Consider the following 57,671-nt stretch of genomic DNA (forward strand, 5'->3'; position numbering starts at 1 on the left):
AGCACAACCCACCCCCACAAACAGCCAACCCACCCCAACCGGCAGGCACTTACTGTCCCACAGCCACCCCGAACCACTTCGCCAGCAGAATCGCCGGCCCGACTTCCTGCGCAGCCCTCGGCGCAGGATCAGACGCTGCCCGCCTTTTCCTCGACCAGGACGGCGCCGGACGCCGGTTCGATCGTGCGCAGCGGAAGCTTGGACCAGCGGAACGGGGCCAGCAGCAGGCCGAGGTAGGAGTCCGGCAGCCGGACCTGGTCGGCCAGGCCGATGTCCTCGGGCGGCATCCGGTCAGCGGGCAGGTAGAACGTCCCGAACAGCAGATCCCACAGGACGACCTTGCCGCCGAAGTTCTTGTTGGCTTCGCGCAGGTCCCGCGAGTGGTGCCAGCGGTGCCCTTCCGGTCCGGGCACCAGGTAGTTCAGCGGGCCCAGCCGGACGTCCATGTTGGAGTGCATGGTGACGCCGTGGCAGTTGTAGAAGGTGAGCAGGATGATCAGACCGGAGAGGCTGTGCAGCGTCCACCCGGTCAGCGCCAGCGGGAAGACGATCGCCACGTCGTCGAGGAAGAAGTCGATGGGGTGGAACCGGGCGGAGTTGAGCCAGTAGAGCCGCTCCGAGCTGTGGTGCACCGCGTGGAAGCGCCAGAAGACCCGCGAGCCGTGAATCCAGCGGTGCATCCAGTAGTAGAAGAACTCTCCCACCAGGAGCGCCAGCGCGGCCTGGGCGACGGGAGGCCAACTCGTCGGCCACAACGTGCTGTCCAGCTCTTCGGAGAGCAGGACGGATCCGGCGAACAGGACCGAGAGGAACAGCGGCTCGACCAGCCGGGCGACCACCACCAGGGCCACCAGACTGGAGGTGGCGTCCGAGACGACGTCCTTGCGCGAGCGGTTCCAACCCTCGTAGAACGGCTGGACCCGCTCCAGGACGGCCACGTAAACCGAAGCGAAGAGGGTGACCATCGGCACGATGGCCCACTGCGGGAACGAGGTGTCGACCAGGGTGATGGATGCCCCGAGGGTCAGCACCATGAGGATCGGATAGCTGAGATAGCGGATGGCGAAACGCAGGGTTCTGCGTGCGGCGCCGAGTTCTCTTTCGGTTGCTGAGTTCATTCCCGATCTCCCCCTGGACTTCATCGGACTTCTTCTGCACCCCTCCGCGCGGGACGGGCAGGTATTTATCGGCCTCCGGCGATCTGCTGCCATATCCGGACCGGCCCCAGCGGCGCGAATCCGTTCGCCTCGGCAGCCGCCAGCTCCGCGTCCCGCTCGTATCCGACCAGGTCGATTCCCGGCGCCTCCTCGTGAGCGCAGGAGATGAGACCGGCCCATGTCCGGGCGGACTCGCCCGGAGGGCCGAAGACGTTCGTCACCCCCGCCACACCGTGGCTCAGGTGAAGCACGGCTCCCGCCACCAGGCTGTCGCCCGAGAATCCCCCGAGGAAGATCACGTCGTCATCGAGCAGAAGGGTTTCGGGGAACGTGGTCACCGACGTGTCGCCGCCACCCGCCCATGCCCGCTCCCACGTACGCAACTCATCGCTGCCGGTGACAGGCCGCCACCGCTGGTCGGCACCGTCCCGTGACGCAACCTGCGCCGGGGCCGCGGCTGCGGCCGGCCGGTGGATCCACTCCGCCTCGATGAGGATTCGATAGTTCCCCGGGAGGAGGTCGGCGTTGGCGAAACTGTCCTTGACGAAGAGCGGCCCCAGCGGCGCCTCCCGCAGGACGTCGAGAACCTCCGAGCCGGACATCGACGGGCTCAGGATCACCAGGTTCGGGTAGTACGTGAGGCTCTTCTTCAGATTCACCCACGCGACGTCGGAGAGTTCTCCGGAGAACCCGTTCGCCCGGCACATCGCCTCGCACCAGGACGAGTTGTTCCGGGCGGCGGCGAGCAGCATCGGCGCCACCGGGGAGTCTGCGGCCGCAGCCCGGCCGTGGCCGAACCATCTCGCCGCGGTGGCCGCCGCCGAGAGAACGGATCGGCACCGACGGACCCACGGACTCGTCACGTCCACCAACTCCCCTTCGTCAAGGCCGACTCCGCACCCGGCCGGCTTCCGCACCGCCGGCCCTTCGAAAGGGATGGGTTTTGCCCGCGAAATCCACAGACCGCACTCCGGCTGCCGAACGCCTTCAACGACCTTCGTGTGCATCAGTGTTGCGCGGTGCTCCGCTATGATCACCTCCGCTCATGACCACGTCAAGATCCTTACCGGGGACACCCTGCGGCACTCGCACACGCCCGCCGGCGCCGGCGCGTCCGTGGGCCGGAAGCGCGGTCGCGCCGACAATTCCCGCGCGCACTCGCTGCTTCGTGCACCAGAATGCCCGCATGGAAACGGACACCGTCGCGGAACTGGTCACCCAGGCACTGTCGGCCATGCGCGCCATCACCGCCTCGGACGACCCGGACGACCACGACGGGTGGAACGAGTACGGCCCGCTACTGTGGCGGGCGTCCGCCGACGAGGCGGCGCTGCCGCTCGGCCTGGAGCTCATCGGCTCCGCCGATCCGATCGAGCGCGCGACCGGCTGCGACCTGCTGCGCGACACCAGCTACCACCACGAGGCGGTCCGCACCGAAACGGCCACCGCGCTCGTCGCCCTCGCCCAGCGGGAGACCGACGAGCACGTGCTGCGCGCCCTGGCACGCGCGATCGAGCAGACGCACGACCCGCGCGCCGTCCCCGTCCTCGTCACCCTCGCCGGGCACCCGGACGCCGAGGTCCGCGAGGGGGTGGCCCGCTCGTTCGCGGAGGTCCTCACCGGGCTGCCGGACGGGCCGGACATCCGCACCCTCATCGGGCTGACCAAGGACCAGAATCCGCACGTCCGCGACTGGGCGACGTTCACCCTCGGCGTCCAGTCCGGGGCGGACAGCCCCGCGATCCGGGCCGCGCTCTGGGAGCGGACGGCCGACGAGCACGACGAGACCCGCATGGAGGCGATCCACGGACTGGCCAGTCGGCACGACCCCCGCGCCGTCCCGCTCCTCGCCGAACTGATCGGCAACCCCGAGGGCGCACACGCCCTCACGTTCAGCGCGGAGCCGATCACGGGCGACCCCGAACTCCTGCCGGCCCTCCCGGAGTACGAGCCCGGCGACGACTGGACCACCGACGCCGTGAACGCCTGCAACCCGGTGCGGCGGGCCCGCCTGGACGCCTTCGCCTGGGAACTGGTCTGCACGCTCCACCGGCTCCGCCCCGACCTGGACGCCGCCGTCTCGATGGAACGCTGCGGCTGGGGCCGCTCCCTCGACATCCACGCCGCCTCGGAGCCGACGGGCTACGACATCGAGGCCCTGCTCACCCGCGCGGACGGCGACCCCGTACGCGCCGCCGAACTGGTCTCAACCGACCTGCCGCGAATCCGGCCCGCCTGATCTAGCCCCTGGTGCCCCTGCCGCGCAGGAGCTCCGCGATGCGCGCGTCGACCTGCTCGCAGTCGTAGCCCCGCCGCACGATCTCGAACGCCGGCGGGGGCGGCGGTGAACCGGCTTCGGCCAGGGCCCTGAGGTAGTGGTCGACTTGCTGACGCTCGTAGCCACGCCGCACCAGGTCGAAGCCACGGAACTCTGACGTTGTCGACACTTCGCAGGCCCTCCCACCTTCTGTGTCCACGTCCGTCGCCACGGCACTGGCGGCGCAGACGCCGGTACGGCCACCGGTACCCACCGGCGTGGCCGCGGCTCACACCCTAGACCCCGACCTTTCCACGGCCGGCCACCGGCCTTGAGTCCGGTCCGCGGAGTCCACCGTTCCGGGGCGGTGCGGGAAAAGGCGTCAAGACCTCCCGGACCGCCATATGGATTCCGTATGGAGTCGCGAGACGGAGGGATTCCGGAACCTACGATCCATCTTTGCCGACCAGAAAGATGAATCCGCTATGAAACCCCTGTCCCGTCTCAAACGCGCCCTGGCCTGCGGGATCGCAGCAGTCGCCATGGTCTCCAGCCTGACCGCACAGGCCCAGGCCGCGCCGGAGCCACCCCTCCACGCGGACAAGACCTGTGGGACCCCGGCCTCGCCGGGCGGCGGCAACTGCATGACCGCGCTGATCAGCTCCGCCTTCGACATGATCAGGCTCATGCGCAACGCCGCCAACCTCAACAAGGTGGACAACGCGGAGTTCACCCAGAGCACCGCGTCGAAGTTGAGCGCGAAGTTCCCGGGGTTCAACGTCCTGGTGTTCAAGACCATAGGCACCGACCTGTATGACACCGAGTGGTTCAAGAACGAGTACAAGTCCGACATGAAGGGGGTGTTGATCGACACCACCTACAAGCTCAACCATTTCCTGGACAAGGAGAAGAAGGAACCCTCCGGCTACGACATATTCCGGATCTGGGTCTTCCAGGGGGATTCGACCATCCGTAACCGGGGCGACGGCGGTTACATGAACTGGGCGTTCATCGGCAACGACGGCGACACCGTCAAGAAGGAGCCGTGGACCTGCCGGGCGGGCACCGCGCGGCCCTACAAGTGCGACGGCGACGTGCGCACCATCCACTTCCCCGCGCGGTCCGGCTACGGCACCAGGACCGGCAGCCTGACCCCCGACTCCAGCCCCGGCTACCACGCCTGCCTGGACGTCAACGGCAACGGCAACGCCAACGGCACCCCCGTGCAGATGTGGGAGTGCAACGGCAGCGACGCCCAGAAGTGGACCTACAACGGGTACAAGCTCCAGGCCGCCAACGGCAAGTGCCTCGACCTGGAGGCCAACAAGACCGCGAACGGGACCAAGCTCCAGGTCTGGGACTGCCTGGAGATCCCCGGTCAGCGCTGGAACATGTCGGCCAGCGGCGGTTTCCGGCACATGGCGGACATGGACGACCGGTCCAAGGACGTCTGCATCGACGACTTCAACGGCCGGACCGCCAACGGCAGCACCGTGGCGGCCTGGGCCTGCGGCTCCGAGGACAAGCGGGACGCCCCCAACCAGAACTGGGCCTGGGGCGGCACCCCGCCGACCACCAACCCGCCCACGCCCGGCGGAGGCGGCGGCAGCAACGGCGCCGACGTGACCCTGAAGCTCGACAACGGCCTGGGTGCCGTCCCGGTCAACGGCTCCGCCGGCGCGTCGGTCGTCCCCGGGATCCGGGGTGGCAACGAGTCCAAGTGGAAGCTCACCCCGCTCGGCGGCGGCCGCTACCGGATCACCAGCTCCTACGGGCTGGAACTCACCGAGAACAGCAACTACATGGCCGAACTCCAGCCGTGGAGCAACTCCTCCCGGCAGAAGTGGGAGCTCGTCGGAGTCGGCAACGGCAAGTACCAGATCCGGATCTCCGACGACGACTGCCTCGCCCACGACGCCGACTTCAAGCAGCTCGGCGTGTGGACGTGCAAGTCGGGCTGGCAGCAGGAGTGGATCCTTGAGTCCGCCTCCGGCGGCGTGATCACCCCGACCGATCCGACCAACCCGACGAAGCCGGACCCGAAGCCCAAGCCGGACCCCAAGCCGAAGCCCGACCCGAAGCCGGACACCAAGCCGACCGTCCCGACCGAGCGGCCGCTGTTCCTGAAGCTCTCCAACGGCCTGGGCGCGTCGGCCCCCACCGAGACCTCGACCTGGGGTGCGCCGATCGTGGGCGGGATCCTGGGGTACAAGGGGTCCACCTGGACGATCAAGCCGCTGGGCGGGGACCGCTACCGGATCGTCAACGACCTCGGGTACAACCTCACCGAGAACCCTGACACCTACGTCGCCGAGCAGCAGGCGTGGGGCGGCACCTCCAACCAGAAGTGGCAGTTCGTCGGCCTCGGCAACGGCAAGTACCGGGTCCAGATCGACGACGACAACTGCCTCACCCACGACTCCGACTTCAAGCAGCTCGGGGTGTGGAGCTGCGAGGGCGGCTGGAAGCAGGAGTGGACCTTCCAGCTCCTCTGACGGCCGGTCCGGCCGCACAAGGCCATACCGGGCCGCAGTCACGACGGAGGACGAAGGACGCCGGCCACGTACGGCCGGCGTCCTTCGGTCGTTGTTCTCAGCCGACGTCCCGCCCGGAGGCGGCGTGGTGGCGCAGGCCGTCCATCAGGAGGTCGAGGAGGCGTTCCATCCGGGCGTGGTGCTCGGGGGTGGTCGCGGCCAGGGACAGTCCGCTGAGGCTGAACAGCACGTCCTCCGGTTCGACGTCGGCGCGCAGCACGCCCGACTCGGCCCCGGCCCGCAGGAGTCGGGTGATCGCGGTGGTCAGCATCGCGCGGCTGTGCGAGAAGGGGTTGCTCCCGGAGGCGATGAGCGCGCGCAGCGCGTCGGACATCCCGCGCTTGGTGGTCATGTAGCGGACGAAGCCGTCCATCCAGGCGCGCAGCGCGGCGTCGGGTGCCGCGCCGTCGAGCAGTTCCGCGGCGGAGTCGCACAGCTTGGCGAGTTCGCTGCGGTAGACCGCCTCGACGAGTTCCTCGCGGGTGGCGAAGTGCCGGTAGAGGGTGCCGATGCCCACGCCGGCCTCCTTGGCGATGGCCCCGAGCGTCGCGTCCGGTCCGTCCTGGGCGAAGGCCCGTGCGGCCACTTCGATCAGTCGGTCGCGGTTGCGGCGCGCGTCGGCGCGCAGCGGCCGGGGGTCGGCGGTGGTCACGGCTGGTCCTCCTCGGGTTGCAAGCGGAGGATCCTCCGCTTAACCTGGAGACATGCGGAGGGCCCTCCGGTTTCCACTCTACCGGCCGCCCCCTCCCGCGCACCCCAGCTCCGGTCACCCAGCCAGACGGGAACGATCATGAACGCCAGCACCCCGCGCCTCACCACCCCCTTCGGCGCCGAGTCCACCGCCGCCGAGGTCATCTCCGGCGTCGACCTGACCGGCCGCCGCGCCGTCGTCACCGGCGGCGCCTCCGGCATCGGCGTCGAGACCGCACGCGCCCTCGCCTCGGCGGGCGCGCAGGTCACCCTCGCGGTCCGCAACCTCGACGCCGGCGCCCGCACCGCCGAGGACATCACCGCGACCACCGGCAACGCGGACATCCGGGTCGCACCGCTGGACCTGGCCGACCAGGCCTCCGTCGCCGCGTTCGTCTCCGCCTGGGACGGGCCCCTGCACATCCTGGTCAACAACGCCGGCGTGATGGCCTCGCCCGAGGTCCGCACGCCGGAAGGCTGGGAGCTCCAGTTCGCCACCAACCACCTCGGGCACTTCGCACTGGCCACCGGCCTGCACGCGGCCCTGGCCCGGGACGGCGGCGGCCGCGTCGTGGCCGTCAGCTCCAGTGCCCACCACCGCTCCCCCGTCGTCTTCGAGGACATCCACTTCCGCGAGCGCGCCTACGAGCCCTGGTCCGCCTACGGCCAGTCCAAGACCGCCAACGTCCTGTTCGCGGTCGAGGCCGCCAAGCGCTGGGCGGCGGACGGCATCACCGTCAACGCCCTGATGCCCGGCGGCATCCGCACCGCCCTCCAGCGCTACGTCTCCGAGGAGGAGCTCGCCCGGCTGCGCGCCCAGTTCGCCAACGGCACCGAGCTGCTGTGGAAGACCACCGAGCAGGGCGCGGCGACCTCCGTCCTGCTCGCGGCCTCGCCGCTGCTGGCGGGCGTCAGCGGCCACTACTTCGAGGACTGCAACGAAGCCGTCCGCGGCGAACTCAGCGCCCGCAGCGGCGTCTCCGACCACGCCCTCGACCCCGAGGCGGCCGCGCTGCTCTGGCAGGTCTCGCACGACACCCTGGGCAGCCGCGACTGACGGCCCGCAGCAGAACGCCCCGCTTCCCCCTCCTCACAGAGGGGAAGCGGGGCGCGGGGCGGGCCCGCTACCTACGCGGCCCCGCCAGGGCGTAGAGCCCGGCGCCGATCACCAGGAGGGCCACCGCGGTCCAGGTGGACGCCTCCGTGCCAGGGGGGTAGGACATCCAACCGAACGCCTTCCCCACGGTGTTGGGCGGCAACGGCGGGGAGAGGACGGCGAACGCGAGCCAAGCGGTCGGCAGCGTCCAGGCGAGGTGCGCCCCGCACAGCACCGCCCCGAACGCGGCCAGGCCGGCCATGCCCGCGGTATCCCGGACGACGACCTCGGTGGGGGCGAACCTCGGCCCCACCGCCTGGACCGCCAGCATCGCCGCGCCCGCGACCACGCCGATCAGCAGCGCGTGCGCCGCCCGGCGGGGCACCCACCGGATCGCGGCCGTCCTGTCCAGCGCGGAGTCCTGCCCGCCGAGCCCGACCGAGCCGGCCGCCACGCTCGCGGCGAGCACGAAGTACACGATCGGGTTGATCGCGTCCGGTTCCATCACGCCCGTGCCGCCGCCCCGGTTGAAGACCCACACCACCAGCGCGGTGAACGCGACCGCGGCGGCCGACGTGGACACCTGCCGTGAACGCGCGTACAGCATCAGCCACCTCACTGCGCCGCCTCCCCGGCCATCTTCTGAAGCTGCTTGTACCCAGCGCAGGAGAGGGCGGCGGTGTGCAGCTCGACGATCTGCGAGCGCTGCTCGGCCGGTGGCAGCGCCATCAGCTTCTGCCACGCGGCGTCGGCCTCCGCCCAGAGCTTGATCGCGTACGCGTCGGTGCCCTTCTCCTTCAGCGGTTGGAGCTGGGGGTCGTGGAGGGCCCAGCTCACGGCGAGGCTCTGGCCGAGGACGTCGTAGCTCCCCCCGCCCTCCTTGTCGTTGTCCGGGTAGCAGCTCGGCGCCAGGCCCCTGCCGATCAGCGCGCGGGTCAGCTTCTCGCCCTTCGCGTCGGCGAGCATCCGGTCGTTGAAGTCGACCAGCAGCACGTCTGCGGAGAGTTCGCGTGCCGCGGCGAGCTCGTGCAGCGCGTTGTCCTCCCGCACCGAGGCCGGCGCCTTGTCGCCCAGGACGTCGTGCAGCACGCGCATCGCGTCCTTGCTGCGCTGCGCGAGCTCGGCGAGGTGTGAACGGCTCGCCTGCGTCACGCACACCGGCCCGTCGCACACCAGCGTCGCGGCGGCCTTGTCGACGACGTAGGTGTCGCGCGCGGCGGCCGGGAGGACCAGCAGGGCCAGGCCCAGGCCGGCCAGGACGGGAGTCACCGCGAGCAGCCGGGCCCGGCGGGTCGCGGCCGCCAGCAGCGCGAAGCCGGTGGCGAGCAGGCCGAGCAGCCAGAGCGTCTGGCCGAGGTGGACGGAGCCGGACAGGGTCAGCAGCATCTGCCGCGGCTCCACGGTCGCCGGGGACAGCTGGGCGAACCGGTTCCCCACCCTGCCCGTCGGCACCAACCCCTCATTGTTCATGCGCAGGAACAGGCCCGTCCCCACGAAGACGATCACCACCAGGGCCGGCGGCGTGAGGGTGGAGGGCAGCGCCCGCGCGACACCCATGCCGAACACGGCGCCCGCGACCAGGGCCAGTGCCGCCACCAGCGAGATCGGCAGCCAGCCGAGGGATGCGTAGGTGGTCGGACCGGCCGCCACCTGGGCTCCGCCCACCAGGACCAGCAGACCGAAGCCCACCGCCGCCGCGAGCCCGATCGCACCGGCCGGCAGCGCCGCACGGCGCCAGGCCGGCAGCGGCGTGGTCGACAGCAGCTCGGTCATCCGCGAGCGGGATTCGCGCAGCCCGTACACCGCCCCGATGCCGATCACGAACGGCCACCAGTAGGCCAGCAGCGACCGGGTCCACATGGCCATGGTGGTCCACTGGGCCGTCCACCCCGCGGTGCCGTGCCACCAGAACGCGTCGAACGGGAGGAAGACCGCCAGGCTGCCGCCCAGGACGACGAGGCCGGCCCACGGGGCGGCGGAGCGCCTCAGCTCCGTCCGCAGCACACGTCGGTTCACCAGGCGCTCCCCTGCTGGCCGGAGTTGCGCAGCAGCGCCGAGTAGCCGCGCTCCAGGGGGCTGTCGCCCGGGTGGTCGGGGCTGCCCGCCGCGCCCAGTTCGTCCGGCGTGCCCTGGAAGACGAGGCGGCCGTCGGCGAACAGCACCACGTCGGAGCAGGCGGCCGCGACGTCCTCGACCAGGTGGGTGGAGACGACCACGCAGGTGTCGCGGCCCAGGTCCTGCAGCAGCTCGCGGAAGCGCAGCCGCTGCGCCGGGTCCAGCCCGGCCGTCGGCTCGTCCAGCAGCAGCACCGCGGGGGAGTTGACGATGGCCTGGGCGATGCCGGCCCGCCGCACCATGCCGCCGGACAGGGTCTTCATCCGGTGGTCGGCGCGGTCCGCCAGGCCCACCCGTTCCACGGCCCGCTGGACGGCCCCGGGGATGTCCGCCTTCGGCACCTCCTTCAGCCAGGCCATGTACTCGACGAACTCGCGCACCGTGAAGCGCTTGTAGTAGCCGAAGTCCTGCGGCAGGTAGCCGATCTGGCGGCGCAGGGCCCGGTGGTCGCCCACCCGGCCCCCCAGGGAGGTGCCGAGCATCTCCAGTTCGCCCTCGGTGGGGCGCAGCACGGTGGCCAGCGTCCGGATCAGGGTGGTCTTGCCCGCCCCGTTGGGCCCGAGGAGCCCGTGGGCGCCGATGCCCAGGGAGAGGTCGAGCCCGTCGACGGCCATCTTGCTCCGTCCGACGCGTACCCTCAGGCCGCTGGCCCGGATCTCCCAGGCGTAGGTCTTCGGCGCGGTGTCGGCCGCGCTCGCCGTATACGTCATGCGATGGTCCCTTTCCAGGGTGGACATGGGTTTCACAGCGTCGAGTACGCGTCCCTGCGAGTGATCACGGCGCAGACGCCGAGCGCGAGGAGCAGCCCCCACACGGGCAACTGGTCGCGGTGCAGGGCGAGTTCGAGGATGGCGGGGATGTGCCCGGTGACGAACGTGGGCACCACGACGGCGGCGCCCCACCCGGCCACCAGCCCCACGGCGGCGCGGGTCACGCCGATCACGCTGCCCAGCGCCAGGGCGGTGGAGGTGAAGGCCAGGGAGGGCAGCAGCCACTGCGCGGGCGTCGTGTTCCCGGTCAGCCATCCCCCCGCCAGGAGCCCGGGCACGACCACCACGAGGACCGCGGTGGTGCGCCTGAGCAGCAGGGTCAGGCCGGCCCGGGCGGTCGAGGCGGTCAGTTCGTACGCCGGGTCCAGGCCGCGCGACCACGATGCGGCGACACCGCACAGCGGCAGCACGGGCGCGATCAGCGCCACCATCGAGGAGCCGCCGAAGACCTTCGCCGGCGCGGCCACGTCCAGCAGCAGCGCCATCAGGGTGACGACGGCGGTCATCGCCAGCCACGGGGTCATGGCCGGGGTCAGCCAGGCCGACACCCACGTCGGGCGGTGCCGCCGCCGGGGTGCCCCGACGGCCGCGTCCAACTGCGCGTCCAGACCGGCCCGGACGGTGTCGACGAGCGCGGCGACGCCGGGCGCCTCGGTGGCCACGGAGGCCGCCAGCAGGCTCCGGCACGGCGCGCACGTCTCCAGGTGGGCTTCCAGCGCCCACACCGTGTCCGCGGCCATCGCCGTGTCACCACGCGCGTAGTCGTCGATCAGTCGCCTCGACGCGTGTTCCGCGTTCATGCCAGCGCCTCCCGCATCGCGATCCGGGCCCGGCGGGCACGGGTCTTGACCGTGCCTTCGGGCAGTCTGAGCAGGACGGCGGTCTCCCGGACGGAGAGCCCGTCGAGCACCGTCGCCTGCAGTACGTCTCGGAGTTCCGGCGCCAGCCGCCGCAGGGCGTCGCCCACGTCGCCGCCGACGGTCCCGGCGAGCGCCTCCTCCTCCGCCGCGGGCACCACGGCCCGCTCGGCGGCGGCGGCCGGCGGTTCCGCGTGGTGGGCACGGCGGCGGAAGGCGTCGACGAGGCGGCGCGCCGCGATCGTCCACAGCCACCCGACGGCCGTCCCGCCGACGGCGCTCCCGGCGAACGCGCCGGCCGCGCGCCACACCGCCAGATAGGTCTCCTGCATGACCTCGGCGACGATCTGCTCGTCCGCGCAGCGGCGGCGCAACCGCACCGCCAGCCACGGCGACGTGCGCCGGTACAGCTCGTCGAACGCCGCGCGGTCACTTCTGGCGATCAGCCGGACGAGGCGTTCCTCGTCCAGCTCGTCCAGTGCTCTCCTGCGTGATCTCACACCAGCCAGACGCCCGCTGCGGCGTGCAGGTTCTGCATTCGGCGTGACCTGCGTCACACCGATGTCCTGACATGACCGCAGCGCAGGAGGTCGGTCAGCCCGACTTCCTGCGCTGCGGTCACCTCGGCACCCTTCAGTCGGGCAGGTTCCCGTCGCCCCCCAGGTTGGCGACCATCCGACGCAGGACGTCGATCGTGGTCGCGAACTCGGCCGCGCCGATGCCCTCGTGCGTCTGCCGGTGCACCCGCAGGTTGCGCTCCCGCGCCCGGAGGCGGCCGGCCTCCCCCGCCCCGGTCAGCGTCATGGCCCCCGCCTCCTCCGTCAGCCACCCCCGGGCGACGAGGTCGTCGAAGACGTCGCCGAAGTCGATCCCGAGGTTCTCGTACCTCGCCAGCCGCTCGACCAGCGCCGCCCGGGTCCACCGGCCCGGATCCCCGGCCACGTGGTTGAGCGTCCACCAGTGCGGCTGCGTGAGGTCCTCCACCGCCAACTGCGCACGGATGGCCCCGACCACCCGCTGGCACGCCTCACCGCTCCACGCGCCGATGGGCTGGGCGGCCAGCTCCTCCTGCGAGTACTCCCGGACTGCCATGTCCATTCGCCCCCTTCAAGCGATCACCGGAACACGGCCACCGTAGAACCTCAACCGCCCTTGAGATCAAGGCCGGTTCAGAAGGCGGCCGCCCGGATCAGGCACCTGTGGCGGCAGGCACCCCGGCGCCGGCGCGCTACCGGGCCGTCCGCGCCAGCAGCGCGATCTCGGCCGCCACCGCCGCCGGCTCGGCCGCGACGCTGACGTGGGCGACGCCGTCCAGCCCGGGATGCGTGCCGACCCGCACCGCCCGCTCGGCGTTGCGCAGCAGGTCGAAGTCGTTGATGTCGTTGCCGAAGGCCGCGTACGCGCCGATGCCCATCGAGGTCAGGGCCTCCCACTTCGTCGTGGAACCGGGCGCGAAGTCGATGATCGCCTCGTCGAGGTGGTGGTTCACCATCAGCCCGAGCCCCCGGCCGGCCTCGGCGAGCTCCGCCATGTCCGACGCCTCGACGACCAGGAACTTCACCACCTCGGGCAGTTCGGCCAGCTCCACCCGGCTCGCCAGGCCGCCCTGGTCGACGCGGCCCCGGATCGGGTGGTCCACCGGCCCGGTGTACGCGTAGTCCCAGGGCCCGTCCGCGAGATAGCCCGCCTCGTGGCGCGCGACCGCCGCCATCAGCCCGCCCAGCACCGCCGGTTCGAACACGGCCCGGGCCCGCACCTGCCCGTCGACCGACACCAGGCTCCCGTTTCCGCCGATCAGCATCGCGGCCGGGAAGGCGCCGTCGAGCACCGGCAGCATGTCCCGAACCGGCCTGGCCGACGCGAAGACCACCTGGTACCCGGCCTGCTCGCACTCCCCGATCGCCGTCAGGATCCGGCTGTCGATCGTCCGCCCGTCGAAGCAGAGCGTGCCGTCGAGATCGAAAACCACCGTGCGGGTGCGAAGGTTGACCATTCCCGGATGATATCCGTCCGTTCGGAGCCCGCGATGTGATCCCCACGACGCCGCCCCCGCCACCCGTTCGACCGCGATCGCCCCGGCACTCCCGCCTCCCGAAAACCGCTTGCCGGGCGGGCGACGGCCCCCGTACCGTCGCCCGGCGTGACCCCGACCCTGCGTACCCGGCGCCTGCTGCTCGACCCGTACGTCCTCGCGGACGAAGAGGACTTCGTGGCGCTCTTCCAGAACCGGCAGGTGTCCCGGTGGATCGGCGACGGCCCGCAGTCCGAGGCCGAGGACCGGGCCCTGTTCGGCCGCATCTTCACCCAGGTCTACGCCTCGAACCGGTTCGACGTCTGGGCCGTGCGGCACGACGGCCGCCTCGTCGGGCACGCCGAGATCAAGCCCACCACCGTGGTCGAGGGCTTCGAGATCGTCTACGCGCTGGCCCCGGAGGCGTGGGGCCGCGGCCTGGGCACCGAACTGGCGGCCGCGATCGTCGACCACGGCTTCACCACCCTGGGGCTGGCCGAGGTACACGCGACGGTCGTCGACGCCAACCTCGCTTCGCTGGCGCTGCTGGGCAGGATCGGCTTCCGGCACGTCCGCGACATCCCGGAGGACGACGGCAGCACCACCCGCCTGCTCACCCGGGGCCGCGCCGATGCCGCCGGGGCCGCCTCGCCGTAGCTCTCCCCGCCGCAGCTCTCCCCGCCGTAGCTTTCCCGCCCGAGCCGGACGGCCCGAACGAACGCTCCCCCGATCGGGGGAGGCCCCCCATGAGCTGCGCCGCGATACTGGTGATCATGATCAGGGGAATCCGGCCGCTGCTGCGCGGCTCCACGTACTCGGGTGTGCTGTTCGCCTTCCTCGGCGCGCTGGCGAGCCTGGCGCTGCTGCCGTTCGCGATGCTGCCGGCGATGGCCTGGCCGTCCGGCCCCTACCTCGCGCGGGCGGTGCTCACCCTGCTGGCCTGGGCGGCGCTGCTCGCCGTGGTCGGGCTGGCCCGCACCACCCGGCGGGTGCTGATCGGCGGCGCCCGCCGGCTGCTGAGGGTGCCGCTGCCGGATCCGGTGTCCGCCGCCCGGGCGGCGGACCTCCCCGGCACCGACCGCTGGCGCACCCCGCTGTGGCTGCTGCTGCACGTGGCACTGGGCTGGGTGGGCGGCCTGGTGAGCCTCATGCTGCTCGGCGTGGCCGTGGCCCTGCCGGGCAACTGGGTCTCCGGTGATGCCTGGCTGAACTGGTACGGCCGGCCGGTGCAGGTGACGGGCGTCTGGAGCTGGGTGGTGGCGGCGGCCTGCCTGCTGCTGGCGCCGGCGGTGTGCGCGGCGGTGGCGAGCGCGCTGCGCGGGCTGGCCCCGAAGCTGCTGGGGCCGTCGGCGGCCGAGCGGCTGGCGCTGGCGGCGGAGCGGGAGCGCCGGCTGGCCGAACGCAACCGGCTGGCCCACGAGTTGCACGACTCGATCGGGCACACCCTGACGGCGGCCACGATCCAGGCGGCGGTGGCGGGCGAGGTGCTCTCCGCCGACCCGGTGGCGGCGCGGGCCGCCATGCGCAGCATCGAGGAGTCGACCCGGGCCGCCCTGGAGGACCTGGACTACGTGCTGGGCGCGCTGCGCGAGGAGGAGTCGGGAGCGGCCCCGGCCCGGACCCTGGCCGACCTGCCCGAGCTGCTGGACCGGTTGCGGCACGCCGGCGCGGCGGTGGAGCCGGAGCTGTCCGGCGAGCTGGCCCAGGTGCAGGGGACGCTCTCCCGGGCGGCGTACCGGATCCTCCAGGAGGGGCTGACGAACGCGCTGCGGCACGGAGCCGGCGGCCCGATCGAGGTCCGGGTGGCGGCCGGGCCGGACACCCTGGAGCTCAGCGTGGTCAACCGGACCGGGACGGGCCCGCGCCAGGGCGCCTTCCCGACGTCCGGCCACGGCCTGCCGGGCCTGGCCGAGCGGGTCCGGCTGCTGCACGGCGAGATCGAGGCCGGACCGGACGGGCCCCAGGCCTGGCGGCTGGCCGTGCAGCTGCCCGTACGGTTGTCGGCATGACCGGCCCAAACCCCACCACCGCCGCGCCCGACGCCGCCGGCACCCCCGTCACCCTCCTGATCGCGGACGACGACGAGGTGACCCGCAGCGGCCTGTGCACCCTGCTCGCGGTGCAGCCGGGGATCACGGTGATCGGGGAGGCGGCCGACGGCGTCGACGCGGTCGAGCAGGCGCAGCGGCTGCGGCCGGACGTGGTCCTGATGGACGTACGGATGCCGCGCCGCAACGGGATCGAGGCCACCCGGCAGCTGCTGGCCGAGTCGGCCGCGCCGCCGAAGGTCGTGGTGATCACCACCTTCGAGAACGACGGCTACGTCACCGCCGCCCTCAGCGCGGGGGCGAGCGGATTCGTGCTGAAGCGGCTTCCGGTGCGGCAGATCGCGGAGGCGGTGCGGGTGGCGGCGGCCGGGGAGGCGATCCTCTTCCCGGCGGCGCTGCGCCGGATGGTCTCCGCCCGGCCGCTGGACTCCGCCGAGGCACTGCCCCGGGCGGCGTTGACGGTGCGGGAGGAGGAGGTGCTGCGGTCGATGGCCACGGGCCAGTCCAACCCGGAGATCGCGGAGGCGCTCAGGGTGAGCCTGGAGACGGTGAAGACGCACGTCGGGAACGTGCTGACCAAGCTCGGCGCGCAGAACCGGACCCACGCCGTGGTGATCGCGTACGAGTCCGGCCTGGTGGTGCCGGGGCTCGCCGGCTGACCGGCCGCCCCGACGGCCCTCCCACCTCCCGGTCAGGAATCCAGCTCGCCGAGGAAGTCCAGCGCGATGGCCCAGGCCCGCTCCGCCGCCTCGGCGTCGTAGTCGGCCAGCTCGGTGTCGGTGAACAGGTGCCCGGCGCCCCGGTAGCGGTGCACCTCGACGTCGGCCCCGGCCCGCCGCATCCCCAGGTACCAGGCGTTCAGCCAGTCCTCGGTCTCGAACGGGTCCGGCTCGGCGACGTGCAGCTGCACCGGGATCTCGGTGGCCGCGTCCTCGCGCAGGTCGGAGGTGCCGTGCAGGAGCAGCAGGCCGCGGGCCTTCTCGTCGGCGAGGGCGAGGTTCTGCGCGAGCGAGCCGCCGAGCGAGAAGCCCGCGTAGACCAGGCCGCCGTCCGACAGCGGGGCGGCGGCGGTGACGGCCCGGCGCAGTAGTTCCTCGCTGCCGCCGACCTCCTCCTGGTACGCCAGTCCGGCCTCGATGTCGTCGAAGGTCCGCCCGTCGTACAGGTCCGGGGTGTGCACGGTGTGCCCGGCGGCGCGCAGCCGGTCGGCGGCGGCGTGGACGGCGGGGCGCAGCCCGAGGGCGGAGTGGAAGAGGACGATCTGGGCCACGGTCGGGGTCCTTCGGCAGCTGAGAGCGGGTACTCCCCCATGATCCCGCATGATCCGGCGACCCGACCTCCCCGGCCCGCCCGCCCCGGGCCCGCCACACCCACGCGGCGGTCCCGCGGCACGACGGCCCTACGACACCACGTCCTTGCGCGCGAACCCCCGGAACGCCAGCGCGAGCAGCACCGCCGCGTACGACAGCGACAACGAGACCCCCTGCACCATGCCGCCCCACTCCAACTGCGGCTGCAGGGCGTCCGCCCAGGCGTACTGCCAGTGCGCGGGCAGCCACTCCCGCAGGCCCCCCAGCGCCGTGACGGCGTCCAGCACCCCGGTGATGATCGACGCGAACACCGCCCCGCCGACGGCGCCCAGCGGCGCGTCCGTCGCCGTGGAGAGCCAGAACGCCAGCGCGGCGATCACGATCTCGGCGAGGAACACGTAGGCCGCCGCGACGGCCAGCCGGGGCAGCGCCTCCCCGGCCGAAAGGCTGGCCCCGGTGGGCAGCTTGAGGTCCCCCCAGCCGTACGCGGCGGTGCCGACGAGCAGCCCGATCAGCGGCAGCATCGCCACCGCCACCGCCGAGAACGCCAGCCCGACCGCGAACTTGCGGGCCAGCAGCCGGGCCCGGGGCACCGGCGCGGCCAGCAGGTAGCGCAGCGAGGACCAGCTCGCCTCGGAGGCGACCGTGTCGCCGCAGAACAGCGCCACCGGGATGACCAGCAGGAAGCCGGTGCCCACGAACAGCATGGTGGCGGCGAAGTTGGGCCCGGACGCGGTGGCCAGGTCGATGAAGGTGGTCCGGTCGGGGCGGCTCGGGGTGCCGCCGATCTGGAACGCGGCCAGCATCACGAACGGCAGGGCGGCCAGCACCGCGCCGATCACCAGGGTGCGGCGTCGCCGCAGTTGCCGCATCGCCTCCACCCGCAGCGGCAGTGTCCGGCCCGCCCGGTACCCCTCGGCGTGGTCCGCCGACACGACGCCGCTCACGACACCGCTCACATCACCGCTCACGTCACTGCTCACGTCACTGCTCGCCCCGCTACTCACGCCGCCGCTCACGCCGCACCTCCGATCAACGACAGGAACGCGTCCTCCAGCCGCCGCTGCGGCCCGGCGCTCTCCACCGGCACGCCGAGGCGCACCAGTTCGGCCAGCAGTTCGTGCGCCGCCAGCCCGTCCAGGCGCACCAGCAGCCCGCCCTCGACGGCCTCCGCCGAGCCGACCCCGGCCAGCGCGCCCACCTTCTCGACGACCGACCCGGGCTCGTACCCGGCGGGCACGCCGAGGAACAGCAGCTCGCCCGCACCGACGATCTCGCCGACGGCGCCGGTGGTGATCAGCCGCCCGCGGTCCATCACCACCAGGTCCGTGCAGCTCTGCTCGACCTCGGCGAGCAGGTGGCTGGAGACGATGACGGTCCGGCCGGCGGCGGCGTACCGGATCATCACCTCGCGCATCTCGCGGATCTGCGGCGGATCGAGCCCGTTGGTCGGCTCGTCGAGGATCAGCAGGTCCGGCATCCCGAGCATGGCCTGGGCGATGGCGAGCCGCTGCCGCATGCCCTGCGAGTAGGTCCGCACCGCGCGGTCGAGCGCCTCGCCGAGACCGGCGATGGCCAGCGCCTCGTCGAAGCGGGCGTCCTCCTCCGGCCGGCCGGTGGCCTGCCAGTACAGCCGCAGGTTGGCCCGGCCGGTGAGGTGCGGCAGGAAGCCCGCGCCCTCGACGAAGGCGCCGACCCGGGAGAGCACCGGTGCGCCGGGGCGCACCAGGTGGCCGAAGATCCGGATCTCGCCCGCGTCGGGCCGGATCAGGCCCATCAGCATCCGCAGCGTGGTGGTCTTGCCGGCGCCGTTGGGCCCGAGCAGGCCGAGCACCTGCCCCTGCTCCACCCGGAAGCCCAACTCCCGCACGGCGTAACGATCCTGGACGCCCTTGTAGCGCTTGCTCAGGCCGGTGATCTGCAGCGGCACCCCGGCCAGCGCCGGGTCGTACGCCGGCCCGTCGCCCGCCCCCCGCCGACGGCGGCGCAGCAGCCGGGGCGACAGCACCAGGCCGAGCGCCACCACGACGGCCGCCAGCGGCAGCAGCCAGGTGCGCGCGGGCAGCGGTGTGGCCTCGGTGACGAGTTCGTCGTCGGTCGGCACGGTGAGCGCCCCGGCCGGCGCGACCCGGTAGGTGGCGGGCTCGACGGGCGAGGCGTACGCGAGGTCGGTGGCGGCCAGGACGAGCCGCAGCCGGTGCCCGGCGGCGAAGGTGTGGTCGACGGCGGGCAGCGCGACCGTGACGGTGCGGCCCGCGTCGGCGCCGGTGACCCGCAGCGGGGCGGCGAGCTGCTGCGGGAGCACGGACTTGCCGTCCGGGCCCACGTCGTACAGCTTGGCGAAGAGCACCGCGTCCGGCCGGTCGGCGTGCACCTGGACGGGCACGGTGGGCTGCCCGGTCAGGTGCAGCGGCCGGTCCAGCGGCGCGGAGTCGAAGGCGGCGTGCTGGCCGGGGAAGTCGAGCGACAGCCCGGCGCCCAGCGAGGCCGCCTGGCTGAGCGCGCCGATCCCGGGCAGCGTCGAGATCCCGGGCGGGGCGCCGCCGGGCGGGTTGGCGATGGTCTGCTCGCCGCCGGCCAGTTCGACGCCGTGGGAGCCGGTGCCGCCCAGGCCCGGGTAGCGGTCGGCGGAGGCGCCGCGCAGCACGGCCTGGAAGCCGGTGGAGTCGACGCCCCCGGTGCGGGTGACGCGGAACGCGGGGCCGGTGTCGTCGCCCTGCCCCTTCAGGTAGTGGTCGAACCAGGCGGTCACCCGGTCGTCGACCCGGGCGCTGGTGTCGGTGCCGCCGTCGTGCCCGCCGGCGAACCAGTCCACCGAGACGGGCGCGCCGTTGGCCGCGACGGCCCGGGCGATCCGGTCGCCCTGGTCGAGCGGGAACAGCGAGTCCTGCTGGCCCTGCACGACCAGGGTGGGCGCCTTGAGCTGCGCGGCCACCGAGGACGGGCTGGAGCGGTCCAGCAGCGCGACGGCCTCCGGGTCGGCGTGCCCGGCGGTGGCGACCCGGTCGTACATCTGGCAGAGCGACTCCAGGAAGCGCCCGCAGCCGACCGGCCCGTCCGCGGCGTCGCCGCCCTGCCCCGGCCCGCCCTGCCCGGCCCCGCCGCCGCGCGGCGCGCCGCCGGAGGGCCCGAGGTCGCCGGCCGCGCCGGTGGTGAAGAAGATCCCGGCCCAGAGCTTCTTGAACACGCCGTCGACGGCGCCCGAGCCCTGCACGCCCTGCGGGAACAGCGCGTCGGCCAGGTTCCACCAGGTGATCTGGGTGGCCACCGCGTCGATCCGGTGGTCGTACGCGGAGGCCAGCAGCGAGACGGCGCCGCCGTACGAGGCGCCGGTGATGCCGACCCGGGGGTCGCCGGGCCCGTCGAGCTGCACCTCGGGCCGCTGGGCCAGCCAGTCCACCAGGTGCTTGACGTCCTCGACCTCCCGGTCGGGCGCGTTGAGGCCGATCTTCCCGCCCGAGTGCCCGAAGCCGCGCGCCGACCAGGTCAGCACCGCGTAGCCCTGCCGGGCCAGCTGCTGGGCGCGTTCGCGTTCGCCGTCCTTGGACCCGCCGAAGCCGTGCGCGAGCAGGACCGCCGGGCGCGGGGTGCTGCCGGTGGTGAAGAAGGAGGTGTCCACCTGGACCTGCTGGTCACTGCCGGGGGTCTCCGGCATGGCGAGGAAACGGTCCTCCTGATGGACCGCCGGCTCACCGCCGGACGCCACCGTCGCCGTGCCGACCCCGGCCACCACCACCAGGGCCGCCGCACCGGCCACCACCCTGCGCCGCACCGTCGTACCCCGGCTGCGCCACCGGCGCCACGCCCCACCGAACTCCATGGGGGCTGATCGTATCCGCCCCCCGGGTAGGCGTCCGATAAGGCCACCGCCGAAGCCCCCGCTTCCGCCCCGTTCACCCCGTTGCGCCCTGGTACGCCGCGGGAGGACGAAGATCCCCGCACCCCACCAGGGGTACGGGGATCCACCGGAGGTGCCCTACAGCACCCGCGTCATCGTCCGATGCGGTATCCCCGCGTCCTCGTACACCGGGCCCTCGGCCGTGTACCCCAGCCGCTCGTAGAACCCCAGCGCCCCCACCTGCGCGTGCAGTTCCACCTCGACGGCCCCGCGGTCGAACCCGGCCGCCTCGATCGCCCGCACCAGCCGGGCCCCGAGCCCGGTCCCCCGGGCCGCCGACACCACCGCGAGGCGTCCGAGCAGCACCCGGCCGCCGACACCGCCGGTGAGCTTCAGCGCCTGCTCTCCGAAGATCAGCCGTCCGGTCCCGAGCGCGGTCCCGTCCGCCGCCACGGCCAGCAGGTGCACCGAGGTCGCGTCGTACTCGTCGTACTCCAGCTCCTCCGGCACGTTCTGCTCGACGATGAACACCTCGCGCCGCACGTCCCGCACCAGCGCCAGGTCCGCGGCGCCCGCCGCGGTCCGGATGGCCGCCGTCATCTCAGCTCTCCGACGAGATGATGTCGAGCGCCTTGCGCAGGTCGGGCGAGTACTCGCTGGAGAACTCGACCCACTGCCCGTCCGCCGGGTGCTCGAAGCCGAGCGACACGGCGTGCAGCCACTGCCGGGTCAGCCCGAGCCGCTTGGCCAGCGTCGGGTCGGCGCCGTAGGTCAGGTCGCCCACGCAGGGGTGGCGCAGCGCGGACATGTGGACCCGGATCTGGTGGGTGCGCCCGGTCTCCAGCTTGATGTCGAGCAGCGAGGCCGAGCGGTAGGCCTCGATCAGGTCGTAGTGGGTGACGGACGGCTTGCCGTCCTTGGTCACGGCCCACTTCCAGTCCGAGCTGGGGTGCCGCCCGATCGGCGCGTCCACGGTGCCGCTCAGCGGGTCCGGGTGCCCCTGCACGAGGGCGTGGTAGCGCTTCTCGGTGATCCGGTCGTGGAACTGACGCTTGAGGTCGGTGTACGCGCGCTCGGACTTGGCGACGACCATCAGCCCGGAGGTGCCGACGTCCAGCCGGTGCACGACGCCCTGGCGCTCGGCGGCGCCGGAGGTGGAGATCCGGTAGCCGGCCGCGGCGAGCCCGCCGATGACGGTGGTGCCGGTCCAGCCGGGGCTGGGGTGGGCGGCGACGCCGACCGGCTTGTCGACGAGCACGATGTCCTCGTCGTCGTGGATGATCCGCATGCCCTCGACCGGCTCGGCGACGATCCGCACGGGGGCGGCGGGGGCCGGGATCTCGACCTCCAGCCAGGAGCCGGCGGTCACCCGGTCCGACTTTCCGGCCACGGCGCCGTCGAGCGTCACCTTGCCGTCGGCGGCCAACTCGGCGGCCTTCGTCCGGGAGAAGCCGAACATCCGGGCGAGGGCGGCGTCGAGGCGCTCGCCCTCCAGGCCGTCGGGTACGGGGAGGCTGCGGATCTGCGCTGCGGTACTCACCCGTACGAGTATGCCGGAACCGCGGCCCTCCGCCGCCCGCCCGACCGCCCGGGGCCCCTGCTACTCGGTCTTGCCGCCCTGCTGGTGGACGGTGCCGTCCGGGTTGCTGCCCCGGAAGGAGAGCAGCACGACGAGGATTCCGCCGCAGACGATCGCCGAGTCGGCGAGGTTGAAGACCGCGAAGTGCTGGACGGAGATGAAGTCGACGACGTGCCCGCGGAAGACGCCCGGCGAGCGGAACAGCCGGTCGGTGAGGTTGCCCAGGGCCCCGCCGAGCAGCAGCCCGAGCGCGATCGCCCAGGGCAGGCTGTACAGCCGGCGGGCGATCCGCCAGATCACCACGATGACGGCCGAGGCGATCATCGTGAAGACGACGGTCAGCGCCTGCCCCATGCCGAAGGCGGCGCCGGAGTTGCGGATGACCTGGAAGGTGACGACGTCCCCGATCACCTTGATCGCCGCGTGGTTCTCCAGCCGGGCCACGACCAGCAGCTTGCTGCCGAGGTCGATCAGGAAGGCGAGCAGCGCGACGACCATCAGCACGCCGATCCGCCGACGGCCCTTCGGCGCCTCCGCCGCGGCCGGGGCGGTCGCCTCGGCGGGCTCGGCAGGCTCCGCGGGCTCGGTGGACTCGGCCACGGCCACCTCCACGGCTTCGGCGGGGGTCGGGACGGCGTCGTCCCGCGTCTGGGGGGAACCTTGCGTACTGATGATCCGCTCCGCTGCCGGTGGAGCTCCCCCGGTTGGAGGTGGGGGAGGGTGGGCCCGTGGTCGCCGTACCGGACACCTCCGAACCGGACGTGTCCCAGGATTCAGGCGACGTTACGGGGTCGAGCGTACGGCAAGCCCGACCCCCTGCGCCGCCCCGGTCGGCCGCGTCAGCGGCGTTCCTGCTTGGCCTTGCACTGCACGCAGAGCGTGGCCCGGGGGAAGGCCTGCATCCGGGCCTTCCCGATGGCCTGCCCGCAGGACTCGCAGGTGCCGAAGCCGACGCCCTCCAGCCTGGTCAGGGCCCGCTCGGTCTGGGCGAGGCTGTCCCGGGCGTTGTTGGCGAGCGCGAGCTCGCTCTCCCGCGAGATGTTCTTCGTACCGGCGTCCACCTGGTCGTCACCGGCTCCGTCGTTGGAGTCACGCATCAGGCCGGAGATGGCCGCCTCGGCGGCGTCGATCTCGTTCTGCAGCCGCTCCAGCTCGCTGATCAGCTCGGTGTGCAGCTCGTGGACCTCGTCGGTGGTCCACGGGTCCTCGCCGGGCCGGACCGGCAGCGTGGCCGGGTCCACCGACTCGGCGCCGCGCGGCACGGTGACGGTGTCGGTGCTGCTCTTCTGCCGTGCGGTAGTGGTCACGGTCCCCTCCCCTGGATCGGCCGCCACGGCCTTGCGTGCCCGCTTGGTGGCGGTACCCGCGCCGGTTGCCTTCTCAGCCATGGCTTCGACCCCATCTACGAACGAATCGAGCCGCCGGTTCCCGGCGGCCTCCAGTGCCGGAACGATAATCCCGATCAAAACCGGTCACAACATGACATTCCGACGCCCCATGATGATCCCACCCAGGCAGCCGCCCCAGCCGCCACGCCCCGCGCGCTGACCAGACTTGTGCCCAGATCACCCCCGCCTAACCGCCGCCGCCGCCGGCCCCGGAGCGCCCCGGCCGTCCACCGCGGGGAAAAACGATTTGGACAAACCGACTCGCCCGGCCGATACACTGGCCCTGCAAGGCGCAGATGGGACGAGTACCGACGTACGCAGCCACCAGCGACCCGGGGACGGTGCGAGCCCGGGGGTGTGCACGGCGGGAAGATCACCCCGGAGCCGCCGGAAGAACGGCCGCCCGCCACCGCGCGGGCCGGCCCACTAGACCCGGCAGCAAGCCCAAACAAGAGGGCCGCAGCAGCACCGCGGCCAAGGAGGGTGGTACCGCGGGGCGGCTCGCCGTCTCGTCCCTCCGTCGGATCCCGTTCACATCCGCCGGAGGTATGACGCCCGCGATGAGCACCTACAACTCCGTCCCCGCACAGGTGGACCTGCCCGCCCTCGAACACCGGATCCTGTCGTTCTGGCAGGACAACAAGATCTTCCAGCGCAGCCTGGAGCAGTCCGAGGGCCGCCCCGAGTGGGTCTTCTACGAGGGCCCGCCGACCGCCAACGGCATGCCCGGCGCCCACCACATCGAGGCCCGCGTCTTCAAGGACGTCTTCCCCCGCTTCCGGACGATGAAGGGCTACCACGTCGCCCGCAAGGCCGGCTGGGACTGCCACGGCCTCCCGGTCGAGCTCGCCGTCGAGAAGGAGCTGGGCTTCTCCGGCAAGCAGGACATCGAGGCGTACGGCATCGCCGAGTTCAACGCCAAGTGCCGCGAGTCGGTGACCCGCCACACCGACGCCTTCACCGAGCTGACCACCCGCATGGGGTACTGGGTCGACCTCGACGAGGCCTACCGGACGATGGACCCGTCGTACGTCCAGTCCGTCTGGTGGTCGCTCAAGCAGATCTTCGACAAGGGCCTGCTGGCCCAGGACCACCGGGTCGCCCCCTGGTGCCCGCGCTGCGGCACCGGCCTGTCCGACCACGAGCTGGCCCAGGGCTACGAGACCGTCGTCGACCCCTCGGTCTTCGTCCGCTTCCCGCTGACCAGCGGCCCGCTGGCCGGCCAGGCCGCGCTGCTGGTCTGGACCACCACCCCGTGGACCCTGGTCTCCAACACCGCCGCCGCCGTCCACCCGGAGGTCACCTACGTGGTGGCCACCGACGGCGAGGAGAAGCTGGTCGTCGCCGAGCCGCTGCTCGCCAAGGCCCTCGGCGAGGGCTGGGAGGCCACCGGCGAGTCCTTCACCGGCGCCGAGATGGAGCGCTGGGCCTACCGCCGCCCGTTCGACCTGGTCGAGATCGAGAACGCGCACTACGTCCTCAACGCCGACTACGTCACCACCGAGGACGGCACCGGCATCGTCCACCAGTCGCCCGCCTTCGGCGCGGACGACCTCGCGACCTGCCGCAGGTACGGCCTGCCGGTGGTCAACCCGGTGCTCGCCGACGGCACCTTCGCCCCCGCGGTCCCGCTGGTCGGCGGCCAGTTCTTCAAGAAGGCCGACGAGGCCCTGGTCGCGGACCTCAAGGAGCGCGGCCTGCTCTTCCGCCACCTCCCGTACGAGCACAGCTACCCGCACTGCTGGCGCTGCCACACCGCGCTGCTCTACTACGCGCAGCCGTCCTGGTACATCCGCACCACCGCGGTCAAGGACGCCCTGATCCGGGAGAACGAGGCCACCAACTGGTACCCGGAGAACGTGAAGCACGGCCGCTTCGGCGACTGGCTGAACAACAACGTCGACTGGGCGCTCAGCCGTAACCGCTACTGGGGCACCCCGCTGCCGATCTGGCGCTGCGAGGAGGGCCACCTCACCTGCGTCGGCTCGCTGGCCGAGCTCTCCGAGCTCACCGGCACCGACCAGAGCGAGCTCGACCCGCACCGCCCGTACATCGACGACGTGACCTTCGCCTGCCGCGAGTGCGGCGGCGCCTCGACCCGGGTCCCCGAGGTCATCGACGCCTGGTACGACTCGGGCTCGATGCCCTTCGCCCAGTACGGCTACCCGTACCAGAACAAGGAGCTGTTCGAGAAGCGCTACCCGGCGCAGTTCATCTCCGAGGCGATCGACCAGACCCGTGGCTGGTTCTACACGCTGATGGCGGTCGGCACCCTGGTGTTCGACAAGAACAGCTACGAGAACGTCGTCTGCCTGGGCCACATCCTGGCCGAGGACGGCCGCAAGATGTCCAAGCACCTGGGCAACATCCTGCAGCCGATCCCGCTGATGGACCAGCACGGCGCCGACGCCGTCCGCTGGTTCATGGCCGCCGGCGGCTCCCCCTGGTCGGCCCGCCGGGTCGGCCACGGCACCATCCAGGAGGTGGTCCGCAAGACCCTCCTCACCTACTGGAACACCGTCGCCTTCCAGGCCCTGTACGCCCGCACCGCCGACTGGTCCCCCTCGGCGGCCGATCCGGCCCCGGCCGACCGCCCGCAGCTGGACCGCTGGGTGCTCTCCGAGCTGAACACCCTGGTCCGCGAGGTCGACGCCGCCTTCGAGGCGTACGACACCCAGCGCGCCGGCAAGCTGCTGTCCGGCTTCGTCGACGACCTGTCCAACTGGTACGTCCGCCGCGGCCGCCGCCGCTTCTGGCAGGGCGACGCGGCCGCGCTCGCCACCCTGCACGAGGCGCTGGAGACGGTCACCCGCCTGATGGCCCCGATGACCCCGTTCATCACCGAGCAGGTCTGGCAGGACCTGGTCGTCCCGGTCGCCGCGGACGCCCCGGCCTCGGTCCACCTGGCCACCTGGCCGCAGGCGGACGAGTCGCTGATCGACACCGACCTCTCCCGGCACATGGCACTGGTCCGCCGCCTGGTGGAGCTCGGCCGGGCCACCCGCGCCGAGTCCGGCGTGAAGACCCGTCAGCCGCTGTCCCGCGCGCTGATCGCCGCCCAGGGCTGGGACGAGCTGCCCGCCGACCTGCGCGCGCAGATCGCCGAGGAGCTCAACGTCTCCACCCTGGAGTCGCTCGCCGAGGTCGGCGGCTCGCTCGTCGACACCAGCGCCAAGGCCAACTTCCGCGCCCTGGGCAAGCGGTTCGGCAAGGGCGTGCAGGACGTCGCCAAGGCGGTCGCCGCCACCGACGCCGCCCGCCTGGCCGCCGAACTGCGCGCCGACGGCGAGACCTCGGTCGAGCTGAACGGCGAGCCGGTCACCCTCTCCCCGGACGAGGTGATCATCACCGAGACTCCGCGCGAGGGCTGGGCCGTCGCCAACGAGTCCGGCGCCACCGTCGCCCTCGACCTGGCCATCACCCCGGAGCTCAAGCGGCTCGGCGTCGCCCGCGACGCCATCCGCCAGATCCAGGAGGCCCGCAAGAACTCCGGCCTCGACGTCGCCGACCGGATCGTCCTGCGCTGGCGGGCCACCACCGAGGAGACCGCCGAGGCCATCGCCGAGCACGGCCCCCTCGTCGCCGAGGAGGTCCTGGCCACCGACTTCGCCGCCGGCACGGCCGACTGGGACTCCGAGACCTTCGCCGACGAAGCCCTCGGCCTCGCCTTTCAGCTCCGCAAGGCCTGACCGACTCCGAAGCCGCCGTCACCCCGCCCGGGGCGACGGCGGCTTCGCCGTACCCGCGCGCCCCTGAAGCGACGTCACCACCCCGCGCGCGCCCGTATCACAGCAGAGCGCCCCCTGTTCGACCCGCGGGTCGAACAGGGGGCGCTCTCAAAAGGCCGTGCTACAACCTCAGTTGTCGCCGTCCTCGTCGATCAGGAAGCCCCGCATCGGCGCCGGCGCCTGCTGCATCGGCTGCGGAGGCTGCGGGCGGACGGCCGCCATCGGCTGCGTCATCCCGGCCGGCTGCATCTGCGGCGCGCCGGTGTTGCCACCGGACGCCTGGCCGCCGAAGCTCGGCGCCGGCGGGTTGCCGCCGAAGGAGTTCTGCCCGCCGAACGACGGTGCGTTGCCACCGAAGGCCGGCTGGTTGCCACCGAAGGCCGGGGCACCGCTCATCGCACCGGCACCGGCCGGAGCCATCGACGAGGCCGCCGGCGGCAGCGACGCGGTGGCGGGGATCCGCGGCGGGGCGAGCGAGTCGTCGGCCTGCGACTCCAGCTGGCGCAGCTGGGTCTCCAGGTACGACTTCAGGCGCGTCCGGTACTCGCGCTCGAACGCCCGCAGGTCCTCGACCTTGCGCTCCAGCGTGGCGCGCGCGGACTCCAGCGAGCCCATCGCGACGCGGTGCTTCTCCTGCGCGTCCCGCTCCAGGGCGTCGGCCTTGGCACGGGCGTCGCGCTCCAGGCCCTCGGCGCGGCTGCGGGCCTCGCCGACGATCTTGTTGGCCTCGGAACGGGCCTCCGAGATCGCCTGGTCGGCGGTCTGCTGAGCGAGCGCCAGGACGCGGGCGGCACTGTCGCCACCGGGGCCCTGCTGCTGCATCGGGGCGCCGAGCGGGCCGCCCATCTGCTGCTGCTGCGGGCCGCCCATGGGGCCGCCCATCGGCTGCATCTGCTGCTGCTGGCCCATGCCCTGGCCCATCGGGTTGCCCATCTGCTGCGGGCCACCGGGGCCGCCCATGGGCTGGAGCATCTGACCGCCCATCGGCTGGACCAGCTGCTGCTGGCCGCCCATGGTCTGGTTCATCTGCTGCTGCGGGCCGCCCATCTGCTGGGGGCCGGCGGGGAGCTGCGGGGCGCCGGAGGGCAGGCCGAGCGGCTGGTTGCCCATCTGCTGCTGCGGGCCGCCCATCTGCTGCTGCGGACCGCCGGGGCCCATCTGCTGCTGCTGCGGACCGGGGCCCTGCTGGCCGGGAACCGGCGGGCCGGATATGGCGGCCGGAACGGGAGCGCCGGAACGGGCGTCCTGCGGCGGCTCCTTCCGCATGTTCGCCTGGTTCTGCGCGGCGGCGCGAGTCGCGGCGGCCAGCTTGGCGCGCAGGTCCTCGTTCTCGCGAAGCAGGCGGGTCAGCTCTCCTTCGACCTCGTCGAGGAAGGCATCGACCTCGTCCTCGTCATAGCCTTCGCGCAGGCGGACGGTCGTGAACTGCTTGTTCCGAACGTCCTCGGGGGTCAATGGCATCTCTTCACCTCAACGTGATCGTCGGCACACCGGCATCCTGTCGCATCGCTCACCTACGACTAGGGCCGCACAAGCGAGATCAGGACATACACAATGATCATCAGTACGAAGAAGGACAGGTCGAGCGCCACGCCCCCGAAACGCAACGGCGGAATGAACCGCCGAAGAAGCTTGAGCGGCGGATCCGTGACAGTGTACGTGGCCTCCAGGACCAGGACCATGACCTTGCCGGGCCGCCACGAACGCGCGAACTGGAAGACCCAGTCCATGACCAGTCGCACGAGCAGGAACACCAGGAAGACGGTCAGGGCGTAGTAGATCACCGCCCACACGATGTCCATCGCGTTTCCCTCTCCCCGGTCCCGGGCCCTTGGGCCCGCCGCTCGTCACCTGTCGCTAATCCACTGTTGATCAGATCCACACGTAAAGTCGTGGCCGGGTCAGCTCTGGTTGAAGAACCCACCCTCGGCGATCCGTGCCTTGTCCTCCGCCGTGACATCGACGTTAGCAGGCGACAGCAGGAACACCTTCTGTGTCACGCGCTCGATACTGCCGTGCAGACCGAAGACGAGTCCAGCGGCGAAGTCTACGAGTCGCTTCGCGTCGGTGTCGTCCATCTCGGTCAGATTCATGATCACGGGGGTCCCGCCACGGAACTGTTCCCCGATGGTACGGGCCTCGTTGTAGGTCCGCGGGTGCAGCGTGGTGATGCGGTAGGGCTCTCGTTCGTTCACTACCTTGGGCATGATCACCGGGGCGCTCTTCTCCAGGTTGTGGCGGCGTTCGGGTGTGATGGACGACACTGGGGCCATCCTCGGGGTCTCCTGCCGGATCGGCACCGCGGCCGGGACCGGCTGCGGAGTGATCGAGGAGACCGGGGCGGGCGCGGCGGCCGGCCGGGGGATGTCCTCGGTCCGCTGTCCCGTTCGAATCGGCTCGGGGTCCGCGTCGTAGTCGTCGTCAGGGTCGTACCCCTGACCGTCGTACGTCTCGTCCTCCACGAGGCCGAGGTAGACCGCCATCTTGCGCATTGCGCCGGCCATGCTCCTGTCTCCTCCGCTCATAGCCACCTCGCTGGCGCTCGGTGGCGGCTTCGCGAAACGCGCACCTTCCGATGGTCGCTCGCTCTGCTCGCTCCGTGCGGACCGGCTCCGTCCCGGCGGCCAGGCCGTGCGGCCCTGCCTGCGGATTCCGCGGTCCACCCACGACGGCCCGTCAGGCCGACGGCCGGTCAGAGTTCTTGGGGTGGGGGCCGCGGAGCTGCGATCCACGGTTCGCTAGCGCTCCGAGGAGCTGCTAGATTCTGTCCTATTTTGTCCTGCAGTCTGATCTACTACCCGGTGACGTTACCTGAGGGGTGACCTCACTCCGAGTACCGCCGTTCCGACGCGCACATGTGTCGCCCCGGCGGCAATCGCCTGCTCAAGGTCACCGCTCATCCCTGCGGAGACCATGGTGGCAGCAGGATGGGTCGTGCGTACTGCGGTTGCGATTTCCGTCAGCCGCTCGAAGGCACGGAGCGGGTCCCCGGCGAGCGGACCGGCCAGCGGAGCGACGGTCATCACACCGTCCAGCCGCAGGCCGGGCGTGTCGGCGATCGCGTCCGTGAGTTCCGCGACATCCTCCGGGGCGACTCCGGCCCGGTGGGCCCCCTCGCCGTGCTCCTTGTCCAGAGCCACCTGCACCAGGCAACCCAGCTCCGGGCGCTCGGACTTGAGCACCGCCGCGGAGAGCGACCCGACCAGCCGCAGCCGGTCCACCGAGTGCACGTGGTTCGCGTACCGGACCACCGAGCGGACCTTGTTGGTCTGCAGCTGTCCGACGAAGTGCCAGTCAAGAGGAAGGTTTCTGCACTGCTCTGCCTTGGGTGCGGCGTCCTGGTCGCGGTTCTCCGCGACATCCGTCACACCCAGTCCGGCCAGCAGCGCGGTGTCCTCGGCGGGGTAGGTCTTGGTGACGACGACCAGGGTGACCTCGTCGCGCGGCCGTCCGGCGGCCGCACAGGCGTCGGCGATCCGCCGCTCGACCACGTCGAGGTTGGTTCCCAGCTCCTCGTACCGGGCCCGCTGCCCCTCCGTCAGGGTCTCCAGCCAGCTCTGGTCGGGAAGGCCGCCGCGACTCCCCGGGAACGGTCCGTAGATGTCGTTCGTCATCAATGATCAGAGCCCAACCAGACGTAGCTCGCGAGCCGGCCGGTGCGCTGCTCGCGGCGATAGGAGTAGTGATCCGCGGATTCGAGGGTGCAGACCGGTGACCGCACCACCTCGGTGACCCCGACGGCGGCCAGCTGGGCCGCGACCCCCTCGGCCACGTCCAGTGCCGGTGTTCCCCAGGAGGTCTCGGCGAACGCGGCGGGCACCACCGCGGCGACCTCAGCCCGCAGAGCGGCCGGCACCTCGTAGCACCGGCCGCAGACCGCCGGGCCGGTGGCCGCGGCGATCCGGCCGGGCTCGGCCCCCAGTTCGACCATCGCCCGCACGACCGCGGGCACCACCCCGGCCGCCAGCCCGGGCCGGCCCGCGTGGGCCGCGCCCACCACGCCCGCCACCGGGTCGGCCAGCAGCACCGGAGTGCAGTCGGCGGTCAGGACGGCGAGCGCGAGCGGCCGGTCGGTGACCACCGCGTCCACCGTGGGGGCGTCCCCCGGCGACTGGCGCTGCGTCACCACGGCGACCTGCGCGCCGTGCACCTGGTTCATCCAGACCACGTCGGCCGGGTCGAGCCCGAGCTCCCCGGCGGCGATCGCCCGGTTCTCCCGGACGGTCTCCGGGTCGTCCCCCACCGCCCCGCCGAGGTTGAGCTCCCCGTACGGCGAAGTGCTCACCCCGCCCCACCTGTCGGTGAAGGCGAAGTGAGCACCCGCGCGTACGGCGTGATCGATCACTTAAGGAAATCCGGGACGTCGAGCTCCTCCGCCGGGCTCTCGACGAACGGCTGCCGGACCGGCTGCACCTGCGGCGGCACCGGGGCGGCGGTCACGGTCTCGGTGGCGCGCGGAGAGGCGTGGGTCTCCCCCTCCGAACGGGACGTCACCGAGCCGATGCTCCCGTAGGACGGCCGGGTGGCCGGGCGCTCCGGGGCGGCCGGCGGCGTGGCCGCGGCGGCGGGGGTGGCCTTGACCACCGGGTCGCGGACGATCGCCGGCGGCTGCCCGCCGTCGAAGCCGGCCGCGATGACGGTGACCCGGACCTCGTCGCCGAGCGCGTCGTCGATGACCGCGCCGAAGATGATGTTGGCCTCGGGGTGCGCGGCCTCGCTGACCAGCTGGGCCGACTCGTTGATCTCGAACAGGCCGAGGTCGGAGCCGCCCGAGATGGAGAGCAGCACGCCGCGGGCGCCGTCGATCGAGGCCTCCAGCAGCGGCGAGGAGATCGCCATCACGGCGGCCGCCTTGGCGCGGTCCTCGCCGCGGGCCGAACCGATGCCCATGAGCGCCGAACCGGCCTCCGACATGACGGACTTGACGTCGGCGAAGTCGAGGTTGATCAGGCCGGGGGTGGTGATCAGGTCGGTGATGCCCTGGACACCGGAGAGCAGGACCTGGTCGGCCGAGCGGAACGCGTCGAGCACGCTGACCTGGCGGTCCGAGATGGACAGCAGCCGGTCGTTGGGGATCACGATGAGGGTGTCGACCTCTTCGCGCAGGCTCGCGATGCCGTCCTCGGCCTGGTTGGCGCGGCGGCGGCCCTCGAAGGTGAAGGGGCGGGTGACCACGCCGATGGTCAGGGCGCCGAGCGAACGGGCGATGTTGGCGACCACGGGCGCGCCACCGGTGCCCGTGCCACCTCCCTCACCCGCGGTGACGAAGACCATGTCGGCCCCCTTGAGGACCTCCTCGATCTCCTCGCGGTGGTCCTCGGCGGCCTTGCGGCCGACCTCGGGGTTGGCGCCGGCGCCGAGGCCCCGGGTGAGTTCACGGCCCACATCGAGCTTGACGTCGGCGTCGCTCATCAGGAGGGCCTGCGCATCGGTGTTGATCGCGATGAACTCGACGCCCTTGAGACCGACCTCGATCATCCGGTTGATGGCGTTGACACCACCGCCGCCGATTCCGACGACCTTGATGACTGCGAGGTAGTTCTGCGGTGCTGCCACGTCGAAGGCCTCTCGCCTCGAATTTCCGGGTCGGCCCGACCCGACGGGGGATCGTACCGACGGATGTCGATGGGTAGGGAGCCTGGTTTCTGACTGAATGTCCGAAATGCCGACCGCCGACCCCAACCCTAAACTTGACCTTTAGGGTTAGTCCTGTGCCTCCGTCACATCACCAGGGGGCACAGTCTGGTGACACAGGACACTAGGTGGCTCCAGGCACGTGTTTCAACGAACACGCCGAGCTTCCCCTTTTCTTTTGAGCCTATGTGATCATCGGCCGGCACATGAAACCGGGGTGACCACCAAGGGTCGGGCCGACACTTCACAGCGTCAACCCCTCCCTCAGGCACAGAACCTACCGGATCATCCCGACACCGCCGGCGCCTCCGGCGCACTCACGTCGAAGTTCGAGCCCTTCTGAGCCATCAACGCGACCAGTGCCCGGGCCTTGCGATCGGTCTGCTCCGGGCTCCCCCAGCGCACCGTCGCACCCCCGCTGAGCTGCAGCTGAATATCGTCGTACGAGTGCACCAGCACCGCTCCGGCCCGCTTCGCCACCTCCGGCGGCAGTCCGGCGGCCACCGACACCGCGCCCTGAACCAGCTGCGAACGGGAGATCACCCCGTCCGCGTCCTTCGCCTGCTGACTGAGCCGCAGCTCCACCACCGGCACCCCCTCCGGCGGGGCCGCCTCGGTGGCGAAGCTCACGCCGGAGGCGTCCACCTGGGTGAACTGGCCGTCCTCCCCCTTGACGGCGGCCACCGCCGTACGCTGGACGACCTTCACCCGCAGGGTGTGCGGCCAGCCCCGCCACACCTCGGCCTTCGCCACCCGGGGGATCGCCTCCACCCGGCGCTGGACGGCGTCCAGGTCCACTCTGGCCAGCGGGCCGTCACCGATCCCGCCGATCGCCTCGCGGACCTGGTCCGCCGTCAGCTTCTCGTCCTTCGGCCCCTGGACCGCGACCTCGCGCACGTCCAGCACCGAGGAGAAGAACACCACCCAGGCCAGCACGCCCAGCACCGCGGCGCCGAGCACGCTCAGCACCACGATGCCCCGCCGGGAGAGCCGGAGCCGAGGAGCGGACTCCTCGGCCTCCAGCTCTTCCTCCAACGGGTCGGCGAGCCGGCCGTCAGCCACGGCGGCGACCGCCGCGGGAGGCCTGGATCGCCTCGTAGACCATGCCGACCAGCAGGTCGTCGGCGTCCCGGCGGCCGAACTCGGCGGCGGCCCGGCTCATGTCCCACAGCCGCTGCGGATCGGTGAGCACCGGCAGCACGTTCTGCAGCACCCACTCCGGGGTCAGCTCGGCGTCGTCCACCAGCAGGCCGCCACCGGCCTTGACCATCGGCTGGGCGTTCAGCCGCTGCTCGCCGTTGCCGATCGGCAGCGGGACGAACGCGGCGGGCAGCCCGACGGCGGCCAGCTCGGCGACGGTCATGGCGCCGGCCCGGCAGAGCATCAGGTCCGCCGCCGCGTAGGCGAAGTCCATCCGGTCGACGTACGGCACCGCGCGGTACGGCGGCATCCCGGGGATGTCCTCGACCTGCGGCAGCTCGTTCTTCGGGCCGACGGCGTGCAGGATCTGCACGCCGTACTGCTGGAGCCGCGGGGCGATCGCGGTGACCACCTCGTTGAGCCGGCGCGCGCCCTGGGAGCCGCCGGAGACCAGCAGCGTGGGCAGCCGCTGGTCGAGGCCGAAGTAGTGCCGGGCCTCCGGCCTGGCGGCGCCCCGGTCCAGGGTGGCGATGGTCCGGCGCAGCGGGATGCCGATGTACCGGGAGTCGCGCAGCTTGCTGTCCGGCGTGGAGACCGCGACGAAGTCCGTGTAGCGGGCGCCGATCTTGTTGGCCAGGCCCGGACGGGCGTTCGCCTCGTGCACCACGATCGGCACCCCGGCCCGCTTGGCGGCCAGGTAGGCGGGCATCGCGACGTAGCCGCCGAAGCCGACCACGGCGTCCGCGTTGACCCGCTCGATGATCTCCTGGGCGGCCCGGACGGTGCCGCGCAGCCGGCCGGGGACGGTGATCAGCTCGGGGGTGGGCTTGCGGGGCAGCGGGACGGCCGGAATCAGCTCCAGCTGGTAGCCGCGTTCCGGCACCAGCCGGGTCTCCAGTCCGCGCTCGGTTCCCAGGGCGGTGATCCCGATGGACGGGTCGTGCCTGCGGAGGGCGTCCGCGAGGGCCAGCGCCGGCTCGATGTGACCGGCGGTCCCCCCGCCGGCGAGTACGACATGCACCGAAATTCACCGCTCCCTGCGTGCCGGCCCCGGGGCCGGGCGCGCTGTGGTTCGTCGTCGTGGCAGCACCCGGGCCAGTCGTCTCCTGATCCGGGAGTTCTTGCTCCGGGCGGCCAGCGCCGCCTTCGCGCCCGAGGTGCTGCGCGCCAGGCACAGCAGCACTCCGATCGCGGACATGGCCGACAGCATGGCGGAACCGCCGTAGGAGAACAGCGGGAGCGGGACGCCCGCGATGGGCAGCAGTCCCAGCGCCGACCCCAGGTTGATCATGGCCTGCGCCATGATCCAGGTGGTGGCGGCTCCCGCGGCGTACCTGACGAAGGGGTCCTTCGTACCGATGGCCACACGGATACCCGCGTAGCCTAGTGCCGCGAAGAGACCGATCACCGACAGCGTCCCCACCAGGCCCAGTTCCTCGCCGGTCGCGGCGAAGATGAAGTCGGTGTGCGCCTCGGGCAGCTGGCCCCATTTCTCCACGCCGGCACCGAGACCGGTGCCGAAGCCTCCGCCGAGCGCGAACGAGTAGACGCCGTGCAGCGCCTGGAAGCAGGCCCCGTCCGGGTCGGGCTTGGTGACGCCGATGCAGCCCAGGCGCTCCGCCCGGTGCGGGACGGTGATCACCAGCGCGGTGCAGACGACCACGGCCACCCCGACGGTGGCCACGAACAGCCGCAGCGGCGCGCCGACCATCCAGAGCAGCGCGAACAGCATCGCCACCAGGATCATCGAGGTGCCCATGTCGCCGCCGAGCATGATCAGCGCGAGCAGCAGCAGGGCGCCCGGCACCAGCGGGACGAGCAGGTGCTTCCAGGTGGTGAGGGTGCCGGCCTTCTGCTTGCGGGCGAGCAGGTCGGCGCCCCAGAGCACCAGCGCGAGCTTGGCGAACTCCGAGGGCTGGAACTGGAAGAAGCCGAAGTCCAGCCAGTTCTGGTTGCCGTTGATCCGCACCCCGATGCCGGGCACGGCGACCAGCGCGAGCGCGCCGATCACCCCGAACATCACCGGGTAGACGATCACCCGCAGCACCGCCAGCGGTACGGAGGCGAAGCCGATCAGCAGGACCAGGCCGAGGATGGCCGCGATCAGCTGCTTGAGGAAGTAGTACTGCGCCGAGTGGTGCTGGCCCAGAGCGAGGATCTGCGAGGCCGAGAAGACCATCATCAGACCGAGCACCACCAGCAGCAGCGTCGTGCCGATGACGAGCAGGTAGGGCGTGAGCGGCCGGTCCAGCCAGTACCGCACCCGGTACCGGAAGGCCCGGACCCGGGCCAGCGGTCCGGCCGACTTGTACTTGGTCGTGGTGGCCGAGATCACGCGCCACGGCTCGGCGGCATCCCGCTCCGGTGCCCCGGAACCCGCCCTGCCCTGCCCAGCCACTCCCCGCTCACTCTCTCTTCACGGCTCACCCGCCGCCGGGCCGCTCCGGCCCGGCACGGCCCTTCGACTCACTCCCCGCGGTCCGCCAGCTGCCGGACCGCGGCGGCGAAGAGGTCTCCGCGCTCGCCGTAGTTGGTGAACATGTCCATCGAGGCGCAGGCCGGTGCCAGCAGCACCGTGTCACCCGGCCGGGCGAGCGAGGCGGCCGTCCGGACGACCTCCGCCATCGCCACCGCGCCAGTCTGGCCCTCGGCCGCCTCGATCACCGGGACATCCGGAGCGTGTCGCTCCAGCGCCTCCCGGATCAGCGCGCGGTCCTCCCCGATCAGCACGGCGGCGCGCAGCCGCCCGGCCGCGCCCCGGACGAGGTCGTCGAAGGTCGCGCCCTTGGCCAGGCCGCCGGCGATCCAGACGACCGGCCGGTAGGCGGCCAGCGACGCGGCGGCGGCGTGGGTGTTGGTGGCCTTGGAGTCGTCGATGTAGGTGACCTCGCCGACCACGCCGACCTCGGCGATCCGGTGGGCGTCCGGGCGGAAGGCCCGCAGGCCCTCCCGGACGGCCTTCGGCTCGACGCCGTACGCCCGGGCCAGCGCCGCCGCGGCGAGCGCGTTGGCGATGTTGTGCGGGGCCGGCGGGTGGACGTCCTCGACGGCGCCCAGCTCGGCCGCGTTCTTGGCCCGGTCGGCCACGAACGCGCGGTCCACCAGCAGCCCGTCCACCACGCCGAGGTTCGACAGGGCGGGCGCGCCGAGGCCGAAGCCGATCGCCCGGCAGCCCTCCTCGACGTCGGCCTCGCGGACCAGCGCCTCGGTGGCCGGGTCGGCCAGGTTGTACACGCAGGCGACGGTGTTGCCCTGGTAGATCCGGCCCTTGTCGGCGGCGTACGCCTCCATCGAGCCGTGCCAGTCGAGGTGGTCGGGGGCCAGGTTGAGCACGACCGCCGAGTGCGGGCGCAGCGAGGGCGCCCAGTGCAGCTGGTAGCTGGAGAGCTCGACGGCGAGCACGTCGTACGGCTCCTCGGCGAGGACCGCGTCCAGCACCGACACCCCGACGTTGCCGACGGCGGCGGTGCGCCGGCCGGCGGCGGTGAGGATCGAGGCGAGCATCTGGACGGTGGTGGTCTTGCCGTTGGTGCCGGTGACGGCCAGCCAGGGGGCGGGCTCGCCGGTGGCGGGCAGCGGCCGGCGCAGGCGCCAGGCGAGTTCGACGTCGCCCCAGACCTCGATGCCGGCCGCCGCGGCGGCGGCGAACAGCGGGCGGTCGGGCGCCCAGCCGGGCGAGGTGACGACCAGCCGGGTGCCCTCGGGCAGGCTGTCGCCGTCGCCGAGGCGGACGGTGACGCCGAGCGCCTCCAGCTCGGCGGCCCGGGCGGTCAGGCCCGCGCCGCTGCCGCCGTCCACCACGGTGACGTGGGCGCCGAGGCCGTGCAGGACGCGCGCGGCGCTGATGCCGGAGACGCCGAGCCCGGCGACGACGACGGGCAGGTTCGCGAAGTCAGGGTTCGTCATCCGGTCCGGTATCCCGCGTAGAAGAGGCCGAGGCCGACGGCCACGCAGAGTCCCTGGATGATCCAGAACCGGACCACGACCAGGACTTCGCTCCAGCCCTTGAGTTCGAAGTGGTGCTGCAGTGGCGCCATCTTGAAGACGCGCTTGCCGGTCATCCGGAACGAGCCGACCTGGATGATCACCGACAAGGTGATGATCATGAAGAGGCCGCCGAGCAGGATCAGCAGCAGCTCGGTGCGCGAGCAGATCGCCAGACCGGCCAGGGCGCCGCCGAGGGCGAGCGAGCCGGTGTCGCCCATGAAGATCTTGGCGGGCGAGGTGTTCCACCAGAGGAAGCCGAAGCAGGAGCCCATCAGGGCGGCGGCGACCACCGCGAGGTCCAGCGGGTCGCGGACGTCGTAGCAGCTGACGGTCGCGGTGACGGAGTAGGCGCAGCTCTGCCCGTACTCCCAGACGCCGATGAAGGTGTAGGCGCCGAAGGCCATCACCGAGGCACCGGTGGCGAGGCCGTCCAGACCGTCCGTCAGGTTCACGCCGTTGGAGGTCGCGGCGATCATGAAGTAGGCGAAGATGACGAACAGCACGGGGCCGATCGACCAGCCGTAGTCCCGCACGAAGGACAGGTGCTGGGACGCCGGGGTGAGCCCGCGGTCGTCCTGGAACTGCAGCGCCAGCACGGCGAAGGCCAGGCCGACGATGGACTGGCCGGCCAGCTTCGCCTTGGCCCGCAGACCGAGCGAGCGGCGCTTGACCACCTTGATGTAGTCGTCCAGGAAGCCGACCAGGCCCAGACCGGTCGTCAGGAAGAGCACCAGCAGGCCGGAGGCGGTCGGGCTCTCGCCCGTTATCGCCTTGGTCCCGAAGTAGGCGATCAGGGTCGCCAGGATGAAGGCGATGCCGCCCATGGTGGGCGTGCCCTTCTTGCTGTGGTGCGCCTTCGGCCCGTCGTCGCGGATGTACTGGCCGTAGCCCTGCCGGGCGAGCAGCTTGATCAGGGCGGGGGTGCCGACCAGCGACAGGATCAGGCCGATCATGCCGGAGAAGAGGATCTGCTTCATTACTCGGCCACACCGTCCGAGAGGAGGGCCTCGGCCACCTTCTCCAGCCCCACCGAACGGGACGCCTTCACCAGGACCACATCCCCTGGCCGAAGTTGACTGCGCAGCAGCTCGACCGCCGCGTCCGCGTCGGACACCAGCACCGACTCCTCACCCCACGAACCTTCGTTCCTCGCGCCGAGTTCCATGCAGGCCGCCTCGCGTCCACCGACCGCCACCAGCTTGGTGACGTCCAGTCGGACGGCGAGCCGCCCGATGGCGTCGTGCTCGGCCAGGCTCTCCTCACCGAGCTCCCGCATCTCGCCGAGCACCGCCCAGGTGCGGCGGCGCTCCGGGCCGCGTCCCCCCATCGAGACCAGCGCCCGCAGCGCGGCCCGCATCGAGTCGGGGTTCGCGTTGTAGGCGTCGTTGACGACGGTGACACCATCGGCCCGGTCGACGACCTCCATGCGCCAGCGGGACAGCGCACCCGCTTCGCCCAGGGCGGTCGCGGTGTCGTCGACGGACATCCCGAGCTCCACCGCCACCGCAGCGGCGGCGAGGGCGTTCGAGACGTGGTGCTCACCGTACAGGCGCAGCTGCACGGGCGCGGAACCGGCCGGGGTGGTGAGCGTGAAGGACGGCCGTCCGGCGGCGTCCAGCCGAACGTCCGTCGCCCGGACGTGGGCAGCCGGGGATTCCCCGAACAGGACCACCTTCGCCTTGGTACGGCTGGCCATCGCGCGCACCAGCCGGTCGTCGGCGTTGAGGATCGCGGCGCCGTCGGCGGGCAGCGCCTCGACGAGTTCGCCCTTGGCCTCGGCGATCGCCTCCTGCGAGCCGAACTCGCCGACGTGCGCGGTGCCGACGTTCAGCACCAGGCCGATCCGGGGCGGGGTGATCGAAGTGAGGTACTCGATGTCGCCCTTGTGCCGGGCACCCATCTCCATCACCAGGTGCCGGGTGCCGGCCTCGACCCGCAGCGCGGTCATCGGGTGGCCGATCTCGTTGTTGAGCGAGCCGGGCGGGTAGACCGTGTCGCCGAGGCGCTGCAGCAGCTGGGCGATCAGGTCCTTGGTGCTGGTCTTGCCGGCCGAGCCGGTCAGCGCGACGACGGCGGTGCCCTCGGCGCGGGCGACCACGGCCCGGGCCAGCTTGCCGAGCGCGTCCACCACACTGTCGACCAGGACGGCGGGCACGCCGACCGGGCGGTCGGCCAGCACCGCGACGGCGCCGGCCCCGACCGCGACGGACGCGTAGTCGTGGCCGTCCACGTTCTCGCCGACGAAGGCCGCGAACAGGCCGCCGGGGCGCACCTTCCGCGAGTCGACCTCGACCGGGCCGGTCACCAGGGCGCCGGGGTCGGCGCCGTCCAGGGTGCCCCCGACTGCGGCGGCCACCTCGGCGAGGGTCAGTGCGATCACTGCTGCTCTACTCCTCGGTCGCCCCAGGCGGCCGTGGCCTGCGTGATGGATTCGCGCAGCACCTCCCGGTCGTCGAAGGGGCGGATCTCGTCTCGTACGTACTGGCCAAGTTCGTGGCCCTTGCCGGCCACCAGCACGGTGTCCCCGGCGTGGGCGCGGGCGACGGCGATCCGGATCGCCTCGGCCCGGTCGGGGACGACCAGGACGGTCCCGCGCTCGGCCTCGGGCACCGCGGCGGCGCCGGTCAGCATGCTGGCGAGGATCGCCAGCGGGTCTTCGCTGCGCGGGTTGTCGCTGGTCAGCAGGGCGGTGTCGGCGAGCCGGGCGGCGATGGCGCCCATCGGGCCGCGCTTGTGCGGGTCGCGGTCCCCGCCGCAGCCGACGACGACGTGCAGCCGGCCCTTGGTGACCTCGCGCAGCGAGCCGAGGACGGCCTGGAGGGCGTCCGGCTTGTGCGCGTAGTCGACCACGGCGACGAACGCCTGTCCGGCGTCCACCCGCTCCAGCCGGCCCGGCACGCCGGGCACCGCGGCGACGCCGGCCACGGCCCGCTCCAGCGGCAGGCCGGCGGCGACCAGCAGGGTGATCGCGGCGAGCGCGTTGGCCACGTTGAACGGGCCGGGCAGCGGCACGGCCGCGTCGGCCTCGGCGCCGTCCGGGCCGAGCACCCGGAAGGTGGAGCCGACCGGGCCGAGCTGGACGTCCACGGCCCGCCAGTCGGCCTCGACGGCGCCGGTGGCGGAGAAGGTGGTCACCGGGATCTTGGCCTCGGCGGCCAGCCGGCGGCCGTACTCGTCGTCCACGTTGACCACGCCGTGGCGGGACTTGCCGGGCTGGAAGAGCCGGGCCTTCGCCTGGAAGTAGTCCTCCATGTCCGGGTGGAAGTCGAGGTGCTCGGGGGTGAGGTTGTTGAACAGGGAGACGTCGTACGTCACCCCGTCGGTGCGGCCGTAGACCAGCGCGTGGCTGGAGACCTCCATGGTCACCGCGTCCGCGCCGCGCTCGGCCATCACGCCGAGGATCGCGTGCAGGTCGGTGGCCTCGGGGGTGGTGCGCTCGCTCTTGATCCGCTCGTCGCCGACCCGCATCTCGACGGTGCCGATCACCCCGGGGGCGCGCCCGGCACCGAGCAGGCCGCCCTCGACCAGGTAGGAGGTGGTGGTCTTGCCGTTGGTGCCGGTCAGCCCGATCATCAGCAGCCGCTCGGAGGGGCGGCCGTAGACGGCGGCCGCGAGCTCGCCCATCCGGGCCCGCGGCCGGTCGACGACCAGCAGCGGCAGGCCGGTGCCGGCCGCAAGCTCGGCGCCGGCCGGGTCGGTGAGCAGCGCCGCCGCGCCCGCCGCCGCGGCCTGGGCCGCGAAGGCCGCGCCGTGGTGGTTGGCGCCGGGGAAGGCCACGTACACGTCGCCGGGGCGCACCGCCCGGGAGTCGTGGGTGACGCCGCTGACGAGGCCCCCCTCGACGGGGTCGAGGCCCAGCTGGCGGGCCAGTTCGGCGAGCGGCAGGGCGGCGGTCCCGGCCGGGCGGGGCGGACTCACGGTGATTTGATCGGGTTTCGGCACGGCGGGAAGGCTATCCGCCGAAGGGTGTCCAGGGCCAAACCGGCCCTTCGCCGCGCCGCCGTCCGGCCCGACCCGCTCGTTGCTCATACTCGCTCACGGCTTCCACTCGACGGGCAGGTTGGGCGCCTGGCTGCCGCTGGGCGGGACCTGCATGGTCTTCAGGGTGAACTCCATCACCTGCTTGAACACCGGTCCGCACAGCTGGCCGCCGAAGTGGCCGTTGACCGGCCCCTGGAGGGTGCAGGAGACGGTGTACCGGGGGGCGTCGGCGGGGGCGAAGCCGATGAAGGAGGCGGTGTAGCCGTCGTAGCCGACGCCGTTGGCGGCCCCCCGGTTGGCGGTGCCGGTCTTGCCGGCGACCCGGTAGCCGGGGATGGCGGCCTTGCCGCCGGTGCCCTGCTCGTCGTCGACGACCGACTCCAGCATCGAGGTGAGGGTCTTGGCGGTCTCTTCGCTGACCACCCTGGTCTGCTCGCCCGGCGGGGTCGCGGTGTACTTGCCGTCCGGACTGGTGGTGCCCTGGACGATGCTGGGCGCGACCCGGACGCCGCCGTTGGCGATGGTCGAGTACACCGAGGTGGCCTGCAGCGCGTTCATCTGCAACGGGCCCTGGCCGAAGGAGGTGTTGTACTTCTCCGAGGCGACCATGTCCTCCGGCTTCTTGAGCTTCCCGGCGGTCTCCCCGGGGAAGTTCAGACCGGTCGGCTGGGCGACGCCGAACTTGCGCATGTAGCTGTCCAGGACCTGGTTGGCCTTCAGCTGGTCGCCGTCGCCGAGAGTCTCCATGGCCTCGATGGTGCCGATGTTGGAGGACTTGGCCAGCACCCCGGCCAGGGTCAGGTACCAGGTGTTGTGTTCGACGTCGTCCTTGAACTGCTGGCCGGCCCGGACCAACGGGTAGGGCACCGTGACCTTGGTGTCCCAGGTGGCCTTGCCGGTGTCCAGGACGGCGCCCAGGGTCATCAGCTTGGCGGTGCTGCCCGGCTCGTACGCGTCGACCAGCGCGGCGTTTCCCATCTGGGACTGTTTGGCGGTGCTCAGGTCGTTCGGGTTGAAGCCGGGCGCGGTGGCCATCGCGAGGACCTGACCGGTCTTCACGTCCTGGACGACGACGTAGCCCTTCTCCGCCCCGGAGTTGGCGACCTGGTCGGTGAGCGCCCGCTGGGCGGCCCACTGGATGTCCCGGTTGATGGTCAGCTTCACGTCGGTGCCGGGCACGGCCGGGTCCATCGAGCCCCCGGCGGTGGGCACCAGCCGGCCGCCCGCCTGGGCGTAGCTGCTGTGCCCGTCCTTGCCGGCCAGCTGCTTCTGGTACTGGAGCTCCAGGCCGCCGGCGCCCTCGCCCTCGCCGTTGACGAAGCCGACGAGGTTGGCGGCCAGGCCGTCGGCGGGGTAGATCCGCTTCTGGGTCTCCCGGTTGAACACCCCGGCCAGCGGGTTGGCGCACTCGTTGTCGACCCGGGTGCGTCCGCCCTGGTCGGCGGCCTTGGTCAGCTGCCGCTTCTGGGCCTGGCAGGTCCGCGAGCCGGCCTGCTTCTCCAGGCCCGCCTTGAGGTCGCTGATCTGGCTCTTGACGGCCGGGGTCTGCTGGGCGGCGAGCCGCTTGTAGCGGGTCTTGGGGGTGTGCAGGTCGGCGGCGATCTTGTCCTTGGACACGCCGAGGATCGGCGCCAGCAGGGCGGCCGCCTGCTCCGGGGCGTCCGGGATGCCGGTCGCCGCCGGGGTGAACATCGCCGGGTCGGCGGTGATGTCGTACGCGTCGACGGTGGCGGCCAGCGCCACCCCGTCGGAGGACGTTATCGAGCCGCGCTCGGCGGTGATCGGGATGTTCAGGTAGCGGTTGGTGTTGGCGTCGGCGGCCAGCGCGTCGGAGTCCAGCAACTGCAGCTGCACCAGACGGCCGGCGAACACCGAGAACACCAGCGACATCACCACGGTGATCACCCGCAGGCGGCGCTTGGGCTCGGCCAGCCGGAGCGCCTTGGGGCGCAGCGGGCGGCGCGGCCGGACTGCGGCCTGGCTCCGGGCCGGCGGGCGGCCCTCGGGGCGGCGCTGCTGCGGTGCCCGGGGCGTACGGGCGGCGGCGGCCTTGGCGGGCTGGCCCTTGGCCGGCTGCCCCTTCGCGGACTGTCCCTTCATGGGCTGGCCCTTGACGGGCTGTCCCTTGACCGGCTGTCCCTTCGCGGGCTGGGCCTTGCCGGCGGACTGGCCGCGCGGCGCGGCCGAGCGGGGCGCGGCGCCCTTGGGCGGCTGGCGGCGGCCGCTGTCGGAGCCTCCGGACGGCTGACGTGGCGTGCTCATCGGCCCGCACCTCCGGTCGACGGCACGGGCGCGGCCGGGGAGGCCGGGTTGATCTGGACCACGGAGTCACCAGCCGTCGCCGCCGGGCTCGGTGCGCTCGGGGGCGCAGCCGCCGGGGCGCTCGGCACCGGCTGCTTCATCGGCCACGGGTCGACCGTGGAACGCTTGACCGGCGGGCTGTCCTGCGCCGGTCCGGGCGTGCCGATCACCTTGCCGCCGTTCGGGATGTCCAGGAAGGCCATCCCGCCGGCCGGGATCATGCCCAGCTCGGCGGCCCGCCGCGCCAGCGCGTCCGGCGCCGAGCTCTGGTCGATCTGGTGCTGGAGGCCCTGCTGCTCGTCGGTCGCCACGGTGGTCTGCTTCTGCAGTCGGGACAGTTCGAAGGAGCCCTCGTTGAGCGCCGTGTTCAGCGTCAGCAGCCCGAGCAGCCCCGCCGCGAGCAGCACCACCACGAGCACCGCGAACGGCGTGCGGCCCCGCACCGGACGCCGCCCCGGCCGAACCGTGATCCGCGCCCTGCCCTGTCCGGGGAACGATCCCCGCCCCGCCCGGACCTCACCGGCCACCGGCCCCACTGCTCTCCTCCGCCCTTCGGACCCCGCCGGGGCCAACGTTTCAGCCCCGCTTGCTACGGTCCCTGATCCTCTCCGCCACCCGCAGCCGTACGGGCGCGGCGCGCCGGTTCTCCTCGATCTCCTCCTCCGTGGCCAGCTCGGCACCACGGGTGATCAGCTTGAGCCAGGGCTGGTGCTCCTCCGGGATGAACGGCAGCCCCGGCGGCGCGGTGTTGCTCGACCCGGCGGCGAAGTACTGCTTTACCAGCCGGTCTTCCAGCGACTGGTAGGACATCACGACCATCCGACCGCCGATCGCCAGGGCCTCCAGCGCACCGGGAATCGCCCGGTCCAGGACCTCCAGCTCGCCGTTGACCTCGATCCGCAGCGCCTGGAACGTCCGCTTGGCCGGGTTCCCGCCGGTCCGGCGGGTCGCCGCCGGAATGGCGTTCCGCACCAACTCGACCAGACGCGCGCTGTTGGTGAACGGTTCCTTCTCCCGCTCCCGGAGGATCACCGAGGCGATCTTCCCGGCGAACCGCTCCTCGCCGTAGACCTTGAGGATCCGGGCCAGGGCACCGTGGCTGTAGGTGTTCAGCACCTCCGCCGCGCTGATCCCCCGGGTCTGGTCCATCCGCATGTCCAGCGGCGCGTCCTGCGCGTACGCGAAACCGCGATCGGCCTCGTCCAGCTGCATCGAGGAGACGCCGAGGTCGAACAGGACGCCGTCCACCCGGTCGATGTCCAGGCGCTCCAGCACCTCGGGGATCTCGTCGTAGACGGCGTGCACCAGGGTGGCCCGGTCGCCGAAGGGCGCCAGCCGCTCGCCGGAGAGCTTCAGCGCCTGCGGGTCGCGGTCCACCGCGACCAGCCGCACCTCGGGGAACTGGGTCAGCAGCGCCTCGCTGTGCCCGCCGAGGCCGAGGGTGGCGTCCACCACCACCGCCCCGGGGCGCGAGATCGCCGGAGCCAGGGCGTCCATGCACCGCTGCAGCATGACCGGAACGTGCTTGGGGCCCGGATCGTTGGTGGTCATGCGCGGTGGCGCCCTTCCTCAGGTGCGGAGCAGCCCGACGACCGGGAGCTGCGACCATTCTCGCCCACCACTGCACGACGCGACGACGCGGCCCGTGGTCCCCGCCCGCTCCAGGGGGAAGATCGTGACCGCCCGGCGCCGGGGAAGGTGCGCCAGGTGGGCACGGAGCGGGTGGAGGCCACGGGCCGCATCAACCGGGCCACCCGGGCCGGAAAAGCCCGGTTGACGGGATCCGGCGGGTGTGCTCCACTGCGCCGCAAACTCTATCGCGCGGGCCCCGCCAGTCAATGGTCCGCTCCGGCGCACCACCCGGGCGGCGGTACGGATCACCGCAGGTCGCAGCCGTGGAAGTGGCCCCGCGGAGGTGCCGGCCGGGGGCCCGCGGGAGCGGCCGCGCGCCCCACCCGCGCACTCATCCCGCAGGCGCTCCGGGACCAGCCCGGACAAACCCTCCCGAACGCCTGGAACGGTCCTCCCACGGTCCTCCCGTTGTGGTTATGCGCTCGATCACAGCGGCCCGATCTGTAGCTCTCCTCCCCACCGCGGACGCCCGAATCGCACTAACGTCGCCACCATGACAGTGACCCCCGACCGGCCGACGCCGACCGACGCTGCCGACTCCCCGCGACCCGCCATCATCGACCGCTTCGTCACGGACAACCGCGAGTACGCCGTGACCTTCCGGGACGGCGGCATGGACGCCCGCCCGGTCCAGAAGATCGCCGTGGTGGCGTGCATGGACGCCCGCCTCGACCTGTTCGCGGCGCTCGGCCTCGAACTGGGCGACGCCCACGTCATCCGCAACGCGGGCGGCGTCGTCACCGACGACACCATCCGCTCCCTCACCATCAGTCAGCGCGCCCTCGGCACCCGCTCGGTCGCGCTGATCCACCACACCGGCTGCGGCCTGCTCGGGCTGACCGAGGACTTCCGCCGCGAGCTGGAACTGGAGGTCGGCCAGCGCCCGCAGTGGGCGGTGGAGGCCTTCGTCGACCTCGACGGCGACGTCCGCCAGTCCATGCAGCGGGTCCGCACCTCGCCCTTCCTGCTGCACACCGACGACGTCCGCGGCTTCGTCTTCGACGTCCACACCGGGCTCCTGCGCGAAATCGACTGAACCCCGTACCGCACCGCCGCCCCCGCAGCGCGCACCGCCCGGCCAACGGCGTCCGGGCATCCGGGGCCGTCCCGAGGGTGACTTCTGGTCACCGGTCAGGGGAGAATGCGCCTGCCGGTCAGACCCCGAACCACCTGGGGCGGCCAGGCCGCAGGCCGCTGTCCCGGCGCCGGATCCCCGACGGAACCGCCCCCGGGAAGGCCGCGTCAAGCATGGGGTGGGGTCCGGCCTCGGGGTGAGGCGGGCACAGGGTGCCAGGGAGCGTATACGGGTGACGAGCTACAGCGATCAGGGCGGTCTCGGCGGTCCTGCGGGGGGCGGCCAGGGGACGGACGGGTACCACCGGGCCGGACTTCCCGAGCTCGCCGCGGTCGTGGACCGGATCCGCGCCAACATCGAGAGCGTGATCGAGGGCAAGCCGGAGGCCGTCCGGATCGCCCTGACCGTCCTGCTCGCCGAGGGCCACCTGCTGCTGGAGGACGTGCCCGGCGTCGGCAAGACCATGCTGGCCAAGGCGCTCGCCCGCTCGGTCGACTGCACCGTCCGCCGCATCCAGTTCACGCCCGACCTGCTGCCCTCGGACGTCACCGGCACCAACATCTACGACCAGCACCAGCGCGACTTCGAGTTCCGCCCGGGCGCGATCTTCGCGCAGATCGTGGTCGGCGACGAGATCAACCGTGCCTCGCCCAAGACCCAGTCCGCGCTGCTGGAGTCGATGGAGGAGCGCCAGGTCACCATCGACGGCACCAGTTACGAGCTGCCCTCGCCGTTCATGGTCGTGGCCACCCAGAACCCGGTCGAGATGGAGGGCACCTACCCCCTGCCGGAGGCCCAGCGGGACCGCTTCATGGCCCGGATCTCGATCGGCTACCCCAGCCCCGAGGCCGAGTTCGCGATGCTCGACGTGCACTCCGGCGCCAGCCCGCTGGAGGACCTCCAGCCGGTCGCGCACGCCGCCGACATCCTCAAGCTGGTCGACCTGGTGCGCAGCGTGCACATCGCCGACCCGGTCCGCCGCTACGCCGTCGACCTGGTCGGCGCCACCCGCACCAGCCACGAGCTGCGGCTGGGCGCCTCGCCGCGCGCCACCCTGCACCTGGTCCGGGCCGCCCGCGCCGCCGCCGCGCTCGACGGGCGCGACTACGTCACCCCGGACGACATCCAGCGCCTGGCCGTGCCCGTCCTCGCGCACCGCCTGATGCCGACCGCCGAGACCCAGCTCAGCCGCCGCACCGCCGAGCAGATCGTGACCGACCTGGTCGCCCGGCTGCCGCTGCCGCGCCCGCAGGGCGGCCCGGCCGGCCGGAGGGGCTGAGGTGGCCCCGTCCGACCCGACGTCAGGACTGCGGGCCGGGCTGCGCGGCCTCACCACCCGGGGGCGCTCCTTCCTCGCCGCCGGCGTCACCGCGGTCGGCTGCGCCTACCTGCTCGACCAGGACGCGCTGCTGCGCGTCGGCGTGCTGCTCGCCGCGCTGCCGCTGGCCGCCGCGCTGGTGGTCGCCAACACCCGCTACCGGGTGGCCAGCGGCCGCCGGCTGAGTCCGCGTCGCGCGGTGGCCGGCCAGGAGGCCCGGGTCCACCTGCGGGTCGACAACGTCTCCCGGGTGCCCACCGGGCTGCTGCTCCTGGAGGACAAGGTCCCGTACGTGCTCGGGCCGCGCCCGCGCTTCGTGCTGGACCGGGTCGAGCCGCGCGGCCACCGCGAGGTCTCCTACCGGGTCCGCTCCGACCTGCGCGGCCGCTACCCGCTCGGGCCGCTCCAGCTGCGGCTGTCCGACCCGTTCGGGATGTGCGAGGTGAACCGTTCCTTCTCCGCCTCCGACGTTCTCACCGTCGTCCCCCAGGTCCAGGCCCTGCCGCACGTGCGGCTGAGCGGTGAGTGGGGCGGCCAGGGCGAGAGCCGTGCCCGCACCCTGGCGCTGGCCGGCGACGACGACGTGATCCTGCGCGAGTACCGGCCCGGCGACGACCTGCGCCGGGTGCACTGGAAGTCCACCGCCCGGTACGGCGAACTGATGGTGCGCCGCGAGGAGCAGCCGCAGCGGGCCCGCGCGACCGTCCTGCTGGACACCCGGGAGATCGGCCACCGGGGCAGCGGCCCCGCCTCCTCCTTCGAGTGGGCCGTGAGCTGCGCCGCCTCGGTCGCCGTGCACCTGCTGGAGCGCGGCTACCAGACCCAACTGCTCACCGACACCGGCCAGTGGGTGCCCGGCCCCGGCGCCGGCGGCGGCAACACCGCGGCCGACGCCTCCGGGCTGATCCTGGACGCGCTCGCGGTGGCCGACCTGTCCGACGGCGCAGGCCTGTCCCGCGCCGAGGAGCCGCTGCGCGCCGGCGGCGAGGGGCTGCTGGTCGCCGTGCTCGGCGAACTCGACGAGGCGCAGACCGCCCGGCTGGCCCGGCTGCGGGGCCGCACCGGCGGGGCCGTCGCGTTCCTCCTCGACACCGGCACCTGGGCGGGCCTGCGGATGCTCGCCCCCAACACCGGCGGCGACGAGTTCCGCAACCGGGTCCGGCAGCTGCGCGAGGCCGGCTGGACCGTCCTGCCGGTCAGCTCCGGGGACTCCGTCCCGGACCTCTGGCAGGCCGCCGACGGCGCCAAGACGACCTCCCCCTACCGAGAAGAGACCGGCGCGTGACCACCCGGGCCAAACTGACCGTCTACTCGGCGCTGGCCACCGCCCTCGCGTCGCTCTGCCTGACCCCGCTGCTCACCACCAGGAGCTGGGTCACCCACGCCTTCCTGGTGATCGCGGTGATCGCGGCGGTCGGCGCGGGCCTGCGGCGGGCCCCGCTGTACCGCTGGACGGTGCCGGTCGGCCAGCTGCTGGTGCTGTTCCTGCTGATCCTGATCGGCTTCGCCGGCTCCGGCTCGCTGCTGGGCGGCGTGCTGCCCGGGCCGTCCTCGCTGCGCGCCCTCGACCACGTCATCAGCTCCGGCCTGGACGACGTCCAGGTGTACGCCATCCCGGCGCCGCCCAACCCCGGCCTGCGGCTGATCCTGGTCGCCTCGGTCGGCCTGGTCGCCGTCGTGGTGGACACCGTCGCGGTGACGTACCGGCGCTCGGCGCTGGCCGGGCTGCCGCTGCTGGCGCTGTACTCGGTCGGCAACGGGCTCTCCGGGGACCACGGCAGCTGGCTCTGGTTCGCCCTGGCGTCGGCCGGCTACCTGGTGCTGCTGTTCGCCGAGGGGCAGGACCGGGTCTCCCGCTGGGGCCGGGTCTTCCACGGCGGCTCGCGCGACGGGACGAGCTCCGGCCGGGTCAGCCCGGGCGGCCGGCAGGTCGGCGTCCTCGCGCTGGTCGCGGCGCTGCTGCTGCCGGTCGTCCTGCCGCAGTGGGAATCCGGCCTGCTGAGCCCCGACTCGGGCGGGTCCTCGGGCAAGAGCTCCATCGGGTCGGGCACCAGCCTCGACCCGCTGGTCAGCCTGGAGTCGGCGGTCACCAAGCCCACCAACAACGAGCTGCTCAGCTACACCCTGGACAGCGAGATCGCCGATCAGGTCTACCTGCGCACCGGGGCGCTGGACCAGTTCGACGGCACCAACTGGCGGCTCGGCAGCACCACGGTCAACGACCTCCCGTCCTCCTTCCCCGCCCCCGAGGGCCTGCGGGACGCCAACCTCCCCCGGATCGAGGGCGACTTCCAGATCAGCGACCGGCTGGAGAAGAGCTGGCTGCCCATGCCCTACCCGGCCGCCTCCGTCCAGGTCCCCAACCGGTCCGACTGGAAGCTCGACCCGCTCACCCGCACCGTCCTGCCGACCAACGACCGGGCGATCCGCGGCCTGCGCTACCACGTCAGCGCCCTGGACCTGCGGCCCACCGCGAACGAGCTGCGCACCGCGTCGACCGCGCCGCAGGACATCCGGGACCACTACACCAGCCTCCCCCAGGACCTCCCGCCGGTCGTCGCGCAGCAGGCCCGCGAGGTCACCGCCAAGGCGACGAACGACTACGACCGGGCGATGGCGCTGGTGAACTGGTTCACCGGCCCGCAGTTCCAGTACGACACCGCGGTCAACGGCGGCACCGGCAGCAACGCGATCGCGGTCTTCCTGCGCGACCGCAAGGGCTTCTGCGTCCACTTCGCCTCCACCATGGCGGCGATGGCCCGCACCCTGAAGATCCCGTCCCGGGTGGCCGTCGGCTTCACCCCCGGCGACGCCAAGGGCGGCAACGTCTACTCGGTGACCGGCCGGATGTACCACGCCTGGCCCGAGCTGTACTTCTCGGGCTACGGCTGGCTGCGCTTCGAGCCCACCCCGAGCCGCGGCAACCAGCCCCGCTACACCGAGCAGTCCACCACCCCGACCACCGCGCCGACCCAGCAGCCGACCGCCTCCGTGCAGAGTTCGGCGCCGGTCGCGGCGCCGACCGACAGCAAGGACTGCGACGCGAAGCAGCGCCAGCTGGGTGAGTGCGGCGGCAGGAACAAGGCCGTCAGCAGTGCCGCCGAGGACTCCTGGCTGCTGTCCGGGCAGGTCCTGGGCAGTGCCGCCGTGGTGGTGCTGGTGATCGCGCTGCTGCTGGTGCCGATGCTCTGGCGGTCGGCGCTGCGCCGGCGCCGGCTCGGCTCCGGCGGTCGGCGCGGGCCGGGCGGCGGCCCGGCGGCCGGGCTCACCGACGCCCAGGTGCTGGCCGCCTGGGACGAGCTGATCGACTCCGCCTGGGACCTCGGAATTCCCCCGGACGAGTCACGCACCCCGCGCTCGGCCGCCCGGCGGATCACCGAGAAGGCCAAGCTGGACGCGGACTCGGCGGCCGCCGCCGGGCGGCTGGCACTGGCCACCGAACGGGTGCTCTACGCCCCGGCCGGCCAGGTCACCACCGCCCCGCTGTCGGCCGACGTCCGGACCGCCCGGCAGGGCCTGCGGGCCACCGCCAGCCGGGCCGGGCGGACCAGGGCGGTGCTGCTGCCGCCGTCCTCGGCCCAGCTGTGGTGGCGGATCTCCGACGCCCTGCGGGCGGCCCGGGAGGCCGTCGGCACCGGGGCCGGCCGGGTGGCCGCCGCGGTCACCGGCCCGGTGCGGCGGGTGGTCTCCCGGCGCAAGCGCGAGCCGGAGTCCGAGCAGGCCTCCAGGGAGTCCTGAGCGGGGCCCGGGCGAACGGGCCGTCGAGCGGATACGAGAACGCCGGGGCGGGCAGTCGATCGACTGCCCGCCCCGGCGTTCGTCCAGCGTGTACGCGGCTCAGAAACCGCCGGCCTGCTCGTCCCGACGACGCTGCCAGCGCTGTTCCACCCGGTCCATCATCCCGGCCTTGCGGCGGGGCGCGGCGGCCGGCCGGGGGCCGGAGCCCTGGCCGGCGGGGCCGCGGCGCCAACCGGTCACGGCGAACACCGCGCACCCGAGCATCACCAGGAAGCCCACGACGCTGACCCAGATCTGGTCGGGGACGACCATGCCGCCCATCAGCAGGCCGATGCCCACCACGAAGCCGGCAACGGCCAGGTACACCCGCCGACGGGTGTAGGTGCGCAGCCCGGTTCCCTCAAGCGCCGTCGCGAATTTGGGATCTTCGGCATACAGCGCTCGCTCCATCTGGTCGAGCAGTCGCTGCTCGTGCTCCGAGAGCGGCACGGAGTCCTCCTACTCGTCGGTCGCGGGTGCGACCGGTCCGCCACCCCGGTCGGGGAGGCAAAGTCCAATCAGCCTTCGGGGCACACGGTCGGACGCCTGTGCGGGGGGACCCGGCCCGTGTCGTCCATATGCCCCACGCATCCGGCTGTCATGCTTTCCGGCTTTACCCAGATCATACGGTCCGTGGCCCCGTTACGGAGTGGTCTGCGCCGCGTGGGACGGGCCACTTCGACCGGGCACGGCCGCACCCGGCTCAACGCCACGAGACGCGGACAAGTGCCCGAACGGGTGGAATCGGTCCGGACCTGGGCAGGTTCGGGACCACCCGGACGAGGCCGGGGGGCGTCCGGAAGGCGAACCGCCGCCGCACGGTGGGCGAACCCTACGGCGGCGGACGGTCCCTCGCTCGCTCAGGCCAGGGTGGCCAGCAGGTGCAGCTGGGTCGCCACGGCGTGGAACGCGGGCTGCTCGGCGGCGGCCTCCTCCAGCTTCAGCAGCGCCTCCATCGCGCCCGGCTCGGCGTCCACCAGGACCCCGGGGACGAGGTCGGCGAAGACCCGGACGCCGTGCACCGACTCCACCCGCAGGCCCGCGCCCTCGGCCAGCCGGCCCAGCTCCTCGCCGGTGAAGCGGCGCGGCATCGGGTCCTGCTCGCCCCAGCGGCCGTCGGTCGCGGACAGCACCGTACGGGCCTCGGTGAAGTGGCCGGCCAGCGCCCGGGCCAGCACGGCACCGTTGCGGTTGGCGGCCAGCAGGCTGACCAGGCCGCCCCGGCGCAGGGTGCCGGCCAGGCTGCCGAGCGCCTCCGCCGGGTCGTCCACGACCTCCAGCACGCCGTGGCAGAGCACCGCGTCCACGGTGCCGGGGGCGACCAGCTCGGGCAGCGTCTGGGTGTCGCCCTGGACGGCCCGGACCAGGTCCGTCACCCCGGCCTCGGCGGCCCGGCGCTCCAGCGCGAACAGCGCGTCCGGGCTGGGGTCGACCACGGTGACCCGGTGGCCGAGCTTGGCCACCGGTACGGCGAAGTTGCCGGTGCCGCCGCCGGTGTCGACCACGTCGAGGACCGGCTGGTCCAGCTCGGCCGCCCGCTTCTCCAGGGCGGCCCGCACCACCTCCCACACCACGGCGGTACGCAGGGCACTGCGGGGACGCGTCGGGTACAAGGCGGGGCTCCTCGGCACATGCAGATCGATCAGGATGCCTCCACCTTAGACCGGGCGGGTGGCGGGGCCCGTCACCCCCGGCGGGTCGTCGCCGTCCAGCGGCAGCCGCGGGGCCGGCGGGGTCGGGCGCAGGCCGAGCAGGCGCTCGACCAGGCGCAGGAACAGGGCGGAGTTGCGGACCAGGTCGTCGGCGTCACGGGCCGAGGCGGCGCCCCTGATCCCGGCCTCGGCGGCCGCCCGGCGGCGGGCGCCGGCGGCGTAGTAGAGCGCCCACTCGGCCAGCTCGGGGGCCATCTCGGGCAGCACCTCCCAGGCGCTGCGGATGGCCTTGCGCCGGCGCGGGCTCTTCTCCGGCCGCCCGCGCACCGCGAGCACGGCCGCCACCGTGCGCAGCGCGGCCAGGTGGGCGGTGGCGTACCGCTCCAGCGGGTCCTCCAGGACGCGGGCCCGGGCGAGCGTGCGGTGGGCGTCGGCGAGCAGGTCGAGGGCGGCCGGCGGCGCGGCCGTCCGGCGCAGCACGGGGTGGACGTCCCCGCCACCCGGGCGCCCGCCCGGGGAGGACGGCGGGGCGGCGCAGTGGAGGCGGGCGGTGACGGGCTCAGGACGGCTGATGGTCATGGTCTCCCCCGTTCCGAGGCAGCGCGCGGACCGGGCGGTCCGTGCCCCTCCATCGTGAACGGGACCACTGACAACGCGGCCCGGAACGGGTGAGCGGCGGCGGGCACCGGCCTGTCCCCCCAGGTCCTGTGCCGCCGCCGTACGCCGCCGTTCCGCCGTTCCCCACAGGCGGCGGTGGCCAGCTCTCCCTTCCGGTGGCCGGTCTCCCCCCGGCCCGCTCCGCCGCCCCGTGTCGGCGGTGCGAGGCCCGTTGACCGGCTCCCGCGGCGGACCTCCGCCGCCGCCCCGCCGACCCCTCATCTGCCGGCTGGGCGGACGGATCCGCCACCCGGGGCGGGGCGCCCGACGCGCCGCCGTCCCGGTGCCACCACTCTCCCGTCCCGGCAGGTCGGCGGGCCATCCGCTGACGTACTCAACCCCGGATCTGAGTACGCGTACTCAGATCCGTCGGCCCCGGACCCGGGCGTGGCCGGAACCGGCGGGCCGACCCGGCACGTCCGGGTACGGTACGGCCGTGGCCGGGCGGACCGGCCACGGCCACGAGAAGGAGGGGGAAAGCGATGAGGAGGGGGAAGCCATGACGATCGTGCCGCTGATCTTCACCAGCGGACTCGCCAGCGGCATCAACGCCTACGCGGTGGTGCTGCTGCTCGGACTGCTGGGCCGCTTCGGCGGCGCGGACTCGGTGCCGCCCGCCCTGGAGCGCACCGACGTGCTGGTCGCGGCCGCCGTCCTGTTCCTGCTGGAGGCGGTGGCCGACAAGATCCCGTTCGTCGACAGCCTCTGGGACTCCGTGCACACCGTGATCCGGCCGATCGCGGGCGCCACCGTCGGCGCGCTGATCGCGAGCACCGACCCGGGCTCGCTCGGCGAGGTCGCGGCGGGCGCGATGGGCGGCACCACGGCGCTGGTCAGCCACCTGGTCAAGGCCTCGCTGCGGATGGCGGTCAACACCTCGCCCGAACCGGTCAGCAACATCGCGGTCAGCATGGCGGAGGACCTGTCGGTGGCCGGGCTGGTCTCCCTGGCGATCTTCCACCCCTGGCTGGCCGCCTCGATCGCCGCCGTCCTGCTCGCCGTCGGCCTGCTGCTGGTCTGGTTCGCGGTCAACCGGATCCGCGCCTTCCGGGCCCGCCGCCGCGAACGCCGCGCCGCCCGCGACGCCCGGTCCGCCGCCCGCGAGCAGGAGGCGGACCGGCCGTACGTCCCGAGGCCCTGAGGAGGACGCCCGCCGGGCCCGGCCCAGGTCACGGCCTAGGATCAGGTGCCATGGCACGGATCGTCATCATCGGCGCAGGAATGAGCGGGCTCGCGGCGGCCTCCAGGCTGGCCACCCTCGGACACCGGGTGACGGTCTGCGAGGCCGGCGGCACGTACGGGGGCATGGTCGGCCGGTACGAGCGCGAGGGCTTCGCCTTCGACACCGGCCCCGGCCTGCTGACCCTCCCGGCCGTCTACCGCGACCTCGCGCTGAAGACCGGCAAGGAGCCGCTGGAGCAGCTCGTCGACCTCGCCCCGGTGGACCCGGAGAGCCGGCACCTGTTCCCGGACGGCACCGCCGTCAGCCTGCCCAACGCCTCCCGCGGCGGCGTCAGCCAGTCCCTGGACGCCGCCTTCGGCGCCGGCTCGGGCGCCCGCTGGAGCGCGGTCATGAACCACGGCCGGACGGTCTGGGAGGCCACCCGCCGCCCGCTCCTGGAGGAGCCGCTCCCGGCCGACCGGTCGCCGCTGCACACCGACCCCTACCCCGTCCCGCCCCGGCGCGGCCTGCTCGCCCGGCTCGGCCGGCCCCGCCCGTGGACCCTCGCCGACGTCGCCGCCCGCGAACTCGGCGGCCACCCCGGCCTCACCGCCCTGCTGGCGGAGCACGCCCTGCGCTTCGGCCTGCTCCCCGGGTCCGCCCCCGCCGGGGCCACCGTGCTGCCGTACATGGAGCAGTCCTTCGGCGTCTGGTACGTCCGGGGCGGCCTGCGGGCCCTGGCGGACGCGGTGCACCGGCGCTGCGAGCTGCGCAAGGTGGAGTTCCGCTTCGACACCCCGGTCACCGAGGTGCTGGTCGAGGACGGCCGGGCCCGCGGCGTCGACACCCCGGACGGGCGGATCGACGCGGACCTGGTGGTCTCCTCGATGGACACCAGGGCGCTGTTCCGTGACGGCCTCGCCCGGTGGCCGGAGCTCGGACCCGACCACTGGGAGCCGTTCGAGGTGCCCGGCCGGTTCAGCGTGCTGCTCGCGCTGCGCGGCGCCCGGCCGGCCGGCACCCCGCACCGGACGGTGGTGCACGCCGCCGACCCGGCGGCCGAGCAGAACGCCCTGACCCTCTCGGCCCCGCCCTGCGAGCGCCCCACCCTCCAGGTGCTGCGCCCGGACGATCCCTCGCTGCGCCCCGACGACGCGCACGAGAGCGTGGTGCTGACCGCGACCGTCCCCGCCCAGGGCGACGTCGACTGGACGGCGCCCGGGGTCGCCGAGCGCTACGCGGACCAGCTGCTGGCGCACGCCGACGCCGCCGGCCTGGGCCTGCGCGAACGGGTGCTGTGGCGGGTCGTGCGGACCCCGGACGACACCCGCCGGGAGACCGGCGCCCTCGGCGGGTCGGTCCCCCGCCCCGCGCTCGCCGGAGACGGCGGCGGATGGCTCCAGCCCGCCAACGAGTCGCCCGTCCCCGGCCTCTACCTGATCGGCGGGGCGGCCCACCCCGGCGGCGGACTGGCCCGGGCCGGCATGTCCGCCTGCGTCGCCGCCGACCTGATCGGCCCGGCGTAGCGGCCCTGGCGCCGGAACTCAGCCCTGGGGCCAGGTGTTCTGCTGCTGGTAGCCGTAGGTGTGGTCGTAGGACTGCTGCTGCGGGATGCCCGGGTGGTGCTGGCCCGGCTGCTGGCCGGGGTGCTGCTCCAGGTGCTGCTCGGGGTGCTGCTGCGGCGTCTGCCACTGCTGCTGGGGGTGCTGCTCCCAGCCGGGCTGCTGCTGCGGGTAGGACTGGTACTGGTCCTGCTGCGGGTAGCCGTTGTACGGGTCGGACTGCTGGGGGTAGGCCCCGTAGCCCTGGTCGTAGGCGAAGGCGGGCTGCTGCTGGCTCTGCCACTGCTGCTGCTCGTAGGCCGGCTGCGGCTGGGCGGCGCTGTCGTAGCCGGACTGGTAGGCCTCGGCGTAGGGGTCGTGCGGCGCCTGCGCCTGCTGCTGCTCGTAGTAGGCGGGCGCGTAGACGCCGTCCTGG

At 72.9% G+C, this 57,671-nt stretch carries 51 protein-coding genes (1 of these 51 running past the window's edge); 13 read left to right on the plus strand and 38 right to left on the minus strand.

What is annotated here, in order from left to right:
- Window positions 1–128: 128 nt before the first annotated feature.
- The gene (locus tag ABT015_RS29220; RefSeq protein WP_350884298.1) at window positions 129–1,118 is read right to left on the minus strand and encodes a sterol desaturase family protein; all 990 of its coding nucleotides are present in this window, start codon (window positions 1,116–1,118) and stop codon (window positions 129–131) included.
- A gap of 65 nt (window positions 1,119–1,183) precedes the next feature.
- Window positions 1,184–1,909 (minus strand): hypothetical protein, encoded by a 726-nt coding sequence (locus ABT015_RS29225; protein WP_350884300.1) that lies wholly within the window; start codon window positions 1,907–1,909, stop codon window positions 1,184–1,186.
- Between the two features lie 434 nt (window positions 1,910–2,343).
- Here ABT015_RS29225 and ABT015_RS29230 point away from each other — a divergent pair, with 434 nt between their 5' ends.
- Complete coding sequence (locus tag ABT015_RS29230) at window positions 2,344–3,396, plus strand: HEAT repeat domain-containing protein (RefSeq protein WP_350884302.1); 1,053 nt, start codon at window positions 2,344–2,346, stop codon at window positions 3,394–3,396.
- A 1-nt stretch (window position 3,397) separates the two neighbouring features.
- On the opposite strand, the gene ABT015_RS29235 is transcribed toward ABT015_RS29230, so the two are convergent.
- Complete coding sequence (locus ABT015_RS29235; RefSeq protein ID WP_350884304.1) at window positions 3,398–3,604, minus strand: hypothetical protein; 207 nt, start codon at window positions 3,602–3,604, stop codon at window positions 3,398–3,400.
- 295 nt (window positions 3,605–3,899) lie between these two features.
- On the opposite strand from ABT015_RS29235, the gene ABT015_RS29240 reads away from it, so the two are divergent.
- Entirely contained in the window at window positions 3,900–5,909 is a 2,010-nt protein-coding gene (locus tag ABT015_RS29240; protein WP_350884306.1) for a ricin-type beta-trefoil lectin domain protein, read from the plus strand.
- A 97-nt stretch (window positions 5,910–6,006) separates the two neighbouring features.
- Here the strand turns inward: ABT015_RS29240 and ABT015_RS29245 are convergent, their stop codons facing one another.
- On the minus strand, window positions 6,007–6,600 hold the full coding sequence (locus tag ABT015_RS29245; protein ID WP_350884308.1) for a TetR/AcrR family transcriptional regulator: 594 nt from the start codon (window positions 6,598–6,600) through the stop codon (window positions 6,007–6,009).
- A 138-nt stretch (window positions 6,601–6,738) separates the two neighbouring features.
- Between ABT015_RS29245 and ABT015_RS29250 the strand changes: the two genes are divergently transcribed.
- Entirely contained in the window at window positions 6,739–7,695 is a 957-nt protein-coding gene (locus tag ABT015_RS29250; protein WP_350884310.1) for an SDR family NAD(P)-dependent oxidoreductase, read from the plus strand.
- Between the two features lie 67 nt (window positions 7,696–7,762).
- On the opposite strand, the gene ABT015_RS29255 is transcribed toward ABT015_RS29250, so the two are convergent.
- The 7 genes from ABT015_RS29255 to ABT015_RS29285 all read right to left on the minus strand — a co-directional run bounded on the left by ABT015_RS29255 (window position 7,763) and on the right by ABT015_RS29285 (window position 13,469).
- Window positions 7,763–8,353 (minus strand): hypothetical protein, encoded by a 591-nt coding sequence (locus ABT015_RS29255; RefSeq protein ID WP_350884312.1) that lies wholly within the window; start codon window positions 8,351–8,353, stop codon window positions 7,763–7,765.
- The gene (locus ABT015_RS29260) at window positions 8,350–9,750 is read right to left on the minus strand and encodes a hypothetical protein (RefSeq protein WP_350884314.1); all 1,401 of its coding nucleotides are present in this window, start codon (window positions 9,748–9,750) and stop codon (window positions 8,350–8,352) included. The genes ABT015_RS29255 and ABT015_RS29260 overlap by 4 nt, the downstream gene beginning before the upstream one ends.
- Window positions 9,747–10,559, minus strand: coding sequence for an ABC transporter ATP-binding protein (locus ABT015_RS29265; RefSeq protein WP_350884316.1), 813 nt, complete (start codon window positions 10,557–10,559; stop codon window positions 9,747–9,749). The genes ABT015_RS29260 and ABT015_RS29265 overlap by 4 nt, the downstream gene beginning before the upstream one ends.
- Before the next feature lie 32 nt (window positions 10,560–10,591).
- A complete protein-coding gene (locus ABT015_RS29270) occupies window positions 10,592–11,419 on the minus strand; it encodes an anti-sigma factor (RefSeq protein WP_350884318.1) in 828 nt (275 codons plus the stop codon).
- Window positions 11,416–11,976 (minus strand): RNA polymerase sigma factor, encoded by a 561-nt coding sequence (locus ABT015_RS29275; protein WP_350884320.1) that lies wholly within the window; start codon window positions 11,974–11,976, stop codon window positions 11,416–11,418. Before ABT015_RS29275 ends, ABT015_RS29270 begins: the two co-directional genes overlap by 4 nt.
- 133 nt (window positions 11,977–12,109) lie before the next feature.
- Window positions 12,110–12,574 carry a winged helix DNA-binding protein gene (locus tag ABT015_RS29280; RefSeq protein ID WP_350884322.1) on the minus strand — a complete coding sequence of 155 codons (465 nt, stop codon included), beginning with the start codon at window positions 12,572–12,574 and terminating at the stop codon, window positions 12,110–12,112.
- Between the two features lie 130 nt (window positions 12,575–12,704).
- The gene (locus ABT015_RS29285) at window positions 12,705–13,469 is read right to left on the minus strand and encodes an HAD hydrolase family protein (protein WP_350884324.1); all 765 of its coding nucleotides are present in this window, start codon (window positions 13,467–13,469) and stop codon (window positions 12,705–12,707) included.
- Between the two features lie 147 nt (window positions 13,470–13,616).
- Between ABT015_RS29285 and ABT015_RS29290 the strand changes: the two genes are divergently transcribed.
- From ABT015_RS29290 to ABT015_RS29300, 3 genes are all read left to right on the plus strand, one after another.
- On the plus strand, window positions 13,617–14,144 hold the full coding sequence (locus ABT015_RS29290; protein ID WP_350884326.1) for a GNAT family N-acetyltransferase: 528 nt from the start codon (window positions 13,617–13,619) through the stop codon (window positions 14,142–14,144).
- Between the two features lie 116 nt (window positions 14,145–14,260).
- On the plus strand, window positions 14,261–15,496 hold the full coding sequence (locus ABT015_RS29295; RefSeq protein ID WP_350884328.1) for a sensor histidine kinase: 1,236 nt from the start codon (window positions 14,261–14,263) through the stop codon (window positions 15,494–15,496).
- Window positions 15,493–16,194 (plus strand): response regulator transcription factor, encoded by a 702-nt coding sequence (locus ABT015_RS29300; protein ID WP_350884330.1) that lies wholly within the window; start codon window positions 15,493–15,495, stop codon window positions 16,192–16,194. The genes ABT015_RS29295 and ABT015_RS29300 overlap by 4 nt, the downstream gene beginning before the upstream one ends.
- 32 nt (window positions 16,195–16,226) lie before the next feature.
- On the opposite strand, the gene ABT015_RS29305 is transcribed toward ABT015_RS29300, so the two are convergent.
- The 7 genes from ABT015_RS29305 to ABT015_RS29335 all read right to left on the minus strand — a co-directional run bounded on the left by ABT015_RS29305 (window position 16,227) and on the right by ABT015_RS29335 (window position 23,569).
- Complete coding sequence (locus ABT015_RS29305; protein ID WP_350884332.1) at window positions 16,227–16,856, minus strand: dienelactone hydrolase family protein; 630 nt, start codon at window positions 16,854–16,856, stop codon at window positions 16,227–16,229.
- Between the two features lie 78 nt (window positions 16,857–16,934).
- Complete coding sequence (locus ABT015_RS29310) at window positions 16,935–17,804, minus strand: ABC transporter permease (RefSeq protein WP_350884334.1); 870 nt, start codon at window positions 17,802–17,804, stop codon at window positions 16,935–16,937.
- Between the two features lie 56 nt (window positions 17,805–17,860).
- The gene (locus tag ABT015_RS29315) at window positions 17,861–20,665 is read right to left on the minus strand and encodes an alpha/beta fold hydrolase (RefSeq protein WP_350884336.1); all 2,805 of its coding nucleotides are present in this window, start codon (window positions 20,663–20,665) and stop codon (window positions 17,861–17,863) included.
- Between the two features lie 156 nt (window positions 20,666–20,821).
- On the minus strand, window positions 20,822–21,283 hold the full coding sequence (locus ABT015_RS29320; RefSeq protein WP_350884338.1) for a GNAT family N-acetyltransferase: 462 nt from the start codon (window positions 21,281–21,283) through the stop codon (window positions 20,822–20,824).
- A 1-nt stretch (window position 21,284) separates the two neighbouring features.
- The gene (locus ABT015_RS29325; protein ID WP_350884340.1) at window positions 21,285–22,223 is read right to left on the minus strand and encodes an RluA family pseudouridine synthase; all 939 of its coding nucleotides are present in this window, start codon (window positions 22,221–22,223) and stop codon (window positions 21,285–21,287) included.
- Between the two features lie 60 nt (window positions 22,224–22,283).
- Entirely contained in the window at window positions 22,284–22,862 is a 579-nt protein-coding gene (gene lspA / locus ABT015_RS29330) for a signal peptidase II (RefSeq protein ID WP_350884342.1), read from the minus strand.
- 239 nt (window positions 22,863–23,101) lie between these two features.
- Complete coding sequence (locus ABT015_RS29335; RefSeq protein ID WP_244293330.1) at window positions 23,102–23,569, minus strand: TraR/DksA family transcriptional regulator; 468 nt, start codon at window positions 23,567–23,569, stop codon at window positions 23,102–23,104.
- A gap of 641 nt (window positions 23,570–24,210) precedes the next feature.
- Here ABT015_RS29335 and ileS point away from each other — a divergent pair.
- Entirely contained in the window at window positions 24,211–27,339 is a 3,129-nt protein-coding gene (gene ileS, locus ABT015_RS29340; RefSeq protein ID WP_350884345.1) for an isoleucine--tRNA ligase, read from the plus strand.
- A 168-nt stretch (window positions 27,340–27,507) separates the two neighbouring features.
- Here ileS and ABT015_RS29345 read toward each other — a convergent pair whose 3' ends face one another.
- The 16 genes from ABT015_RS29345 to rsmH form a co-directional block, all read right to left on the minus strand.
- On the minus strand, window positions 27,508–28,839 hold the full coding sequence (locus ABT015_RS29345; protein ID WP_350884347.1) for a DivIVA domain-containing protein: 1,332 nt from the start codon (window positions 28,837–28,839) through the stop codon (window positions 27,508–27,510).
- A 59-nt stretch (window positions 28,840–28,898) separates the two neighbouring features.
- Window positions 28,899–29,180 carry a YggT family protein gene (locus ABT015_RS29350; protein WP_350884349.1) on the minus strand — a complete coding sequence of 94 codons (282 nt, stop codon included), beginning with the start codon at window positions 29,178–29,180 and terminating at the stop codon, window positions 28,899–28,901.
- A gap of 99 nt (window positions 29,181–29,279) precedes the next feature.
- Window positions 29,280–29,882, minus strand: a complete 603-nt coding sequence (locus ABT015_RS29355) for a cell division protein SepF (RefSeq protein WP_031071810.1) — start codon at window positions 29,880–29,882, stop codon at window positions 29,280–29,282.
- Window positions 29,883–30,185: 303 nt separating this feature from the next.
- Entirely contained in the window at window positions 30,186–30,992 is an 807-nt protein-coding gene (locus ABT015_RS29360) for a YggS family pyridoxal phosphate-dependent enzyme (protein WP_079135532.1), read from the minus strand.
- The gene (gene pgeF / locus ABT015_RS29365; protein WP_350884351.1) at window positions 30,992–31,723 is read right to left on the minus strand and encodes a peptidoglycan editing factor PgeF; all 732 of its coding nucleotides are present in this window, start codon (window positions 31,721–31,723) and stop codon (window positions 30,992–30,994) included. Before pgeF ends, ABT015_RS29360 begins: the two co-directional genes overlap by 1 nt.
- Complete coding sequence (gene ftsZ, locus ABT015_RS29370) at window positions 31,720–32,934, minus strand: cell division protein FtsZ (protein ID WP_350884353.1); 1,215 nt, start codon at window positions 32,932–32,934, stop codon at window positions 31,720–31,722. The genes pgeF and ftsZ overlap by 4 nt, the downstream gene beginning before the upstream one ends.
- A 363-nt stretch (window positions 32,935–33,297) precedes the next feature.
- Window positions 33,298–34,074, minus strand: coding sequence for a cell division protein FtsQ/DivIB (locus ABT015_RS29375; RefSeq protein ID WP_350884355.1), 777 nt, complete (start codon window positions 34,072–34,074; stop codon window positions 33,298–33,300).
- Window positions 34,067–35,173: an undecaprenyldiphospho-muramoylpentapeptide beta-N-acetylglucosaminyltransferase gene (murG, locus tag ABT015_RS29380; protein WP_350884357.1), complete on the minus strand. Its 1,107-nt coding sequence runs from the start codon at window positions 35,171–35,173 to the stop codon at window positions 34,067–34,069. The genes ABT015_RS29375 and murG overlap by 8 nt, the downstream gene beginning before the upstream one ends.
- Window positions 35,174–35,179: 6 nt before the next feature.
- The gene (ftsW, locus tag ABT015_RS29385; RefSeq protein ID WP_371516659.1) at window positions 35,180–36,487 is read right to left on the minus strand and encodes a putative lipid II flippase FtsW; all 1,308 of its coding nucleotides are present in this window, start codon (window positions 36,485–36,487) and stop codon (window positions 35,180–35,182) included.
- A gap of 131 nt (window positions 36,488–36,618) precedes the next feature.
- Window positions 36,619–38,058 (minus strand): UDP-N-acetylmuramoyl-L-alanine--D-glutamate ligase, encoded by a 1,440-nt coding sequence (gene murD / locus ABT015_RS29390; protein WP_350884359.1) that lies wholly within the window; start codon window positions 38,056–38,058, stop codon window positions 36,619–36,621.
- Window positions 38,055–39,116 (minus strand): phospho-N-acetylmuramoyl-pentapeptide-transferase, encoded by a 1,062-nt coding sequence (gene mraY, locus ABT015_RS29395; RefSeq protein ID WP_350884360.1) that lies wholly within the window; start codon window positions 39,114–39,116, stop codon window positions 38,055–38,057. The genes murD and mraY overlap by 4 nt, the downstream gene beginning before the upstream one ends.
- Window positions 39,116–40,519 (minus strand): UDP-N-acetylmuramoyl-tripeptide--D-alanyl-D-alanine ligase, encoded by a 1,404-nt coding sequence (locus ABT015_RS29400; RefSeq protein ID WP_350884363.1) that lies wholly within the window; start codon window positions 40,517–40,519, stop codon window positions 39,116–39,118. The genes mraY and ABT015_RS29400 overlap by 1 nt, the downstream gene beginning before the upstream one ends.
- A complete protein-coding gene (locus ABT015_RS29405; protein ID WP_502897425.1) occupies window positions 40,516–42,168 on the minus strand; it encodes a UDP-N-acetylmuramoyl-L-alanyl-D-glutamate--2,6-diaminopimelate ligase in 1,653 nt (550 codons plus the stop codon). Before ABT015_RS29405 ends, ABT015_RS29400 begins: the two co-directional genes overlap by 4 nt.
- A gap of 6 nt (window positions 42,169–42,174) precedes the next feature.
- Window positions 42,175–44,220, minus strand: a complete 2,046-nt coding sequence (locus ABT015_RS29410) for a peptidoglycan D,D-transpeptidase FtsI family protein (protein ID WP_502897428.1) — start codon at window positions 44,218–44,220, stop codon at window positions 42,175–42,177.
- A gap of 158 nt (window positions 44,221–44,378) precedes the next feature.
- Window positions 44,379–44,864, minus strand: coding sequence for a cell division protein FtsL (ftsL, locus tag ABT015_RS29415; RefSeq protein ID WP_350884369.1), 486 nt, complete (start codon window positions 44,862–44,864; stop codon window positions 44,379–44,381).
- Between the two features lie 133 nt (window positions 44,865–44,997).
- The gene (rsmH, locus tag ABT015_RS29420; protein WP_350884371.1) at window positions 44,998–45,972 is read right to left on the minus strand and encodes a 16S rRNA (cytosine(1402)-N(4))-methyltransferase RsmH; all 975 of its coding nucleotides are present in this window, start codon (window positions 45,970–45,972) and stop codon (window positions 44,998–45,000) included.
- 574 nt (window positions 45,973–46,546) lie between these two features.
- Here rsmH and ABT015_RS29425 point away from each other — a divergent pair.
- From ABT015_RS29425 to ABT015_RS29440, 4 genes are all read left to right on the plus strand, one after another.
- Window positions 46,547–47,089 carry a beta-class carbonic anhydrase gene (locus ABT015_RS29425; protein ID WP_350884373.1) on the plus strand — a complete coding sequence of 181 codons (543 nt, stop codon included), beginning with the start codon at window positions 46,547–46,549 and terminating at the stop codon, window positions 47,087–47,089.
- 271 nt (window positions 47,090–47,360) lie between these two features.
- Window positions 47,361–48,407 carry an AAA family ATPase gene (locus ABT015_RS29430; protein WP_402450773.1) on the plus strand — a complete coding sequence of 349 codons (1,047 nt, stop codon included), beginning with the start codon at window positions 47,361–47,363 and terminating at the stop codon, window positions 48,405–48,407.
- A gap of 1 nt (window position 48,408) precedes the next feature.
- The gene (locus tag ABT015_RS29435) at window positions 48,409–49,731 is read left to right on the plus strand and encodes a DUF58 domain-containing protein (protein ID WP_350884375.1); all 1,323 of its coding nucleotides are present in this window, start codon (window positions 48,409–48,411) and stop codon (window positions 49,729–49,731) included.
- Window positions 49,728–52,184 carry a transglutaminase TgpA family protein gene (locus tag ABT015_RS29440; RefSeq protein WP_350884377.1) on the plus strand — a complete coding sequence of 819 codons (2,457 nt, stop codon included), beginning with the start codon at window positions 49,728–49,730 and terminating at the stop codon, window positions 52,182–52,184. The genes ABT015_RS29435 and ABT015_RS29440 overlap by 4 nt, the downstream gene beginning before the upstream one ends.
- A gap of 99 nt (window positions 52,185–52,283) precedes the next feature.
- On the opposite strand, the gene ABT015_RS29445 is transcribed toward ABT015_RS29440, so the two are convergent.
- The 3 genes from ABT015_RS29445 to ABT015_RS29455 form a co-directional block, all read right to left on the minus strand.
- Window positions 52,284–52,673, minus strand: a complete 390-nt coding sequence (locus ABT015_RS29445) for an SCO2097 family morphological protein (RefSeq protein WP_350884379.1) — start codon at window positions 52,671–52,673, stop codon at window positions 52,284–52,286.
- Between the two features lie 410 nt (window positions 52,674–53,083).
- Entirely contained in the window at window positions 53,084–53,836 is a 753-nt protein-coding gene (locus tag ABT015_RS29450) for a methyltransferase domain-containing protein (RefSeq protein WP_350884381.1), read from the minus strand.
- A gap of 45 nt (window positions 53,837–53,881) precedes the next feature.
- Entirely contained in the window at window positions 53,882–54,448 is a 567-nt protein-coding gene (locus ABT015_RS29455; RefSeq protein WP_402451026.1) for an SAV_6107 family HEPN domain-containing protein, read from the minus strand.
- A 583-nt stretch (window positions 54,449–55,031) separates the two neighbouring features.
- Here ABT015_RS29455 and ABT015_RS29460 point away from each other — a divergent pair.
- Both ABT015_RS29460 and ABT015_RS29465 read left to right on the plus strand, forming a co-directional pair.
- A complete protein-coding gene (locus ABT015_RS29460) occupies window positions 55,032–55,673 on the plus strand; it encodes a DUF4126 domain-containing protein (RefSeq protein WP_350884385.1) in 642 nt (213 codons plus the stop codon).
- A gap of 50 nt (window positions 55,674–55,723) precedes the next feature.
- A complete protein-coding gene (locus ABT015_RS29465; RefSeq protein ID WP_350884387.1) occupies window positions 55,724–57,220 on the plus strand; it encodes a phytoene desaturase family protein in 1,497 nt (498 codons plus the stop codon).
- Window positions 57,221–57,238: 18 nt separating this feature from the next.
- Here the strand turns inward: ABT015_RS29465 and ABT015_RS29470 are convergent, their stop codons facing one another.
- A protein-coding gene (locus ABT015_RS29470; protein WP_350884389.1) for a hypothetical protein crosses the window boundary here: on the minus strand, window positions 57,239–57,671 show its final stretch. Its footprint extends 470 nt past the window's final position; 433 of the gene's 903 nt are visible here — the last part of the coding sequence; its start codon lies beyond the right edge, outside the window — the gene reads right to left on this strand; its stop codon occupies window positions 57,239–57,241.

It is taken from the genome of Kitasatospora sp. NPDC094016 (assembly GCF_040304045.1).
GTDB lineage: Bacteria > Actinomycetota > Actinomycetes > Streptomycetales > Streptomycetaceae > Kitasatospora.

Excerpts from the sequence above, each read along its gene's own strand:
- ABT015_RS29220 (WP_350884298.1), bottom strand. The coding sequence starts at position 1,118 with ATGAACTCAGCAACCGAAAGAGAACTCGGCGCCGCACGCAGAACCCTG.
- ABT015_RS29225 (WP_350884300.1), bottom strand. The coding sequence starts at position 1,909 with ATGCTGCTCGCCGCCGCCCGGAACAACTCGTCCTGGTGCGAGGCGATG.
- ABT015_RS29230 (WP_350884302.1), top strand. The coding sequence starts at position 2,344 with ATGGAAACGGACACCGTCGCGGAACTGGTCACCCAGGCACTGTCGGCC.
- ABT015_RS29240 (WP_350884306.1), top strand. The coding sequence starts at position 3,900 with ATGAAACCCCTGTCCCGTCTCAAACGCGCCCTGGCCTGCGGGATCGCA.
- ABT015_RS29250 (WP_350884310.1), top strand. The coding sequence starts at position 6,739 with ATGAACGCCAGCACCCCGCGCCTCACCACCCCCTTCGGCGCCGAGTCC.
- ABT015_RS29265 (WP_350884316.1), bottom strand. The coding sequence starts at position 10,559 with ATGACGTATACGGCGAGCGCGGCCGACACCGCGCCGAAGACCTACGCC.
- ABT015_RS29270 (WP_350884318.1), bottom strand. The coding sequence starts at position 11,419 with ATGAACGCGGAACACGCGTCGAGGCGACTGATCGACGACTACGCGCGT.
- ABT015_RS29280 (WP_350884322.1), bottom strand. The coding sequence starts at position 12,574 with ATGGACATGGCAGTCCGGGAGTACTCGCAGGAGGAGCTGGCCGCCCAG.
- ABT015_RS29285 (WP_350884324.1), bottom strand. The coding sequence starts at position 13,469 with ATGGTCAACCTTCGCACCCGCACGGTGGTTTTCGATCTCGACGGCACG.
- ABT015_RS29295 (WP_350884328.1), top strand. The coding sequence starts at position 14,261 with ATGATCAGGGGAATCCGGCCGCTGCTGCGCGGCTCCACGTACTCGGGT.
- ABT015_RS29300 (WP_350884330.1), top strand. The coding sequence starts at position 15,493 with ATGACCGGCCCAAACCCCACCACCGCCGCGCCCGACGCCGCCGGCACC.
- ABT015_RS29305 (WP_350884332.1), bottom strand. The coding sequence starts at position 16,856 with ATGCGGGATCATGGGGGAGTACCCGCTCTCAGCTGCCGAAGGACCCCG.
- ABT015_RS29315 (WP_350884336.1), bottom strand. The coding sequence starts at position 20,665 with ATGGAGTTCGGTGGGGCGTGGCGCCGGTGGCGCAGCCGGGGTACGACG.
- ABT015_RS29320 (WP_350884338.1), bottom strand. The coding sequence starts at position 21,283 with ATGACGGCGGCCATCCGGACCGCGGCGGGCGCCGCGGACCTGGCGCTG.
- ileS (WP_350884345.1), top strand. The coding sequence starts at position 24,211 with ATGAGCACCTACAACTCCGTCCCCGCACAGGTGGACCTGCCCGCCCTC.
- ABT015_RS29345 (WP_350884347.1), bottom strand. The coding sequence starts at position 28,839 with ATGCCATTGACCCCCGAGGACGTTCGGAACAAGCAGTTCACGACCGTC.
- ABT015_RS29350 (WP_350884349.1), bottom strand. The coding sequence starts at position 29,180 with ATGGACATCGTGTGGGCGGTGATCTACTACGCCCTGACCGTCTTCCTG.
- ABT015_RS29355 (WP_031071810.1), bottom strand. The coding sequence starts at position 29,882 with ATGGCCGGCGCAATGCGCAAGATGGCGGTCTACCTCGGCCTCGTGGAG.
- ABT015_RS29360 (WP_079135532.1), bottom strand. The coding sequence starts at position 30,992 with ATGACGAACGACATCTACGGACCGTTCCCGGGGAGTCGCGGCGGCCTT.
- murD (WP_350884359.1), bottom strand. The coding sequence starts at position 38,058 with ATGACGAACCCTGACTTCGCGAACCTGCCCGTCGTCGTCGCCGGGCTC.
- mraY (WP_350884360.1), bottom strand. The coding sequence starts at position 39,116 with ATGAAGCAGATCCTCTTCTCCGGCATGATCGGCCTGATCCTGTCGCTG.
- ABT015_RS29405 (WP_502897425.1), bottom strand. The coding sequence starts at position 42,168 with ATGAGCAACGAGCGGGTCGGGCCGGACGGCGGCGCGGCGAAGGGCCGG.
- ABT015_RS29410 (WP_502897428.1), bottom strand. The coding sequence starts at position 44,220 with ATGAAGGGACAGTCCGCGAAGGGGCAGCCGGCCAAGGGCCAGCCCGCC.
- rsmH (WP_350884371.1), bottom strand. The coding sequence starts at position 45,972 with ATGACCACCAACGATCCGGGCCCCAAGCACGTTCCGGTCATGCTGCAG.
- ABT015_RS29425 (WP_350884373.1), top strand. The coding sequence starts at position 46,547 with ATGACAGTGACCCCCGACCGGCCGACGCCGACCGACGCTGCCGACTCC.
- ABT015_RS29460 (WP_350884385.1), top strand. The coding sequence starts at position 55,032 with ATGACGATCGTGCCGCTGATCTTCACCAGCGGACTCGCCAGCGGCATC.
- ABT015_RS29465 (WP_350884387.1), top strand. The coding sequence starts at position 55,724 with ATGGCACGGATCGTCATCATCGGCGCAGGAATGAGCGGGCTCGCGGCG.